Source organism: Paenibacillus sp. J22P15, assembly GCF_056269345.1.
Window position 1 is genome coordinate 288,358 of the sequence record NZ_JBWDNT010000003.1, and the last position, 57,671, is coordinate 346,028.

Below are 57,671 nucleotides of genomic sequence, written 5' to 3' on the forward strand. Positions count from 1 at the left end.
CTTCACCTATTTTAGCGCCTCTAGCAATGGAGGATGAAGGGTGGATAGCGGTAATAAATTTAAAATTGGGATTCATTTCAGTTATTTTAGCTGCTGCACAAGATCTAAGCCAATTGTCTCCGATAGCTACGATTCCACTGCTTACATATTCGCTGTTTGTCGCTAGCCAAGTTTCGTCGCCTAAGATCTTATAGCCATAAAAATCACTTCCCGCTGGCTTAAATCCATCCAATAATCCTACGATCGTAAAGAGCTTTGTTTTCTCAATTGTATCAATAACTGTTTTTGCATGGCCGCCTGCACCGTACACGATTATGTTTTGCATGTACCGATCCTCCTTAATTGCTGCTCCCTTTAATGAACAATTTCATTTTAACAGAATTCATTATGATTATCTGAATAATTGTGAAGATTCCAAAAGGCAATTGACAGATTTTGCAAATAATGATAATCTTCAGTTACGTTCTCTTTATAGAACAAAATATAAAATTTTCGTTCGTTATTTGTTAATAGTTATGAAGGAGAATTTCATGAATAGCAACGTCACTTTACATATGGATGAGATGTCAATTGAATTGCGTCTTCTGCTTGCTTTTCTTTCCACAGATCAAGTGGAAGAGTTTATTTTCAATAATCAAGAACTGCTGCAAGAGGTGGACTGGAACCGACTGAATGAATTGGCAAGACATCATAGAGTATACCATTGTCTCATTTATAAGTTACAAGCTCTTAAGCTGGAAAACTTCTTTGTAACGCAATTGTACCTTCGTGATAACTATTTAAATACGAAGCAAATGCTCGCGTTATGCGGTGAAATGGAGCAAATTATAAAAGTGTTTTCTGAACAAGGTGTTCGATCGTTAATTCTGCAGGATCCTAAAATAGGCACCAATGGATATGGGGATGCTTCAATTAGCAGCACCTTTGAATTGAAGCTTCTTCTTCCGCAAAGGGAGCTGGAACAGGCTGAGAAGCATCTTGAATCTCTCGGTTATATGAAGGATAACAGCATAGGAAGGACATTCAATGAAGCGATGTGGAAGCAGGCCAGCTCCACTTTACTGCATCCGAATAAGCGGATAAAGGTAGAGCTTTATTGGAAGTTAAAGCCTATTCAATTAAATGAAGCGAATTTCAATGAGCTATGGAGCAGGAAGAGGGAAAATACGCTGATCAGCCATCCAACCTACTATTTGGGTAGAGAAGATTTGTTTATGTTTCTCATCTCTTATGGAGCCCGTTATGGTTGGTCTAGGCTTCGTTGGTTACTGGACGTCAAAGAGCTTGTTAATCAAAAATTAGATTGGTCGAAGATCATTTATTTACTGAAGAAGCAACGCTTTACCCATATTGGAGGGCAAGCGATGCTCCTTGCAGCGCGCTTACTTTCGCTGCCGCTTCAAGAAGAAATGAAACCGCTGGTGACAAGCAGAAAAGCTTACTGGTTAGCGGAAGACGCTATGTTCTATATCTATCGATTAGTTGATTTAGAAGCCTCACCGATTTCGGAAGAAATATGTAAATATCACAAACGCTATTTATTCAGCTTGCTTACTTTACAGGAAAAAATGCTATTTATATATTACCGGCTGCTTATTCGTAATAGTAATTGACAGCAAGAAACAGAAATGGTATTCTAATTTTGTTCTCTATAAAGAACTTAGGTGGGTAAACAAATTGAATACTCATACAAATTCAAAGAAAAATCGGACAAAAAGTGGGGCAAAATAACTAGTCTCGATACATTTATAGTTCATTATAAAGAACGAAAATGGATGGCCTTCACTGGCTGCTACCAAACGGGAGGAACTAATGAGTGCCATCGCAGGAATATATCATCTGAATGAAGAGTCGGTGAATTTGGAGGACGGTAGTAATTTAATGGGGTGCTTACAGAAGTATCCTGCTGATGACATTCAGATCTGGCATCACGAACATCTCTTTCTCGGTTGTCATGCTCAGTGGATTACGCCCGAATCAGTTGGTGAACAGCTCCCCTATTACGATAGCAACAGACGATTGGCGATTACAGCCGATGCGATTATTGACAATCGGGATGAGTTATTTGAGAGGCTGCAGGTTCGACGTGACGAGCAAACAGGTATGCCTGACAGTCAATTAATATTGCTTGCGTACTGCAAGTGGGGCGAAGAAGCTCCGAAGTATTTGGTCGGAGATTTCACTTTTATGATCTGGGATGAGCGAAAACGTCAACTGTTTGGGGCGAGAGACTATTCAGGCAGCCGGACAATGTATTTCTACCGTAATAACCAACGTTTTGCATTTTGTACGACAATGCAGCCATTGTTTTCATTACCTTATATTGAGAAACAGCTTAATGAAGATTGGTTGGCTGAGTTTTTGGCGATACCTGGTATGCAGGAGGCGGTGAGTACTTTTTCATCAGTCTATAAAAACATCGAGCAATTACCTCCCTCCCATACTATTTCGGTTATTGGAGGAAGAGTAACCTTTACAAGGTACTGTACGCTCATTCCGGGGAATCAGTTGATTTTAAAGTCAAATGAAGAATATGAAGAAGCATTCCGTGACGTTTTTCAAAAAGCGGTCAGCGAACAGACCCGTACTCATCGCCTTGTGGGAGCTCGTCTGAGTGGGGGATTGGATTCTGGAGCTGTTGTCAGTTTTGCCGCTAAAGCATTACGCCAGGAGAATAAACGATTACATACATTCAGTTACGTTCCAGTCAATGATTTTGAAGATTGGACGCCGAAGAGTAGAATGGCTGACGAAAGACCATATATAAATTCAACGGTACAATACGTAGGGAATATAAGCGATCAATATTTAGATTTTAAAGAATATAACGCATATTCGGAATTAAACGATTGGCTTGAAACATTAGAAAAACCATACAAATTTTTTGAAAACTCCTTTTGGATTAAAGGGATTTATGAGGAAGCTAATAAAAATGATGTTGGCGTGTTATTAAATGGCGGGAGAGGGAATTATTCAATATCCTGGGGACCTGCTTTAGACTACTACGCTATTTTATTGAGAAAGCTCAGTTTAACTCGCTTTTATCATGAAATGCAATTATATAGTAAAAATAAAATGATAGGAAGAAAGAAATTCTTATCAGTTGTTGGAAAAAAAGCATTCCCGATTATTAAAAGATTTTTGCCGCCTGAGGAACAGTATCATTTTCCCATGTTGATTAATCCGGAACTTGCAAGAAGGACCGATGTCTATCATAAACTCAAAGAGCAAGGAATTAACGTATCGGGGGCTTATGAGCTAGATGTTTATGAATCGAGAAAAAAACATTTTGAGCAGTTCAATTCTTGGAATGTAACCGGAACAAGTAAAACAATGCATTCTTTACGGTATTCATTATGGGATCGTGATCCGACAAATGATATACGGGTAGTTAAATTTTGTTTGTCCGTACCGGAAGAACAATATGTTCAAAACGGCTTTGATCGATCCTTAATTCGGAGATCAACGGAAAACTTTCTGCCTGATAAAGTTAGGTTGAACATGCGGGTTCGAGGCATTCAAGGAGCTGACGGGGTTCATCGTATGAAAGGCTCATGGCATTTTTTTATCGACGAGATTCAGCAACTAATCGCAGACCCAGAGATAGCAGATATTATTAATTTAGATGTGGTTCAAGCTGCCATTTCGAGGTTTAGAAAAGGGCCTCGCACAGAATATGCTTATGATGCAGATTTTAAAGTTTTGATGCGAAGCTTAATCGTATACCGATTCATCAAAAAACATGCTTGAAGGGAGGTGATTGAATGCGCAAAGAATGGGGAAAACCGAAATTGGAAATTCTTGATATCAATATGACTATGGCGGGTCCAGGTATTAGGTATGCAGATATCGAAAACGATGATCCTGATGAGCACGAGGCAGACCACTATAGCTGATTGAACTAACTGCAAATGAAGTTTGTAGCGCTCTTATACAAGTGAAAAGTATAAGGGCGCTTTTCTAAAAATTTCTGAATTTTTTGGAGTGAAAACGATGTTAAAGACTTTAAATAAAAGTATTTATCGGGCTTTTGGATACAACATATTAAGTGATATTTCCCTTCCGGAGCTGCAGCATCCGACTAGTCTAACAGATCAGGCAAACGTTTTTATTGAAAGATCAGATTTAACCAAATTGTGGATCGAATCGGAATATCAACAGAACAAATTTATAGTCAAAGAAGATTATGTTATGTTTCAAGTTACCGAGACCGCTATTTTTTTAATTCAAGGCGGAAGACGGATAGTCGTTTCACCTATGGTAGGATCGGACGAAGATAAGATCCGACTTTATATTCTTGGAACATGCATGAGTATTCTACTCATGCAAAGAAATATTCTTCCGTTACATGGCAGCGCAGTTGCTATTGATGGTAGAGCTTATGCGTTTATTGGAGAGAAAGGCGCTGGAAAGTCAACACTCGCAACAGCATTCTTAAATAGTGGCTATCAGCTTCTTAGCGATGATGTAATTCCCGTATCTCTATCTAAGGTGCATACTCCTTATGTTATTCCTTCGTATCCACAGCAAAAGCTTTGGCTCGAAAGTTTAAATAGTTTTGGGATGGATATTGATCATTACCGCCCCTTATTTGAAAGAGAGACTAAATTTGCTGTACCCGTTGCATCTAAATTTTCCTCAATACCGTTACCGCTTGCAGGGGTATTTGAACTTACTAAGACCGAAGAGGGAATCATCCATATTAGTCACATTGAAAAGCTCGATCGTCTACATACCTTATATTCTCATACCTTTCGTCAGTTTTTGATTCCACGACTAGGACTTTCGCAATGGCATTTTAGTTACACTGCCCGTCTTGCCAGCCAGATTGAAATGTACCGTATAAACCGACCAAATGCTGGATTTACTGCTCACCAGCTAACTGACTTGATATTATCTACAATTAAAAAGGAGAAAAAAAATGATTAAAAACATGAGTATTTCATTGAACCATACTATCACACAAAGCAAGGGCAATATTGTAAGTGATATGGATGGAGAAAAAGTTTTAATGAGTATTAGTAATAGTAAATACTACAACTTAGGGGTAATAGGCGGGGAAATATGGGATAGAATTGCGATTCCAATCTCGTTAAACCAATTATTGATGAATTTAGTATCTGAATATGAAGTAGAACGATCCGATTGCGAGGAACAAGTTATGACATTTTTAGATCTTTTGTTAAAAGAAGAGTTAATTGAAATTCATACAGCCTAATATCTTTATACTTTATAAGTGGGGCATAAATATGGGTATTTTGAAAAAAGTGAAAACCTTTTGTTCGTTTGATACTAAAACAATGTTTATATTAGTAGAGGCATATCTTTATCTTGGATGGGCTCGTGTTCTTATTAATATACCTTTCTCCAGAGTGGTTCCTTCTTTGGGTGTGCATATGCAGGAAACATTAAATACTGAAATTTTGGCTAATAGAGTTGCCTTAAAAAATGTACGCCAAGCTATTCATATTATGAGCAATCATACATTATGGGACAGTAAATGTCTCGTAAAAGCAATTGCTGGGATGAAAATGCTTGAGAGGCGAAAAATCGAAAGCACTCTATATATGGGAACAGCTAAGGACGAATCTGGAAAGATGATTGCGCATGCTTGGTTACGCAGCGGCCCTTTCTATATAACAGGATCAGAAGGTATGGAGAAATTTACAGTTGTAGGGAAATTCGCGAAACATATAAGCGTAAAAGGTTGAAGGAGAACCCGATGGATAACCATAATAATGTTGATTTATCTGACTTTTCCAATGAATTAAAGTTGCTGCTTGCCGTCTTGAAGATCGAAGACGACGATGTGGAATTTAATTTAAATAAAGAAGACCTATTTTTGAGTATTGATTGGGAGCAATTTCTCCAGCTAGCAAGACATCATCGCGTATATCCATCCATTTACAAGAAGTTAAAAGGAACGGCTGAAAAATACTTCCCTGCGCATGTCATTCAAGCCTTAAATCAATTATACCAAATGAATACGTTTCAAATGCTTCACTTGAGTGGAGAAATGGATCGTTTTTGCACATTGTTCGCTGAGAATGGGATCCGAGCTCTTCACTTGAAAGGACCGGTGCTTGCATCAGAACTGTATGGGGATATTTCCCTCCGAACATCAAGCGATCTGGACATTCTAGTGCCAATCGACGATCTGGAGAAAGTAGATAAAATTCTTCTGAATTTCGGTTATGTAAAGGATGAGTATATTCAGTCCGTATTGGGTGATTGGAAATGGAGACATCATCATGTCACTTATTTTCATTATCAAAAAAAAATAAAGATGGAAATTCATTGGAAATTACATCCGGGACCAGTCAAAGAGCCTAGTTTTAATGAATTATGGGAACGAAAAAGAATAAGCTCTCTTACAAGCACACCCGCATTCTTCTTAGGGAGAGAGGATTTATTTTTATTTCTCATCTCTCATGGGGCACGACATGGTTGGTCGAGACTTCGTTGGTTAATGGATATTGGGCAAATGGTCAAGCAAAAAAATGATTGGGATGCTCTAATCTTGTTACTGCGTAAATACCAGTATCTTCATGTGGGTGGGCAAGCGCTGCTGTTGGCTTCACAGCTATTGAACATTCCTCTCAGCAAAGAGATGAAACCGATAATAGCAGCTAAACGATCTGAGCGCCTAGCGATGGATGCACTGTTTTATATAAAGCGAATGGTTAATCTTCATACGGATCCCCTTCCGGAAGAGGTAGCCAACTATCATAAACACCACTTATTTAGATTGATGTCTAATCAGCAAAAGTTCATTTTTGTTTTGAGTTTTCTTTATCCGTATCCTAAGGATGTTGAAACATTACCTTTACCTAAAAAGCTGCATTTTTTATATTTTCCGTTACGTCCATTTTTACTGGCATGGAGAAAAACGAGGAGACAGGTACCTTAGGAGGATCATATGAAATGGAATATCTTTTACCTTATTTAAAAAGACTTCATGCTTTTGCTGGTGGAATTTTATATGTAAATCTTCTGGGCATGGGAATCATCAGTTTTTTTGAAGGTATAGCTATTTTTCTACTAGTTCCCATGCTGAATATGACCGGAATGTTAGGAAGTACTATAGGAGCCTCCAGCGTGTCATGGATTAATAATTTCTTACCACGAATACCTACTGCGTGGGGAATTCCTTTTGTTCTGGGGATATTCATTATATTGGTCATCGGCCAAAGCCTTCTACAAAGAAAGCTAACCGTACAGAAAGTAAAGATCATTCAAGGGTTTATTAATCAATTGAGGATAGAGACTTATCGTGGTCTTTTACAATCCAATTGGGAGTTTTTTTTAAAGAAGAGAAGATCAGATTTGATAAATTTATTAACAGCAGAAATCGGACGTATTACAGGTGGACTCCACTTATTTCTTCAGTTTTCTACCTCGCTTATTTTTACCTTGATACAGATCGCTTTTGCATTTTGGATTTCGGCAAAAATGACCGCTTTTGTTTTATTATTCGGCATCGTGCTTGCTTTGTTTTCACGTAAGTTTATTAAGAAATCTAAAATGCTAGGAAACAAAACTTCAGAACTGTTAAAAAGCTATCTCGCGGGGATCACTGACCAGCTTAACGGGATTAAAGATATAAAGAGTAATACGTTGGAAGAATCACGTCTGTCATGGATCCGTTCCATAACTGGAAAAATGCAGGAGGAGACAATAGAGCATGTCGAATTAAAAACGACCTCGCAGCTTTTGTATAAGGTAGCTTCGAGCACATTAATTGTGTTATTCATTTTCTTTTCGTTCAAAATGTTTCAAACTGGACCGGAGCAATTCATATTAATTATTGTTATATTTTCTAGGTTATGGCCTAAAATTACGGGTATTCAGTCGAGTCTGGAACAATTAGCTTCGTCAATTCCTGCTTTCAAAGCCTTGTTTGAATTACAACAAGAATGCAAGGAAGCTAGGGAAATAAAGGGGAGACTGCAAGAGAATACAAAGGTAGAGCCTATTCGAATGGAACGAGGGCTTGAATGTCATAATGTCTATTTCCGTTATAATCGAGATAAGCAAACCTATGCTCTTCAAAATATTAATGTCCATATTCCTTCAAACCGTATGACTGCCGTTGTCGGTCGATCTGGTGCCGGGAAAAGTACCTTAATCGATATTTTAATGGGTCTGATGAAGCCGGAAAGTGGAGATGTATTAGTAGATGGAGTCCCCTTGACGGGCAACCTTATCCGCTCGTTACGGCAATCTATAAGCTACGTTCCACAGGATCCCTTTCTCTATAATGAAAGCATTAGAGAGAATCTGTTAATGACTGCACCAGATGCCGGAGATGAACAGATTTGGGAAGCGCTTCAGTTTGCTGCAGCTGATGACTTTGTAAGAGCACTTCCCCAGGGATTAGATACGATGATAGGTGATCGTGGTATCAGACTTTCTGGAGGAGAGCGCCAGCGGCTCGTCTTAACAAGAGCGATCTTGAGAAAACCGTCTATCCTTATCTTAGATGAAGCAACAAGCGCACTGGATACTGAGAATGAAGCGAAAATTCAACAAGCGCTTGAAAGAATTAGGGGTACTATGACAATTATCGTAATTGCCCATCGTTTATCAACCATTAAAAATGCAGACCAAGTGATTGTATTGGAACAGGGACAAATTATCCAAAATGGTGGATTCACAGAGCTCGCGGAAGAAAAGGGAAGCTTGTTTAGCGATTTATTGGAAAATCAAATTCCGAGTACAGTGATCGCTTAATGATGATGGTGGTGGATTGACATGTTCTTAATAAAGAACTATATTTAAGGTATAGAAAATTTTTTTGTTGTATTGTTCACTATAAAGAATGATATTGCGTTAATTTATTTCATGTAAGACGGAGGTTTTATGAAACGGATCTTGATCTCATCTTTTGATATGGAAGTTGGCGGAGTGGAAAGAAGCTTGATTAGTATGTTGGAACACTTCGACTACGACAATTTTCAAGTAGACCTCATGTTATACAGTCATACCGGTGATTTTATGCCGCTGCTTCCCACAGGACCCAGATTGTTAGCAGAGTCAGCAGATTATAAGACATTTCGACTTCCAATTGGGCAAACGTTCAAAAAAGGCAAGGTCGCGATAGGAATGGCAAGGCTGTTAGCAAAATACAAGTCAAGCTCTCATACCTCTTCTGAATCCGGCTATAAGCAAATGCAGCTCATGTGGAAGTACGCATTGCCTTTTTTGCCTAGCTTAAATGAAGAGTACGATTTGGCAATTAGTTATCTTTGGCCGCATTATTTTGTTGCTAGCAAAGTAAAAGCGAAGACGAAGATCGCATGGATTCACACTGATTTTTCGGTAGTTGAGACAGATGAAAAGCTGGATGTACAAATGTGGAATGAATTTAATCATATTCTAGCGGTTTCGGAAGAATGCAAGCATGCCTTTATTAAAAAATACCCGATTCTTGATCAGAAAGTTTCGGTGCTGGAGAATATTACTTCTCAGCAGTTTGTAAGAATGATGGCGGATGAGAAAATCGATAATCCAATGAGCTGTGATCATCGGTTTAAACTGATTTCGGTGGCAAGATTGTCCCATGCAAAAGGGATTGATAATGCAGTAAGAGCATTAAATCTGCTCAAAGCTAGAGGATTCAATAATATGGTTTGGTATGTCGTTGGTTACGGCGGTGATGAAATGATGATTAGAAATTTGATAAAGGAATTTAAGCTGGAAAATGACTTTATCTTATTAGGGAAACAAACGAATCCCTATCCATATGTGAAAGCAGCCGATCTCTACGTTCAACCTTCTCGTTATGAGGGTAAGGCTGTTACGGTAGTAGAAGCACAAATTCTTGCTAAACCAGTGATCATAACCAATTATCCAACCGCAAAAAGCCAGGTGAGTAATGGTATTGACGGTTATATTTCGGAGCTATCGGTGGAAGGAATAGCGGATGGAATACAAAAGGTTTATGAGGATCAAGCATTACGTAAAGCATTGTCTGAAAACTGCGCCAACAAGGATTATGAGAATGGAAACGAATTAGAAAAGCTTTATAAATTAATTAGTTAGGCGGATATGCGTATGCTCCCTAAAGTCAGTGTTGTCGTTCCTATCTATAAGGTTGAGAAGTATTTGAATCGATGTGTAGATAGTATTTTGAATCAGACCTACTCGAATATTGAAGTCATTTTGGTGAATGATGGGTCTCCTGATCAATGCGGGCAAATTGCCGATAGCTATGGCATATCTGATTACCGGGTTAAAGTGATCCATAAGGAAAATGGAGGATTATCTGACGCTAGAAATGTCGGCATGCAAGATGTGACTGGGGAATACACACTGTTTGTTGACAGCGATGATTGGCTCGATCGAAACATGATTAAAGAAATGGTGAATAAAAGCTTGGAGTATAAAGCGGAAATTGTTCAAGCAGCGTTCTATTACGCATATGATGACCATTTGCAATTGGATAATCGCTATCACTTGGAAGACGAAGACCCGATTGTCTTAAACAATAAGCTGCTCATGTCGGAGCTCGTTACGAATGAAAAGGTTAAAAATTTTGCTTGGGGTAAGCTTTATAAAACGAGTCTCATTAAAGATATTCCATTCAAAAAAGGTGTTCTGTTCGAGGATGTGTTCTGGGCTCATTTGGTTATGCATCACGTCAATATGTACGTCATCCTACATCAACCGTTGTATTATTACTTTCAACGCAGCGACAGTATCGTAGCTGTATACACCCCTAGAAATTTGGCCATCATTAGCGGACTGAAAGAAAGACACCGTTTTATCGAACAGTATTATAAAGATTTAACGAATGAATCGTATAAAAGCATCTTAAAAATGAGCCTCATCCATTATTCTATGCTATTAGCAAACAGCAGTAAGGATAGCGGCGGGGTATATCGGAGGGAAATCCGGTCATATATTAAGGAAAACCTCAATCAATTTAAGCATGCAGCCCGAGAGGATGAGCTATTAAAGAAGCAATTGTATTTTTTTTGTATACATCCCTATTTGAACATCACGTACTTGTTGGTGCGAAAGATATTAAGAAACCTGAGAATGCTGCCGCAGCCTAGTACATTAAAGCGAATAAATCTTTAGATGAATGAGGAGAAGACTGCATGTCTATTCAGTGGGGATGGCTTGAAAAATACTTATCATTACTCATCACACATCTATTTAATCTATTACCTATTAAAAATAATAAAATATTTTTGTTTAGTTATTATGGCAGTCAATATGGAGACAATCCAAAATATATTTCAGAGTATATCCTTGCACAGTTTCCTAAAGAGAAGTTTGATGTTGTATGGGCTTTCAATGATATAAAATCGAAACAGCATTTAAATGGCATCATAAAAACAAAGACGATGTCATTTAAGTATTTTTATCATTTATGCACCTCAAAAGTTATTATTACGAATTACAGAACGACGGAATTGTTTGTAAAGAGAAAAAATCAATACTACATCCAAACCTGGCATAGTTCGTTACGCCTCAAGCATATCGAGAAGGATGCAAAAGATCATTTGTCTGAACATTATGTACAAATGGCTCAAAAGGATTCTATAAAGTGTGACCTGTTATTATCTGGATGTAAATTAAGCACAGAAATATTCCAAAGATCTTTCTGGTATGAGGGTGAGATTTTCGAATGCGGAACTCCTAGAATTGATATGTTATTCCAAAATGCGTTAGATTTCAGATCGGATATTTTAAGTAAGCTGCAGATAGCGAATCATTGCAAAGTAATATTGTACGCTCCAACGTTTCGGAGAAATAATAATCTAGACGTCTATAATGTAGATTATGCCGACATACTGCAATCTCTAAATAATAAGTTTGGGGGAGAATGGGTATTTTTGGTTAGACTGCATCCCCACCTTTTATCTAAATCAAGAGAGCTGCCATTCAATGACCGAGTCATGAATGTTACTACATATGATGATATTCAAGAGTTACTGAGTATATCTGATGTACTCATTACGGATTATTCCTCCTTAATGTTTGATTACTCGTATACGAAACGCCCCTGTTTTCTTTATGTTCCAGACATCGAAGAGTACTCGCGAGATGAACGAAATTTATATTTCGATATAGCAGAGCTTCCTTTTATAAGTGCGATTAGTAATCATGATCTACAACAGAAAATCGAAAGCTTTAACGATGACGAATACGAAAGAAACTTAAATGAGTTCTTAAACCGTATTGGATCTTTTGAAAAAGGAAGTGCATGTGAAAGTCTTCTCAAGCGCATAGATAAGGTTTGTTTTCATAATAGAAGGAGGGTTATTGATGAGGCCGTTTAAAATCGGTTATACAACGGGCGTATTCGATTTATTCCATGTCGGTCATCTAAATATATTATTAAATGCGAAGGAACAGTGTGATTATTTGATTGTTGGCGTTAGTACGGATGAGCTCGTCACTCAATATAAAAATAAACGGCCGGTTATTCCGCAGAACGAAAGAATGGCAATCGTACAATCACTTAAATATGTAGATAAAGTGATTCCGCAGACAAACCGCGATAAGTTCTCAGCATGGGAACAATTAAGGTTTGATGTCATGTTCGTAGGGGACGATTGGAAAGGAAATTCTCTATTCTTAGAATTGGAGTATCAACTTAATCAAGTTGGCGTTGAGATTATATATTTTCCCTATACGGAAGGCGTATCTTCCACAGTGGTAAAGGAAAAAATTTCCTTAATAAGGACAAGATAAATCATGAAACCGAAAGTAAGTATTATTGTTCCAGTATATAACGTTGAATTGTACCTTGAGAAATGTATAGAAAGTATACTGGCACAAACATTAGATGAGTTTGAAGTTATATTAATTAACGACGGATCATCGGATAAAAGTGGACCTATTTGTGATTCATATGCAAAAAATGACAGCCGGATAACGGTTGTGCATAAGGAAAATGAAGGCGTTAGTATTGCGAGAAACGTAGGAATACAATTAGCACAAGGTGATTATATCGGATTTGTAGATAGTGATGATCGAATTGATAAGTTGATGTATCAAAATTTGCATGAGTTATGTCTAGAAACGAGCAGTGATATCGCAATATGTCAACTAGGCAGGGAAATTAATGGGAAATTAATTAACAGAGATTTGGAGCAGTACAGAGTTATAATGGGACATGAAGAATCGTTGAGGCAGCTTTTTAAGGGGATATTATATAGATTTTCCTTATGTAATAAGCTTTTTTATAGAAAGTGTTTCGAGAATGTTCGATTCCCCGAAGGACGAATACATGAGGATCTATCCACCACTTACAAGCTTTTTGCTAATTCACAGAAGAGTGTGTACACAAACTATATAGGCTATATCTATGTAAAGAGAGAAAATAGTATATTAACTAGCCAGTTTAACGAAAAACGGATGGATGCATTCATTGGTTGGAGTGAAATTTTATCGTTCATGAGTGCAAATTACGCACAACTATCAAGAGAATTTTTAGCTTGTTTTGTATTTGGCTGTGTAGATAATGTCCACTATATATTTAATCAGGTGGCGAGCAACGAAGATAGGAAAAGATACTTAAGAGGTATTCAACTTCTAGTCAGAGATTATTTCAAGGAAATTATAAAGAATGACAGCTTGTCATTCAAATACAAATATACCATTGTGCTTATGTGTATTAATATCCGCTTATTGCTGCTTAACAAAAAAAAGTTGAAAATAAGGAGGATAAATGAATCCAACACTAAGTATTGTTGTTCCAATATATAATGTCGAGCCTTATATAGAGAAATGTATTCTTTCAATATTAGCGCAAACCTTCTCAGATTTTGAACTCATACTTGTGGACGATGAATCCCCTGATCGCTGCGGAGAAATATGTGATGAATATTCACTGCGAGATCATCGAATCAAAGTGATCCATAAGAAATACGGCGGAGTATCTTCCTCAAGAAATGCGGGAATTAGGATGGCGCAAGGGGAGTATATAGCTTTCGTAGATAGTGATGATCATATTCACGAGAGAATGTATGAGGTCCTATATAACTGTGCGATAGCCCATTCATCAGATCTAGTCGTTTGTGATATTCAAAAGGTGAAGCTAGGTGAGCCGTTTCCTATTGAAACAATGGATTCTAGTCAACTGCCGCAGCACTTTACAAATGTAGAGGCGCTGCATCAATTGTTTTCTTTTTACGGAAATGATTCATTAGCACATCATGTCAAGTGGGAGGTCGTCTGGAACAAGCTATTTAAAAGAAAACTGTTCGATCAGCTAACCTTCATTGAAGGCAGAATATATGAAGATGTGTGTATAGCACACGAAATATTGTATAACAGTTCAAAGATAAGCTTTGTCCCACAAAAATTATATTATTACGTTCAAAGACCTAACAGCATTATTAACTCTCCCTATTCTATAAAAAGATTCGACCGTGTATACGCACTTCATCAACGATCAGAATTTCTCCGAAATATAAATCAGAATGAATTACATTATAAAGCGTTAATACGATTTATTGATGCTTTTTTTTGGAATTACACCAAGGCGGAGGAAGAGCTTATTCAAAAAGATGAAATAAAGAAGCTAAAAAAAATCTTTGATCATAAACTGCTTTATATATTGAAGAATCCTCTAATCGGATGGAAACAAAAAATATTTTATTTGTTGTTTTCGTTAAATCCGTATGTGTTTGTATCCTACAAAAGTATTCGAAAACCTTAATAATTGGGGAGATTTATAGCATGAAAAAGAACTTATTATTTGTGATAGAGTCACTCGATGTTGCAGGATCTGAGAAGAGCCTAGTCACATTGTTATCCTTGTTGGACTACTCTAAATACGCAGTGGATTTACTATTGTTCGGACATGGCGGAAAGCTTGAAGAGCTGGTTCCGAAAGAGGTGAACATCTTAAAACCACTGAGTTACACAAAATTTTCGAATTTAAGCATGAAAAAGGCAGTAGGTTATTCATTAAAAAATTTAGATTTCAAATGTCTTCATTCCAGGACTAAATACTCGATTAGCATACGATTAAAAAAATATAATCATCCGCAGACAGCTAGAATATTTTGGGAAAGTGTTTCTAGCGTCATTGAAAGAAACCCTAAAACCTATGATATTGCGATCAGCTATGCGCAAGGGGTTCCGACTTTTTATGTAGCTGAAAAGGTTGTTGCAAAAAATAAATTTGCATGGATCAATGCAAGCTATAGATTAGATGAAAAAGATAAGAAGTTCCAAAAGAAGTTCTATGATGTATATGATCGAGTAGTAGCCGTATCCGATTCAGCGAAAGAGGTTATCATCGAGACGTTTCCTCATCTCTCGGAGCAGGTTAGTGTTATTTACGATATTAATAATCCTGATTTTATTTCTAAAATGGCTGACGCTGGTGAAAGCTTTGATGATCAGTTTGATGGTGTCCGCATATTGACGATTGGAAGATTAAGTGAGCTAAAAGGATATGATATAGCAATAGCTGCATGCAAAAAACTGAAAGAAGCGGGTATTAAGTTTAAATGGTATGTACTAGGGAAAGGACCCTTAAAAGAAGAGATTGAAAAATCAATTAAAGAAAATGATTTGTGTAATCACTTTATTCTACTGGGCATTAAATTAAATCCATATCCATTTATAAAGGATTCTGATATCTATGTGCAAACATCAAGATTTGAAGGATTCGGACTTGCGATAGCAGAGGCACGAATGCTGAATATACCAGTCGTCACTACAAGATTCGATTCTGTATTTAATCAAATGGTAGATGGCAAAAACGGACTGGTTGTTGATATGAACGGAGATGCTGTGTGTGAAGGGATTTTACAGATAATAAATAATGAAGGATTAAGAAAAAAAATTATTAATTATTTACAAAATGAAAAAAAAGGAAATGTTGAGGAATTGGATAAATTTTACCAGCTGATCGGTTAATAGAAAGCGAGAAAAACAAATGAAAAAAATAAAGATTCTATTCATGGTCATTAATATGAATGTAGGCGGAACGGAAAAAGCTTTACTAAATATGATTTCGGCAATTCCAAAAGAGCAGTATGAAATAACGATATTAATGCTTGAGGAAAGCGGTGGTTTTCTAAACTATATCTCTAGTGATGTACGTATCGAATACTTAAAGGGATATATAGAAAACAAAAGTTTGCTGAATGATCCGCCACCATTATTAGCTATTGATTTTGTTAAGAAAGGAAAAATGATAAAAGCACTAAATATTCTTTCCATGCACATCATAGCAAAGATTACGGGTGATAGGATTGCGTTTTTAAAATATATTTCTAAAAAATGCACGATGATAAACGAGGAATACGATATAGCGGTGGCTTATGCAGGGCCTATGGAATTAATAAGTTATTATGTAGCGAACAATATTAATGCGAAGAAGAAAATTCAATGGATCCATTTTGATGTTTCAAAAATCGGGTTCAATAGCAGCTTTGCTTCAAAAATTTATAAAAAATTCGATAAAATTTTTGTTGTATCTGATGAGGGTAGGAGGAAATTAAATCAAAAATTGCCTGGATTCGAGGATCGGACTGAAAAGTTTTTAAATATATTAGCACCAGCATTGGTGACACAAATGGCGAACGAGGGAGTGGGGTTCGAGGACGAATTTGAAGGGATAAGAATTTTGACTGTCGGAAGGCTATGCGAAGAGAAGGGCCAGGATTTAACCATACAGGTGTTAGCGATGCTTAAAGAAGAAGGATATAAAGTGAAGTGGTATTGCATTGGAGATGGAGTAGCAAGATCCGAATATGAACAACAAATAAAGCACAATGGGCTTGAAAATGATTACATTCTCATGGGATCACATGTAAATCCTTACCCCTTTATGAAGCAGTGTGATATTTATGTTCAACCATCACGTCATGAAGGGTATTGTATAACACTTTCAGAAGCTAGATGTTTTAGCAATCCTATTATTAGTACTAACTTTACAGGAGCAAATGAACAGGTTTCTCATGGAGAAACGGGTTTGATCATAGATTTTGATATGCAACAAATGTATTGTGCAATCAAAGAAATACTAGATGATGAGAAGCTAAGGCGAAAATTAGGATCACGCTTTGAAAGGGATAAGGTTATAGATACGACAAGTGAAATATCTAAATTATTTAGGGTCATTTAGTTTATTCGATATATTCAACGATAGGTGGAATATTAATGAAGAAAATAAAATTATTATTCATGTTAAGCAGCATGAATATTGGCGGAGTTGAAAAATCGCTGATTTCTCTTCTTGCTAATATTCCGCGGCACAAATATGATGTAACAGTTCTTTTGTTAGAGAAAACAGGGGATTTTTTAGATTTCATTCCAGAATGGGTTAGAGTCGAGGAGACAACTTGGTTCAAAAGTATCAAGTCTATTATTATGGAGTCTCCGCAACATACGATAAAAAACTATATTCATAATAAGCAATATACAAAGATAGCAACATTTATCGGGGCTTATTTTATATCAAAATATTTTGATAATCGATTTACTTACTATAAACAAGTACTCAAAAATGTACCTCACAATATAAATACCTATGATATTGCCATATCCTATCAGGGCCCAACGGATACTATTGATTATTACATAGCAAATAAAGTAACAGCAACGAAGAAAATATCGTGGGTACACTTTGATGTCTCTAAGCACATGATGAACCAAAAGTTATATGAAAAGCTATACAGGAAGTTTGACAAGATTTTTGTTGTGTCTGAACAAGCAAAGAAAAATTTAACCGAAAAGATACCAGCTGTTGAGAATAAAACAGATGTTTTTTTGAATATCATATCTCCGAACGTAATAAATGAAATGTCCAAAGAAGCATTAGTTGTAGATGATAACTATAAAGGAATAATAATTGTAACCGTTGGCAGGCTTTCCTATGAGAAGGGTCAAGATATTGCGATCAGCGTTCTTTATAAACTACGCCAAGAAGGATATCAAGTAAGATGGTATTGCGTAGGTGAGGGGGACGCCAGGGAAGAATATGAAAGATTAATTCATCACTATAATTTAGAGAATGATTTTTTATTAATAGGATCTACACCTAATCCATATCCGTTTATAGCTTTCGCGGATATATATGCTCAAACGTCTAGGCATGAAGGATATTGTCTTACTTTAGCGGAGGCTAAATGTTTGAAAAAACCTATTGTTACAACAAATTTTATAGGGGCATATGAGCAGATTGAGCATGGTGATAACGGGCTTATTGTAGAAAATGAAGAAGAGTTATATGAAAAGATAAAGTATTTAATTGATAATCCTTTTGAGAGAAAACGTTTAGTTGATAACATATCAATGAAAAAAATAGAAATGACTGAGATTGAACAATTTAATTTGCTCTAATAAAAATTAAACGATTAAAAGAGGATGAACGATGAGAACTAAGCACTCTATCCATAATATTACGATTAACATCATCTCCCAAGTAGTTATTGTTTTACTTGGTTTTATATCTAGAAAAGTATTTTTAGATAGTCTTGGAGCATCCTATCTTGGAATCAATGGTTTATTAACTAATGTATTAGCGATGTTAGTGTTAGTTGAAAGTGGAATCGCGATAAGTATTGTTTACAATTTATATAAACCACTAGCCGAGGATAATAAAGAAAAAGTAACTGCATTAATTCAATTATATAAGAAAGCATATGGTATTTTGGCGATAATCACTTTGATTATCAGTATTTTTCTTTACCCTCTGTTAGGATACTTAATGAAAGATGGGGCAGCCATACCCCATATTGAAATTATCTATTCTATATTTGTACTGAAAAATATACTCTCATATTTAAATGCACATAAATGGTCACTTATTAATGCTGATCAAAGAGGCTATGTATTGGCAAAAGTTAATCTTGTTTTTCAAGCAACTACAATGATTACGAGAATAATCGTACTACTTATGACCGAAAATTATATACTCTACTTAACATTAGAGCTTGTATTATATTTATTTCAAAACATTGTAAATGGGCACATTGTCGATAGAAGATATCCATATATTAAAACAAAACAAAAACACAATTTAGATAAAGAAACAAAAAGTAACATTACTAAGAACGTTAAAGCTATGTTTTTTCATAATATAGGTGGTTTTTTAGTGTTCAGTACAGATAATATGTTAATATCTTCATTTATTGGCATTGCGACTGTAGGATTGTATTCAAACTATACAATGATCACGCAGCAATTAACTGCTTTGGTGAGTCCTGTTTTGGGTGGGATTGGAGCTAGCGTTGGTAATTTAATCGCTACAGAAAGTACTGATAAAACTTATTCTATTTTTAAAATATCGTTCTTAGTAAATTTTTGGATTTACTCACTTGGAGCTATTTTTTTGTATAACTTATTAGAGCCCTTTATTAATTGGTGGCTCGGTGATGGTTATTTATTAGACAAACTAACCTTTGTGTTCATACTACTGAATTTCTATTTATTCGGGATGCGAACAGCAATAGGAACATTTAAGAATAAAGCTGGATTATTCATACAAGATCAGTATGTACCTATAATCGAAGGTATAGTAAACTTGGGAGCATCTTTGATTTTATTAAAATATTTTGGGCTTGCAGGAATATTTATGGGTACGTTAATAAGCATGATAATAACTGTTTTTTGGACTCAACCGTACATTGTTTATAAACATGTTTTTAAACGTCCAGTGGGGGCTTACTTTAAGAGCTTTGGATATTATTTTGTAATAACAATAGTTACTTGCTTTATAACGACAAGTGTTTGTGATTATTTGGTACAAGGTGACTCGTTTATTTCGATGATTGCAAAAGGATTTTTATGTATATTAATTCCTAACTGTGTATATATATCGTTATTCTATAAAAATGAAGAGTTTAAATATCTGAGAAATGTACTAATAAATTTGCTGTTTGGTCTGAAAGTTAAAGTCTTTTCAATTAGTAAATAAAGGAGACTACGACACCTTTATAGGAACATATTTTAAACCTTACCATTCCGAATAATTTCAATCATCATTTCCGAATTAGGATAGTTCACTTCTTTATAAAGCTCAACAACACGTTCCACATCATAGGCAACTCGTTGCAAAGAGGTGCTTATATTTCCATTCTCAACTTCAACCACCCCATAAGATGCCATTGCGATCCCGTCAAAGGGCAGACCAACACTGCCTATATTCATGATTACTTTCCCATTGATGTACCGAATATATGGTTTGTGAATATGGGCGTAGACATATAGGTTTGCTTCAATTGCGTGCATTAGCACGGATTCTATTTGTTTATCCTCCGCGTTAGGAAGCACGATTTCGAATAAACTATCAGGTGTAGCGTGAAATCCATGAATGACAATATTTTTAATCTCACAACGCAAGTCGCTCGACAAGCTTTCCAAATAATCAAGATCAGATTGGTCTAACTTGGATACGGTCCAATCGCGCTCAGCATTCATTAATGCTAACGCTGCTTTGCGAACTTCCTCTTCACGAATCCCTCGTACTACCCATTCATCTGCGTTCCCCTTTATCACTTCTGTATTCAAAGCGCGAATTAAATCAAGTGATCTCTTTGGTTCTGGGCCGCGATAACAAAGATCCCCTAAAACATAAATTTTATCGATTCCTTTGTTATTGATGTCTTGGAGAACGGATTCAAGCGCAATAGCATTTCCATGAATGTCAGAAATAAATGCAATTTTCATATCGTCGTACCTCCTCATTGTATATTATTTTCACTATATCATGTTTCTAATGATAGACAAAATGGTCAATCAAATGTACGAAACTTTTGAAATAAAGTGGTTGTTAGGGTGCGTTCATACAGGCGTTCGATGAATAAAGGGAATAGGATGAATTAACATGAAAACAATATGAAAGGAGTGAAATCATTATGCTGTTTTATGCTTCTCAGATTGTTGATTATAAAGGTTCTTATGATGGATCGACAAATTACAAGAAAGGGAATGTGGTTGTAGATCAGCGTTCTTCGTATCTATGTATTCAAGACAATATTGGAATTCCGACAAGCAATTCGATGTATTGGGCTTATTTGTCTAGCGAAAGCGCTATTATAGATGATACAAGTCCATCGAGTTTAACATCTACCCTATCGGCAGCTGAAATTGTTAATCGGTTAGCTCAAAAGGCTAATACAACACATGCTCACACTATTGAGGATATCGACCAGTTGCAGCAGGCATTGGATAATAAAGCTTCAGTAGGTCATTCGCATTCAATGAGCAGTATCATCGATATTGATGTGACAACCGTTCCGCCTTTAAATAATAATGTACTGACATTCGAAAACGGCAAATGGGTGCCGAAAGCCTTCTCTCATGAAGGTGGAGCTATAACTGCAGAGGAGTGGGATTTAGACGGAGGTGAGAGAGTAGAACTAGTTGATGAAATAGCGCCTTTGGATGTATCAGGTGTAACTATCACCTATTTAGACAAAACTAGTCTGGTCTTGAATTGGACGGAGAGTACGTCGCCAGATACTAAGGATTATGCAATATACATCGGTAATTCCTTAGTGAATATAGTACTAGCTACCCCCTCGAAGCTATTACCTTTAACGTATCAAGTGGCAGGGTTAGTTCCGGCAACTAACTATACGATTACAATTAAGTCCAGAGATTACTCCAACAATGCATCCAATGGGGTAAGTATAACAGTTAGAACCTATGGAAATTATGCATTATCTATGAATGGCACAACGGATTATATTAAGCTGCCCAACCTTACCTTTAATACAATAGAGCTAACTTGTATTGCCAATCCGGGAGCTGCTGGTGTTTGGTATTACTATTTAGATGCTAGATCAGGAGTGTCTACTGCTTATTTCTCAATTAACGGAAATGGAAATGTACAGTATGGCCCAGTATGGTCAAAGATTCTAATTGATGGCGTAACTCCTATGGATATAAATGAAGCTAAAAATAAAAAAATGACGTTAACGTTAGGTCTGCTCTCCAGTGCTGCTGATGACATAAATATTTTTTCGGACTATCAGAACAAACCTGGAATGATTGGGAAAATTTATTCCATTAAAATACTCAATGGCGCTAATGTAATTGCTTATTATAATTTAACTGAACAATTTACAGGGACAGCGCTCATAGATACAAGTGGGAACGGAAAAACAGCGACACGAATTGGAGGCACTTGGGTCACGGGATGAGTTTGTTTGGAAAGGGGATAAGACGAGATGAAGGGTAAAATAAACAAGTTAAAAGGGTCAAATGGCGAGTATCTTTATCCGATGACGGTATCGGAAGCCGTTTATGTAGATCCAACGACCAGCTTGAGCGATAAACTTATGAATCTGGATAATATGCTTGGGAACGGTCTTGGTTCATATGTACTTGATCTTAGCAGATGGGGACTAAACAATACTGCTACGGATTACAATGATAAAAAAGTTGCCAAAGCAAACTCGATAGGCATTAATTCAGCCATTCAATGGGCTTCAGGGCAGGATTACTCAGAGATTATTTTTCCATCAGGTATTTATCTTGTAGATGAGTATACACCAATCATACCAGCTAGCTATATGACTTTTAATTTGGGCGGCTCAAAACTAAGGATAAGAAATAATGGCTACATGAAATATAAAATTATTGATATTAAGAACCAAGTCAATGTACGCATCACGAATGGCATCATCGAAGGTGATCGATACGATCATGACTTTTCCAGTGGCGGCACACATGAGGGATGCATGGGTATCAATATAGGTAGTAATGGTGTTGTTGAGAACTTAGGAAATCCTGAATCTATCATTTTGGATAATCTGGAAATATACAATTGTACAGGTGACTCCATAGGGCTAGGACTAGCTCCTAATTTTCAAAGTGGTTATAATATGAGACTGTGGGAACAAGGAAGCATCAATCTTACGAATGGTGCATTAATAACCGATCCAATGAAAATTAGAATTGTGAACAAAATCATGTTAAACAATGCAGACATGATCAAGTTTGGCTATTTCGCAATATGTGGAAACGGTTGGGGGGACTTCGGTAGTCAGATTAACACTACGGTATGTGACATCATTTTCTACAATAGTTCTGATGCTTTTATATCCTCGCTCAAAGCAACTAATTTTTTCGATGACATCTCTATCCCCGCCGGAGCCGCCTACGCAAAAATAGTGATATACCAAAGCAACATACCAGATACGGCAGTATCGGATAGTGTTGTTTTGAGTGTAGGAGTTCCGTTATATCCTAGAAATGTGTTTATAGAAAAATGTAATTTGCATCACGCAAGAAGATGTGGAATTAGCAGTGGCGGAAAGTATATTTATATAAGAAATAATAGGATACATGATATTTCAGGAGTTCCCCCACAGGCGGCAATCGATGTGGAAGATGGTTATGGAATGAATCAGTATTATTTCATTGAAGGAAATAACATTTATGATTGTAAGGTTGGGGTTAGTTTAGTAAGTACGCAGCATGTCGTTTTTTCTAATAATGTAATGGATAGACTTGGCCCAAGCCAGATTTGGAACGAATGCAGAAATGTTATTGTGGATGGAAACCATATGTCGCGCTCGGGATTTACTTTAGAAGGCGAAGTTATATTTACAAACAATGTGATATATCAATGCATTATATTATCTCAAAAAACAGCAGAATGTATTATTGGAAATAATTATTTCCATAATAGCTCTCTCAATTTAACAAAAGACCTGCCGCATAAAGTTTCAGTTATGAATTGTCATTTTTACCACGATAATGATTCCCCGCTAATAAGCAATCAACAACCAACAATCTTTTATGGAAAAGAACCACAAACGATTTCAAATTGTGTATTCGAAGGGAAAACTTCGGCATCAAACACATTTTCCGGTCAGAATGACGCATATGAATGGCAATTAATCAACAATACTTTTCTTAATACAAAAATGCTTACATTACCTGCAGGCAGCATCACCGGTTGCATATTTGATAACGCGATGACGCTTGGTCTGCTTAAAAATTCCGTGTATGATTTCGTGAATTGCCTATTTAAAAACTGGGACAGTAATGTGTTCTCCAACTCGGCAGATCATAGCATGGAGCTGCTCCGAATTAGAAATTGTAGATTTATAGGAGGCAACAAGTCTGCTATTTATTTTCGCAATATTCAAGGGAAATTGGAATTGCTGAGCAATATTTTTGAATATAAAAATGCAACCTCCATCTTCAATATCGTTGATTTCTTAACTAGTTCCTTTTCATGTAAGTATTTGATAGTAGACGGGAATGAGTTTATTTCGAATCAGCCTCTAACAGCAATTAATCTAAATAGACAAATCACTACAAATCAAATATTTTTTAGAAACAATATATTGGATACCGTAATACAGCCCATAACAAGTGATGTAGTGTACACTTCTAATAACTATATTAATAGCGTTATGGAACCCTATACGAATATTGTATCCTTGCCAAAAACGGGGAAATATCGTTTAGGTCATGTATTAAACAATGCTGCACCTGTTCCAGGAGGAAACGCGGGCTGGGTCTGTACGGTTGCCGGCTATGCCTGTGAGACGATTTGGATTTCAAAGATGTACTTTAATAAAGGTGATCGAATCGTTGTTAATTCACACGTTTATGAGGTTCTTTTTCCAGGAGTATCTGCAAGCAGCCAACCGACCTTTATAGGCACATCAGGTGAGATTGTTCTGGATCGTATTCGAGTTCCAAGAACGTGGACACCTAATACTTCCTATGCTGTGGATGATATTATAATCCCTGCTGCGATTGAGGGTATCTATTATAACTGTACAACGGCAGGGAAGTCCTCCAATGTAGAGCCTGCTTGGAATAAAAATATTGGACAAACAACAACAGATGGAACTGTAACTTGGACAACTAACCGATTGTTAACCTGGAAAGAAATAGGAATGCTGGCTGTATTTAAGCCGTATGGCCAAATCTCAAACTAACTCACAGAATGAATCCGCCGTGATTTTCGTATTTTTTAATTGGAAATTACAGGCGGATTTATTTTTAAATTGACATGTTCTTTATTAAGAACTAATATAAGGATATAGCGTAATGAAACGAGTGTAAGCCATGAAAATTATTAGATTCGTAATAGGGGTTATTAGGTGTGTAAGGAAAAATTTTTTTACTCAAAATGTTCGTTATAAAGAATATTAAATAGTAAAGGTGATCTAATTTGGTACATAGAGTATTGCATGTTGTAAGTGCTATGAACCGCGGTGGTGCAGAAACCCTGCTTATGAATGTCTACCGAAACATAGACCGAACAAAAATCCAGTTCGATTTTGTTTCGCATCGAATGGAAAAATGTGATTACGATGACGAAATTACTTCTCTAGGCGGTAGGATCTTTCGAATTCAAAGTCTGGGTCAATCAGGTCCATTGCCTTATATCAACGAGTTGAAAAAAATTATGACCCAAACAAACTATACTGCGGTTCATTCTCATACAGATTATCAAAGCGGCTTTGCTGCTTTGGCTGGGAAGATGAGCAGAATTTCAAAGCGAATTTGCCATTCTCACAGCAATAACTGGGGAAGAGAAAACAGTCTGAAGCATAGAATGACGCTTAAAGCGATGCGCACTCTAATTCATTATGCTGCTACTGATTATTGTGCTTGCAGTGTGGAAGCAGCTCGATTTCTTTTTGGCCCCTCAAAGGTGGATAACGGGAAAACCTCCGTGTTGAAAAATGGGATCGAAATAGATCGGTTCACTACTTTCGAGCCTGATTTGCAACGGACAATAAAAAGGGAACTAAACATACCGAATGAATCAAAAATGATCGGGCATGTGGGCACGTTCTCTCCTTCCAAAAACCATACGTTCCTTTTGAAAATTGTGAAGCAAATGACAGAGGATGGGACTGACGTAATTGCAGTGATGGTTGGAGATGGCTTGTTAAGAAGCAGCATTGAAGCCGAAGCCCGAGCATTGGGTATTTTTAATCGGATACGATTTTTAGGGGTGAGAGCGGATATCCCTAGACTCATGAAAGCCTTTGATGTGTTCGTTTTCCCATCTCTATTCGAGGGCTTTGGAATCGTCACCTTAGAAGCACAATGTTCTGGCACACCTTGTGTAGTTGCGGACAGTGTTCCTAAGTTAACGGATATGGGAGTAGATTTAATGAGCTTTCTCAGTCTGGATGAGAGTTTGGAAAGCTGGACTGATCAAATAAGCAAAGCTTTTTTGATGGAAAAACCCGATCAGAACCTCATAGCAAACAAAATAGGAAGTCGAGGATTCGATATTAGGGAAAACATTCACGATTGGCTTGATCTATACGGAGTCTCTTAATTTTTATCAATCATCTCTGGAGGGAAAAATGAATGGCCATACTTGTAACTGGCGGTGCCGGATATATCGGCAGCCACACCTGCGTGGAGCTGCTCAATTCAGGCTTTGAGATCATCGTGATCGATAATTATTCGAACAGCAAGCCAGAAGTAATAAATCGAATACAAGAAATTACAGGGAGATCTTTTACTTATTATAAAGCGGATTTGCTAGATCGGAACAGGCTAGAGATGGTTTTTTCCAACCATAAGATTGATGCAGTGATGCATTTCGCAGGACTCAAGTCGGTTGGCGAGTCTACGAGGATACCTCTGCATTACTATTTTAATAATATAAGCGGGACGTTTCTCCTTTGCCAAGTGATGGAGAAGTATGGGGTGCGAAACATGGTGTTCAGTTCTTCAGCAACTGTATATGGCATGTCGGACTTCGTTCCGATTCAAGAGCATTTTCCTCTGCAGGCTACGAACCCTTATGGACGCACTAAACTTATGATCGAAGAAATTTTGAGAGATATTTATGTGTCGGATGATCGTTGGAGTATTGCACTGCTGCGTTACTTTAATCCTGTTGGAGCTCATAAGAGCGGCCGGATTGGCGAGGATCCGAATGGGATACCGAACAATTTGATGCCATACATAACGCAGGTTGCGGTAGGCAAGTTGAAGAGGCTGAGCGTGTTCGGCAATGACTATGCAACGCAAGATGGTACCGGCGTGCGAGACTACATCCACGTCGTTGACTTGGCTTTGGGACATATAAGCGCTCTTGTAAACGTACTATCGAAATCGGGTGTAGAGGCATACAACCTTGGAACCGGGAAAGGCTGCAGCGTATTAGAGTTGGTTACTGCTTTTGAGCGAGCCTCAGGCATTGACATTCCCTACACGATCTCTGAACGAAGGGCTGGAGATGTAGGCGTCTGTTATGCGAATCCTAGTAAGGCAAAATCTGAACTTGGCTGGGCAGCAAGTAAAGGAATCGAAGAAATGTGTGAGGATGCTTGGCGCTGGCAGTCTTTTAATCCGAACGGTTATGAAATAGGAATTGAACGGTTGGCTGAAGCAAGCGAGAATCAGGCCGTATGACGGCGTTTGAGAATATATAAGGGGCAGGATTATTCATGAAACGATTGTTGGACTTTGGCGTTGCTGCAGTATTCTTGCTGCTAACCTCTCCAGTTATTCTGATTGTTGCTATTCTAATCCGCAGTAAACTGGGATCTCCCGTTTTTTTTAAACAACAGCGTCCGGGATTAAAAGGTAAACCTTTTTATGTTTACAAGTTTCGTACTATGACGGATGAACGAGACGAGAACGGAGAGTTGTTGCCCGATTATCTAAGGTTGACATCCTTCGGAGTTTTTCTGAGGAAGTACAGTCTGGATGAATTTTTGCAAATGGTCAATGTTCTGAAAGGCGAGCTTAGCTTAGTCGGTCCGAGGCCGCTGCTCATGGATTATTTGCCTTTATATTCCGAAGAACAAGCTAAACGGCATCAGGTGCGGCCTGGAATTACAGGCTGGGCGCAGATTAACGGAAGAAATGCTATTTCGTGGGAAGAGAAGTTTCGGCTGGATATCTGGTATGTTGAAAATTTCAGTTTTCTTCTAGATGTAAAAATACTGTTCATAACATTGTTTAAAGTGCTGAGGCCAGAGGGGATTCATCAGGAAAACCATGTAACTATGGAAAAATTTACAGGTTCATAGGTTGAAGAATAAGGGTCTGGCAATGTGTCACCATATTCATATAAACGAAAGGTTGTGAAAGACGGTCATGATTAAGAATAAACAAAAGATATACTTATCTCCTCCTCATATTAGCGGGAACGAATTGCTTTATATTAAAGAAGCGTTTGATTCCAATTGGATTGCTCCGCTTGGTCCGCATGTAGATGCATTTGAGAAAGAGCTAGCGGAGTATGTTGGTTCTAGTCATGCAGCCGCTGTCAGTTCCGGAACCTCTGCTATTCATTTGGCTTTGAACATATTAAATGTAAAAACGGGCGACTCTGTATTTTGTTCTAGCCTTACCTTTGTTGCGAGTGCAAATCCTATTTTGTATTTAGGGGCAGAACCGGTCTTCATCGATTCGGAGCCGGAAACATGGAACATGTCCCCGCAAGCTTTGGAAAAGGCTCTTCAAGATGCTGCATATGAACAACGTCTTCCTAAAGCGGTTATCGTCGTGAATCTATACGGTCAAAGCGCAAAAATGGATGAAATTGTTTCCCTATGTAATCACTACGAGGTACCTATCATCGAGGATGCGGCGGAATCACTTGGTTCTACCTATAAGGGAAGAGCAAGCGGCACATTCGGAACATTTGGTGTTTACTCTTTTAATGGGAATAAGATCATTACTACCTCAGGTGGCGGAATGCTGGTATCCAATGATGGGGAAGGGATTAAGCAGGCGCGCTTCTTGGCTACGCAATCTAGGGATCATGCGCCGCATTATCAGCACAGCCAGATTGGCTATAACTATCGAATGAGCAATGTGCTGGCTGGCGTCGGCAGAGCGCAATTGGAAACGTTGCCAGAGCGGATATTAGCAAGAAGAGCAATTTTTGAGCGGTACGTGAAGGCATTATCCCATTTCCCAGGTATCAGGTTTATGCCGGAATTAGAAAATAGTCACTCTAATCGTTGGCTTACGGTTCTAACGGTAGACGAACAGTTGGCTGGTATTTCTAGGGATGCATTTATTGAAGCGTTATCTGAAGAGAATATCGAGGCTAGGCCAGTTTGGAAGCCGCTTCATAGGCAGCCTTTGTTTGAAGGGGCACGGTTCTATTCACATCATGAAGAAGAAACAATTTCGGATCCGTTGTTTCGCAATGGAATCTGTCTTCCATCCGGTTCTAGCATGACCGAAGAAGAGCAGTCAAGGGTGATAGATTGTTTAACGAATGCATTCATAGCGTCGGTCCAAAGAGAGAAGCAAGGCGCATAGCCCTTGCTTTTTTCGTATAACTAGCGTATGCGTAGTTGAAATGGTGAAGCATTGGCTAGAATGGATAGTAAGGTGGAGAAAACGGATACTGCTGTGGAAGGAAATCGAACTTGAGGAGGAGTATCGCAATCGAGTAATATTCGTTATAATAGAGAGTATTCTACAACGGTGAAATAATGGAGGAGTTTGTTATGATTGGACAACGCATTCAGATGCTTCGCAAGAGAAAAGGTCTTTCACTGACTGAACTTTCCCAGAGGGCAGGCATTGCAAAATCTTATCTAAGCTCCATAGAACGAGGGCTCCAGCAAAATCCTTCGATTCAGTTTCTAGAAAAAGTAAGCGCAGTATTAAGCATTACAATAGAAGAGTTATTGAATAACGATGAGACGGACCAAAAGCCCGATCATCTTGACAATGAATGGGCTGATTTAGTAAGAGAGGCTATGAATTCTGGTGTAAGTAAGGATCAGTTCAAAGAATTTTTAGAATTCAACAAATGGAAAAGTAAGCAAAGCTAGAGAAATTATATTTATACAGCCGTTTCCTTGTTCTTATCTATATCGCTTTCCTTCAGAATAAGAAGAGCTTTACGTATGTCTTCTTTAGTAAGTCCTGATTTTCGAGCGTCCATAATTAATGTAACCCATTCCATATCCAAGTCATCTAATTCTTTTGACTCAATCAGTACCATTCCTCAAGTCCCCCATTCATATTGGGACGGTTGCACCACTGACTCCATGCGTTTAAGGTGCCCAGATACTAAACGCATTTCAACGTCTCCCGTGTACTTCTCGATTTCTTAATAAGATTATTATAGTTCAAGCCAATTGCATATATTGTCATTTCTCGTCTCTGGATAATAAAAATCTTTAACATATTTTGTCGAATCATTACAATTATTTACATTCGGATAGGAGGACAAATTTGGTTATTATACTAACAGTGGCAGTATCCATATTTTTCTTTTACCTGCTCTTTATCTTCCCAACTCAGTGGCTAAAAATCGAAAAGATAACCCACCCAATCGGCATTAACAAACGCATATTGCAAATTAGTGATTTGCACGTAGACAGGCTGCGCATTAGCGCGAAGCGAATTTCGCAAGAAATCGCGTCTGCGAAGCCTGACTACATTTTTCTTACTGGCGACTATACCTATAAAGAACACTATCTTCCGCGGGTAGGCTATTACTTAAAGGCTATTTCAGATAGCGGTATACCCGTATACGCGGTGCTTGGCAACCATGACTATGAGCTCCCTCGATTAAAGAAGCTGCTCGATCTGTTTCAATTGTATGGCATTAAAGTTCTTCGCAATGAAAATGTGCTGCTTGATGATTTTCAACTCATTGGAATTGATGATGCCAGCTCTCATCATAGCCGCATCAAGCCTTCTTTTAGAGGTATTGCAAGCAGTAAGCCGATTGTTATTATGACACATGATCCCAATGTGCTGCTTAAGATTGATCGTACCTATGATTATTTGATGGCCGGTCATCTGCATGGAAAGCAGCTGAACGTACCGTTCTTTTTTGCATTTAAGCCAAAGGGTCCGCTTTCCGTGAAAGGAATCTACAAAGGCCTTCATCACAACCAGAACGGCACATTCTACATCTCAAAAGGTATTGGTCAAGCCGGCGTTAACGCCCGGTTTATGGTTAGAAGTGAGATTACGATTCATGATCTATAAATATGAGGCTGTAGCTAGTCATGGATCGTATTTCTACGGCTTTCTTCTCGAAAGGCAGCAGGAGGAATACCCTTCGCTTCGGCAAAGGTTCGAGAGAAATAATGAACGGATGAGAAGCCGCAGCGCTCAGCGATTATTTTAATTGGCGTTGATGTTTGGACGAGTAATTTCTCCGCTACACGGACTCGTTCGTGTCTTACGAGAATGGAGAAGGATTCATGAACGCTCTGGGCGAACAGTCTGGAAAGATGGCGTTCGGATACGTTAATGTAACGTGCAACCTCGGAAAGACTCAAGCTAGCTCCTAAATTATCACGTATGTATAGCTTGGCTCGGTTGATAAGGATAGCGGCATTTGAAGCCGGTAAAATGATTTCTGTGTTACCATTCTTGCTGCCAACAATGGTTGGAAAGGTAAGGATTAAAGCATGTGCAAGCTGGTGAAGCAACGCGATTGGCACCGCAAATGTCTCGTCGCTTGGAATGAGTAAGGATCGCCAGATTTGTGCAGTCGGTGATTGCTGCTGGTTCTCCATCCATATGGATCCGCTATTCAAAGATTGATTATAGTACTCCAATTCATCCGGTTTAGAAAGCTTCTCATCCAATTCATAGGCCACATATAATAAATCCAAATGGTCTACATCTATAATTTGATGGCGTATATTAGGTCTTGAACAGAAAAGTACACCCTCATGCAATGGATATCTAACTCCTCCTTCTTCATAAATTCCCGTTCCGCCTGCTACATAACATACCTCGAAAAAAGAGTGCTTATGAACAGCGTTTGCGACTAATTTTTGCACCGCCCCCCAGTAATAAACGTGTATCGTTAAGCTCTCACCCTGAAGCAATCGTGCATATCTATTCAAGCGTTCCTCGCTTTTTGACCAAATGTACATTCGGAAGATCAGCTCCTGTGGCGTAATAGTGCAAAAAGATGTCTTTAGCAGGTAAATACGATATCACTATATATTATCTATAATGAAACCATATTCATACTAATTATATGATAAGGAGAATGAACATGATCGTCAACGAGGACGTGCAATTTTATAAAGAAAATGGTTACTTGTTAGTTAGAGGTGTGTTTAACAATGAAGAGGTGCTGGAAATGAGAGCATCGACTGAGCGGATCATTAAGCGGGCGGCGCAAGCTAAATCAGATCACAATCATGCGTGGCAAGGGGAGTACCTGCCGCCCGATGAGCTTAAGAAGCTTGTTCTAAAAGGTTTCCATGATGTGCATTATCATGATGCCGCTTTCACAAGAGCAGTGGTTCATCCTAATATGGTAGCTGTATTGAATGGTCTTATTGGTCCCAATGTGCAGCTCCATCACTCAAAAATGCTCGTGAAACCACCTGCTAACGGTGCAGCATTTCCGATGCATCAGGATTATCCTTATTTTCCGCATAAAGATCATTCCATGCTTGCAGCAAGCGTTCATCTGGACGATGCTGACGAAGAGAATGGCTGCTTAGCTGTTGTTCCAGGTTCGCATCTAGAAGGACCGTTGTCTCACGTAGGCAGGCATTATTTGAATCATAAGGAATATCCGATTTCATCTGGAACGCTTTGCAAAGCGAAGGCGGGAGATGTGCTGTTCTTCAATTACTTGACGATCCATGGCTCGGATGTTAATCGGAGTGATAGAACGCGAAGAAATGTTTTGTTTCAATATCGCGACGCAGCTGACAAACCTACTGTAAACACGCATTTCGATTGGGGAATGGGCTTGATGGTAAGCGGTGAGAATTTAGATTTCAATGACGTTAAACCAAACTTCCAAATTATTGAGTAAGCGATCAAACGAAAAATAGAGCAGAATAAGATGCACAACAACCGGATTTATCCGGGTTGTTGTGCATCTTTTTTTGAAGAAAAAGATATAACCGAATATTTCTCTGACTGATGTGGAAAAATCATATTGACATAAGATTGATAACGATGATATATTTGTTCCTGCAAGCAAAGCATAGTAATCTTATCGGGATTACATATTGATTCATTTCTACATGCAATTGTGCTATACATCATAGTAATAGACAGAAGGGGAGAGTGTTGGATTATGGAAAATAATTTAATAACAGCAATTGAGAACAACTGGATAAGTTTAGTCGTATCAGCAATAATTCTTGGCGGACTTTATTTTATGGCCAAAAAACGTGTAGGCTTTGGAACGAGGGTATTGGTGGCGCTGGGGCTTGGACTAGTCGCAGGTATTATCTTCAACAACTTTAAACTCGACACTGAAGGTGTAAGTACGATTGGGTCTATCTACATTAACTTAATTAAGATGATCGTAATTCCGCTCGTTTTTGTTCTTGTTATCAACAGTATCATTTCAATTACGAACCTTGAATACTTGCGTAAGCTTAGCGTTAAGACCATCGGTTGGTTTCTAGCAACGACAGGAGTAGCGGCGATTATCGGACTTCTGGTAGCATCGGCAATTAATCCTGGTGCAGGCTTCGAGATGAAAGCACCTGAGAACTTTGAAGCACGTGAGGTTCCAAGCTTTTTCAAAGTTATTTTGGATCAAGTACCTTCCAACCCCATTAACGATGCTGCAGAAGGAAAAGTAGTTCCAATTCTTATTTTCGGACTATTCATTGCGATTGCTATCGTTAAAGTAGGAGCGAAAAATCCGGATTCGGTTCAACCTTTCAAAGCATTTATACAGTCTGCAACCGTCATTATGCACCAAGTTGTAAAATTTGTACTACGCTTCACTCCATATGGTGTTTACGCCTTGATTGCAGTTATGGCTGCAAAATATGGATGGGAAACACTTGAACCGCTTGGTATGCTAATTATTGTAACTTATATCGCTCTACTGGTACATTTTGTATTCGTCTTTGGCGGTTTAGTAAGCTTCGTTGCGAAAGTTAATCCATTGAAATTTTTCCGCAAAGCTTATCCAACGGTAGCGGTAGCTTTTACAACACGCAGCAGTTTTGCAACACTTCCGGTCAATCTTGAAGTTATTACGAAGCGCCTTCGCATTTCACCGAAAATTGCAAGTTTCGTAGCACCGCTTGGTGCGACGATGAACTTTAACGGCTGCGGCGGCATTTGGCCGGCTGTAGTAGCAGTGTTCATCTCTCAAGTATATGGCGTAACACTTACTGCAACAGATTATGTTCTTATCGTACTCGTTAGCGTTATCTCATCAATCGGCGTTGCAGGTGTGCCTGGACCAGCATCGATTTCGACAACGGTTGTACTTACAGCTGTAGGTCTTCCGCTTGAAGGTATTGCACTTGTAGTTGCTGTTGAATCACTCATTGATATGGGTCGTACAGCTGTTAATGCTACTGGTACTACAGTTACTGCATTGCTCGTTGCGGATTCTGAAGGCGAATTCGATCGCGAAGCGTTTAACCGCGGCGATGAAGATGAGCTGGAACTTAATCCTGCATAAACAATAAATAAGTGAGTTTGCTTAGAAAAAAGCCCTTGGCTAAACACGCAATACTGCGTGATTAGCCAAGGGCTTTGCTTGTTTAAGGTTCATCGTGTACTTCAGGAAAAGCATGATCGTACTCGTCTTCACCGGGATAGTCACGAGGCAAACCTGTATGCAGCGCTCGATTCTCATAATCGAAGCGGTTCGATGACCGCTGATCGACACGCCAAGGCGTACTTTTCCCTAGAGATTTCAGCCGCAGGTCAGAGCCGTACGGACCATCCGCAAACTCCTCCGGAATTAGATCGTTTCGCTGCGATTCTACTGTCGATACATCTGTATAGGGCTGGCGATTTTCAGGAATAAAACGATCCATCATCAGTCTCCTCTGAAATGGTATTGAATTACCATTTCAGTGTGCCCTGATTAATCTGTAAAATGCACCGTTCCGACAACAAAATATAAGAATTGTACGAGTTCAGCAGCTTCTTCTTCCGTGAGCTTGAACGTATGCTCAAGATAGCCTTCCTCTTCGAGGTCGTCAGGACCGATAATCGCTGTTTTGCCAAACTGCAGGTCAGTAATTAGCTTCTTGCCGTAAAAACGGCTGGTAGACGTGATGGCAAGGTCAAAACGCTTCAAGCTGGGTCCGATAAAGGTGACATATCTTGTAGATGTTTGTTCCGTTGAATCGGACATAAAATCAAAATCAGGCAACAGCATAGGGTCTAGCCTCCACTTCATTTATACAATCATTATACAATAACAAAATGCTTGTAATAAAGAAATCATTATGATAGCATGAAGTCAATCGAATCATTTAACGTGAGGAAGCACCTCCTTTGCCACAGGCAGAGGAGGTGCTTTTTGTTGTTTTCCGACACTCTTTCCTGCTGTTCGGGCGCTTACCTTACCTTCATCCGATTCGTGACTACATCTATTTATTGGAGGATTGAGACAACATGCAAATCGTATTTTTGAACACATTCGAGAAGCTTGGTGAAGGGCAGCATATTGAGAGCGCACAGCTATCCATATGTGAGCGTCAAGGGATTTGGGCAATTATGTGGGTGGAGCTTAAAGAGGACAGCGGGGAGCCGCAAACCTGGTTTGAAGGTACGTCATGGGAGGAAATGATTATTACTTTTCGTCACGGGATTGCAAGAGTGATGGGCGAAGGATATGCGCCAATTATTGATGGCATGCTCGATGATCGCCGTACTTCAGCAGGTAGTTTCGTGACGATGTTGCAATGTTATGGTGAACTCCACGCCAATCAAGAGCTCTTCCAGCAGTTGCGTGAATGGCGTCGTGCCAAAGCCGTTGCGGAGAAGCGTTCAGCGTATCTAGTTGCTACAAATCGCATGTTGTGGATGATCAGTACTTTTGTACCGAAGACTGCGGAAGAATTGGTGCAGATCCCCGGCTGGGGCAGTGCGAAGCATGAATCCTTTGGATTAGAAGTGCTTGCGATAACGAGCGGGATTAACCGCGACACCGATTTCCCACTGCAATGGGTGTCTGATAAGCTGGATTCTGGAGCTTACACACAGTGGTTGTATAAACAAAAGGAAACGAAATATAAGTCGCTGCTAGATCGTCAACAAGCAAAAAAACATATTTTAACTGCGGTGCAGCAGGGGGGAACGCTTGATCAGCTCGGCACGGAACTAGAGCTGACAAGACGTGAACTGGTGGATAGAATAGAGCAATTGGAGCAAGAAGGTTACGACATGGAATCACTTATATCGAGGGAATTGGTTGAGATGCCTGAGGATGAGCAGCAGCTCGTCTGGGAAGCGCTCTCTCAGGTTGGTGATAAATATCTGAAGCCGGTATTGCAGCAGGTATATGGCTCTTCGGATGCTTCACAGCTGAGTAAGCCAGTTGATGTACTTTACGAGCGTCTGCGGCTAATAAGACTTCGTTATCGGAGAAGCCTAACGAGTAAGGCGGTATAGTTTAACATCGTAAAGCTGAAGGGAAGGATTGGAGAAGGCTCCAGCAAATCATTTAAGGAGCCTTCGTTATTCCAATCTGGTCAGCCCAAACCGTATCTGCATAGCAGATTGCTGTATCCAAGTCGCAATGAAGACCGGTTTCGTAGGAACGATTGTCAATTAAGGCTACGGCTTCATTACGCAGCTGGCGTACATGAAATCGCTCCTCCTTCGTAAATTGAGGGCCTTCATGCGCTCGTAACCATATGAGGATAGCGCTTACAACTTCAATAGCATCATCCAGCGCTCGTTGCCATAGCTGCCAGACGCTCTCAAAGTGATAGGTGCTGCCATCCACGGGGTCCAGCCAAGGCTGCTCAGCTTCGTTCAATACGTCAAAGGGCATAGCTCCTTTTTTATAGATAAAAGGCTCAATTTGACCGAATGTCAGTTTTTGACGAATGCCAGTCGGATCATGGAAAAGGCGCTGCGCAGACGTGAAATCACGGTTTGCTTGATCCCAATCTCTTCTATTAATGAGCGGAGCGAGCTCCTCATAATATACGTTAGCAATCGATTCGAATGCATCTACGATCGGCGGGGGGAAAACTCCCTTCGTATCAATATGTTTCCATACTGCGGTTTTCCACGTTTCGACACCCCAAAGCTCACGTGCAATCAACGTATCCATCATGATTTCAAACCGTTGGTGGTCCCATTTGCGAAAGCCTGATTTGCTGAATACATAAGGATGCAGATTCCGGTCTAGGATGTGATGCAGTACAAATCCGAGTGTATATATAATAGAAGAATCAGAACGTTGCGAGTTAGCCGGTCTGCCAACGACATTATCCAGCATTTCGACAAGCACGGGACCGCAATTGCGGTTATGCATTTCTGTACCTAAGCGATTCAAGGCGACGCTTCGCTGCCAAGGAAAAAAACGATGATAAAATAAAAAGTCAGGACCTTGGCACCCCATATTAAATATGTTTTTTTTCTCATCAAATTGAATAAGTGTGCTTTCTCCAAGCTTCTCCATAACAAGCTGTCCAAATATGAAATGAGCCCATACGTTAGGCATAGAAGAGAGACCTCCATTACTATCAATATTCTACATTTTTCGTGAAGGAAATTTAGTTCTTTGGATACATATCCTTTATTTATAGTATACTTGTCCTAGTGAATTAAGTATAATATAAATTAAATAAGACAAATCGCGAATTTTGTCGAAAAGGAGCGTATCTTCATTATGAAGGCAGAATACATTAACCCGTTTCTTGAATCTGCAAAAATCGTGATTGAGCAAGTCGTTCAAATACGTCCAGCGACTGGAGAACTAGGTCTCAAGGATATCAAGTTTGTCGAGAACTATATTTGGATTCAAATTGGGCTCAACGGGCAGATGAACGGTGATATTGTATTCGGGCTTAGTGAAGAGGTAGCTATGAAAATGGTTTCCGCGATGATGGGCGGATATGCTATTTCAGAAATCGATGAAATCGTGAAGAGCGCTATTTCTGAGCTTGGCAATATGATTAGCGGAAATGCCAGTACGATGCTGTATAATCAAGGGGTAAGAGTAGATATTACACCGCCGAAGGTTATCCAGTCTGCTCAAGCAGCAGGCTTTACTGCACAAAAGGCATTGACGATTCCACTTATTATGGAAGGCATCGGAGAGCTTGACATCCAAGTTTTAATCGCATCTTAGCACAGAAATGGCTCCTTAGGGAGCTTTTTTTGCGTCTGTAATACCAATCAAGTAAAATTATAAATGGGTGATGATGGATGTTAAGAGGAAAAGTGATTTTCATCTCTGGAGCATCAAGTGGAATCGGAGCGTTAATGGCCGTAAAGCTGGCTGAGCGTGGTGCGATCCCGGTGCTGACTGGACGAAACATCTCGAAGTTGAAAGAGATTTCTGCTGCTATCAAGGGGAAAAGCTCATTTTATCAGATGGACGTGACCGATAATGAACAGGTGAAACGTACAGTGGAAGCTGTCATCGCGGAATATGGAAAAATAGATGTACTGCTGAACAATGCGGGCTATGGTAAATTTGAGAATTTTATGAGCATGAATGTGGAAAGCTTTGAACAAATGATGGACACTAATTATATGGGAATTGTACGCTGCTCGAAAGCTGTTATTCCTCATATGGTGAAGCAGGGGAACGGACATATCGTAAATATTGCTTCTTTGGCAGGCAAAATAGGCACTGCGAAATCAACGAGCTACACAGCTACGAAACATGCAGTACTTGGTTTTACCAATGCGCTTCGAATGGAGCTTCGCGAACAAGGCATTCAAGTATCTGCAGTTAATCCAGGTCCAATCGATACGCCATTTTTTACGCTGGCTGATCCTTCCGGCTCTTACGTGAAAAATGTTAATTGGTTTATGATGAAACCAGAATATGTTGTCAACAAAATCATTCGTTTAATCGAGCGGAGAAAAGCCGAGCTTGACCTTCCGAAAACAGCGGCTGCGGGTATAAAGCTGTACCAATTGCTGCCGCGAACAATCGACCGTCTATTCGGTGGGATGTTAAATCGAAAATAAAGGTTTAAATGAGAGAGGATTAAAGATGAGTAAGCACACATGGAATGAGATAGGTATTAATGAATTGCTGGCGGATAAGCTTGCGGCAAATGGAATTATTGAACCAACGGATGTACAGGCAGGAACGATACCGGTTCTGCTTGGCGGCAGCGATGTATCCGCACGTTCACAGACGGGCACCGGCAAAACACTCGCTTATTTGCTGCCGATGCTTCAGAAGCTGAATTCGTATTCAAATGCGATCCAAGGGGTAATTTTGGCTCCAACGCAGGAGCTGGCTATGCAAATTGTACGGGTAGCGGAAGTGTACGCTGAGCCGCTTAACATACGCGTACAGCAACTAATCGGCGGTGCGGCGCTAAAGCGTCAGGTAGAGAAGCTGAAGCTGCGCCCGCAGCTGGTTATCGGAACACCGGGACGTATGCATGAACTGCTTAAGCTGCGCAAGCTCAAGCTGAATGATGTCAAAAATGTTGTCGTTGATGAAGCAGATCAGGTATTTCAGCTTGGCTCGACGAAAGAGGTCGAGATCATTTTGCACAGCGTGGGTAAAGAACGCCAAATCGCATTTTTCTCCGCGACGTATCCTGATCAAATGGCTCGTTTTGAAGGACGCTGGATGAAAAACCCGGACCGGATTCAAGTTACGCCTGAGCATACCGTATCACAAACGATCGATAATTATTTTATCGTTAGCGACAAACGGGATAAAACGGATACGGCGAGAAGGCTCGTTCGCCTGCTCAACCCAACTTCGGCGCTGCTTTTTCTAAATGATACCGACAACATCTCGAACTGGGAATCGAAGCTTAGTTATGAAGGATTCACTGTTGAAGCATTGTATGGTGATGCGGATAAACAGCGCCGCGCAGCAACGTTAACACGTTTTCGCGAGGGGCGCTGTCAGCTGCTTCTAGCGACGGATGTTGCAGCTAGAGGGCTCGATATCGAGGGACTGCCGCTCGTTATTCAGCTTGATCCAGCATCTGACGCGGATCACTATGTGCACCGTGCAGGTCGCACGGGTCGTATGGGACGTGCCGGTACGGTTGTATCGATTGTGACGCCGCAAGAGCTGTTTATTATGGAGAAATTCCGTAAGCAGCTAGGTATTGATTTGACAGAGCGGACGATGTTTAGAGGCAAGTTGCTTAGCGCGGAAGAGCTGAGAGAAGCAACAAAACCGTTTGCAGCTCGTCATGAAGCGAAGCTAGCGGAGCGTTCAGAAGTATCACAAGCAAAGCGATTAGTTGAGACAAAAGGACTTCCAGTAGCAGCAAAACCTGCTAAGCTTGAAGAAGCCAAACCAAGCAATCATGCGCCAAAACCAAAGCCAGCGGTAAAGCCAGCTCCTAAGAAAGTGGAGCGCAAGCGTGAAGGCAAGAACAAAGGTGCTCCTAAGTGGCTGAAAGCAAAACGTGAGGCCGAGAAGGAACAACAATAAAAAATTAATTTGATAGCCACCCTCTTAAATCGAACTGCCTCTCCCGAAACGTATGGGCGAAGGTAAAAAATGCGGCAAAACCCGCAATCGAAAAAGGAGTGTGGCTTTCTTGATGAAACAAGGAATGTGGAAAAAGACAGCAATTTCTTCGCTTGCGCTGCTAATGCTTGCAGGCGGTGCAACGTCAGCTTTTGCAGATAGCGGCAAAGGTAAAGGGCATGGAGGCGACCGTGATGATGATAAAGGTCGTCATGAGGACAAGAATGACAAGAACGATAAAGACGATGATAAGTATAAAGTAAACTGGAAATTCGAAGATGAAGATGAACTGAAATGGGCAATGGAATACATAATGCGCCTAGCGTCGAAGGGTGTATTTACGGGTTATCAGGATGGTACATTTAAGCCTAATCAGAAAATTAATCGTATTGAAACGTTGACTGCTGCAGTCAGATTGATGGGCCTTCGCGAACAAGCTGAATCTGCAGAGGAAATGAACACGGATCTGCAATTTAAAGACGGGGACAAAATAGAAAAAAAATATCCATGGGCAGTAGGTTATGTTGCGGTTGCACTTGAGAATGATCTATTCTCCGAGACGGAAATGGAAGTGAAGCCGGAAGCACATGCAACTAGACTATGGTCTACTATTCTTCTTGTAAAAGCGCTTAAACTGGAAGATGAGGCTAAGGCGCTTAATAATACGAAGCTTGACTTCAAGGATGCAAAAGAGATCCCTGCTGGTTCTGTCGGCTATGTTGCTCTTGCCCTTCAAAAAGGTATTATTACCGGTTATGAGGACAAGCATGGCAAGACGTTCCGTCCGAACCAGCCTGTTACGCGTGCTGAGTTAGCTGCCCTTCTAGATCGTACGGATTCGGAGATGCCTGATCATGATGCGAGAGCAATTACTGGCAAGCTGAAAGCAGCGCCTGCAGATGGGAAGTTAACGGTAGTTAAAGCAGATAACACAGAGGTTTCCTTAGCAATAGACGCGAATGTATTCATTTTCCGCGATGATAAGAAATCACCTGTAAGTGCTCTTCGCGCAGGCGACGAGGTGCTCGTTCGAACGTATCAGAATCGCATAGTCTTTATCGAGGTTACGAAGTCTGCTCCTATTAGCAATACTTTCTCGGAGATTGGTATTATTGATAAACTAACTTTCAACAATCAAGCTAAGCTAACACAAATTTCAATTATTACTCGTTATGAAAATTCACAACCAGTCGTCTCTACATTCAACATTGATCCGAATGTAGCCATTACGGGTGATACTTCGCTGCTGAAGGTTGGTCAGCTTGTACAGGTCAAAGGTGACAATGGAACGGCGAAATCAATTGAAGTGAAATAAGGTTTGACTATAAAGGCATCATCCATTGTGATGATGTCTTTTTTCTATGTTGGGGTAGTTGTAAGCGCACATATGCTCTAACAGCACCAAAGTAACCCAAGTTTGTAGCCAGTAAGCACATATAGGTGCTTATTAGGGGGAATTGGCTGGTGAGCCAGCTCAGGAATATGCTATAAGCGCACATATGCTCTTACAGCACAAAGTAACCTGAGTTTGTGGGCTTTAAGCACATATAGGTGCTTATTAGGGTGCGTTGGCTGGTGAGTCAGCTCAGGAATATGCTGTAAGCGCACATATGCTCTTACAGCCCCAAAGTAACCCGAGTTTGTGGCCAGTAAGCACATATAGGTGCTTATTAGGGGGAATTGGCTGGTGAGTCAGCTCAGGAATATGCTGTAAGCGCACATATGCCGCACATATGCTCTTACAGCCCCAAAGTAACCCGAGTTTGTGGCCAGTAAGCACATATAGGTGCTTAATAGGGGGTAATTGGCTGGTGAGCCAGCTCGAAATAATGCTGTAAGCGCACATATGCTCTAACAGCGCCAAAGTAACCTGAGTTTGTGGGCTGTAAGCACATATAGGTGCTTATTAGGGTGCGTTGGCTGGTGAGTCAGCTCAGGAATATGCTGTAAACGCACATATGCTCTTACAACACCAAAGTAACCTGAGTTTGTATCCTGTAAGCACATATAGGTGCTTATTAGGGGGTAATTGGCTGGTGAGTCAGCTCAGGAATATGCTGTAAACGCACATATGCTCTTATAGCCCCAAAGTAACCGAGTTTGCTGCCTGTAAGCACATATAGGTGCTTATTAGGGGGAATTGGCTGGTGAGCCAGCTCGAAATAATGCTGTAAGCGCACATATGCTCTTACAGCCCCAAAGTAACCTGAGTTTGTGGGCTGTAAGCACATATAGGTGCTTATTAGGGGGTAATTGGCTGGTGAGTCAGCTCAGGAATATGCTGTAAGCGCACATATGCTCTTACAGCCCCAAAGTAACCCGAGTTTGTAGCCTATAAGCACATATAAGTGCTTATTAGGGGTAATTGGCTGGTGAGCCAGCTTAGGAATATGCTGTAAACGCACATATGCTCCGGTCAATGACAATAAATCCGACAAAAGCGATGGGAAAAATTAAAATAATCATTGACAGGGGGATCCTTGAGGAATAATATAGGAATATATTCAAAGTGAGTTGAGGAAACCATTTTGTAGGATGACAAAAGAAGATTAATCTACTGGACCACCAGAGATTCGATAGGAGCGCATTCATGCGCCTTGTTGAGTCTCCTTTTTTTTATCCAAAAAAGAAAAAAACAAGCTCAATGAGCGAAACGAAAGGGATGTTTCTAATCATGAAAAAACTAACAATTACTTTACTTTCTGCGACGGTAGCCTTCTCCGCCTTAACCTATGTGGCGGTATCTGCAAAGCAGGCGCAAGGTGCACCAATCGTGAAGAACAGTCCAGCCATTACTACTGCAGCAACTGAAGAAAACCAGCCCAAAAACATAACAATCGCTGAACCGGATGAAAAAAAATCGCCTGTAACAACAGTGGTTGAAAAACAACTTGAAACAAATTCTGCGGAAACGATAGAAGTCACTCAACCACAAGTCGAAAATGCTGTAACGAATGAAGAGAAGCCGAAAGTTAGTCTTGCAGCAAATAAAAAGCAGGTTGATGCGGAAGTGAAAACTGCTTCAGTAAAAGAGGAGGAGCAGCCGAAGGCAAGCACGACTACTCCGAAAGAAGCTGTGCAGCCGAAAGCGGCAGCGCCAGTAAAAGAAGAGAGCCCGCGGAAAGCAGTTGCATCAGTAAAAGAAGAAAGCCAGCCTAAAGCAGCAGTTGTTGTCAAAGAAGAGCCGAAAGCAGCACCTGTAGTCAAAGAAGAAAAACAATCGGAACCAGCACAGACAACACCAAAGGAAGAGAAAAAATCGATCTCGTTTGTGAAGAAAGATGCGGTGCAGCCGAAAGCACCAACTTCATCGACTGAAGCTCCGGCCTCTTCCTCCTCCTCCTCATCGTCATCATCAGAAGGTCAGCAGCCTGCCTCTTCTTCATCGGATGAAGAGGATTGCTAATAATGGAGTCACTCGCTAATCTATGTTCAAAATAAATTTTGACCGTAAAGGGGCATGCAAGGCCAAATCAGCCTAGCATGTCCAGCATTTCAAATGAAATGTTTATGTCACCAGTGCAGAATTCATGTTTCACACTACGATGAATGACAAAATTAAATGAAAACGAGGAATGAATATGAAACTACAATTTAATACTTCAAAAAGGTTATTGGCTTTTTTGTTGGCAGCTTTATTAATTTTGCCAGTAGTCAATGTCGTTCACGCCACTCCTGCAGCGGAAGCTCTAGTAAATAGCGGCGCCAGCCATTATAACTATTTCAATAATGTATACGATCATTTAGATGATGAGAATCATATTTTGCAAACCGCAACCTATGAAGATATTATTAATCTTTTTGATAGCGAAGGCACTTATGTCGTCCTCTTCGGTGGAGCTTGGAGCGATAAAACACAAGCTAATATTGGTTTTATCAACCAGGTAGCGAAGCAATACGGTGTAAAAACGATTTATAACTTTGATACAAGATTAGATGGAGAGTCTTTTGAAATTGCTGAAACGCAGACGAGCGAAATTAAAGTCGGCAGCAATACATTCGATTTTGGCGAAGCGTACGTCGAGCTGATCAACACATATTTAACGAACCTTAATGAGGTTCTTCCTGCGGCAGATCATGTGAGCTATACAAAAAAAGATAATAAGGGCACAGTTATTTCACAGGGCTCTGCCAAAAAAATTGAAGCTCCATTCCTATTCGTTTATAACAATAAGAAAATTGTTTCCCATTTGGAATCAACGAACCTTTGGAACGACTATTTAACAAATGGTGATTTGGACGCGAGCAAAGTAGATGCTTATAAGGCACAAGTTAGCGATGTGTTTAAAAATATTGCTTCATTCGATACGATTGACAGCTCCGAGTCTATTAAAGTGGCATTCAATAAAAATGGATCCATTACGAATAAAAAAGATACGGTCATCTTAGATGAATCGGATGGAAAGCTCGTTTTTGAGCGTGTAACGTATCATCAACTGACGAAGATTTTGGAGAGTGAAGGCAACTATACTATTTTGTTCGGTGGATCATGGTGCCCGAATACGCAAGCTGCAATTAAATTTATAAACGAATATGCGAAAAAAAATAATATCGATAAGATTTATTTTTGGGACACCAAGTTGGATGCTGGAATATCTGTCGCGGATCGGAGTAAAGACCCGCATAATGGTACGTTTCTTCAAGTGAGAGACACCAATCATCCTTATGCCAATTTATATGTAGATTTGGTTAATAAGTACTTGCCAGAAATCAAAACGCAGTATGAAAAAGCCAAAAACAATGTGAAATATGTTAATGAAGAAGGCGTAGAAGTTATCGCAAGCAAAGCACAGGTTCCTTATTTCTTTCAATACAATAAAGACAATAAGGATACAGACGGCAATCGGTCTCCAATTCTTGGACATATTGAGTTGATGTATTCGTGGACAAATATTCAACCTGATTACACAAGCAACGGACTTACTGGTGTGAACTACAAAAATTATACTAATGCTTTGGACAGCATTTTCTCAAGAGTTGAGGCAAAACCAACCGGATTATCCGGAGTGAAACCAAGCTCGTCAGCAGAAATTGATGGACAAATTATCGGTACGAAGGGCAAAGCGTTAGAATATAAGCGGGAAAATGAAACCGAGTATACATCCGTATCCGGTGAAGCAATAACTAACTTAGTCCCAGGTACTTATAATGTGAGATATGCATCTAAACTAGGATACAATGGTCCTCATACTGGTGGACTTCCGGCAGCTATTTCTTATAAAGCGGGCGAATCTGTCGTTGTAGTCGTTCCATCGTACATTCAAGAGCAGGCAGCACCAACGGGTCTAGCTGGCGTAGCGCCAACTACAGCTGCTAACAACGACGGACAGATCACAGGAACAACGACAGCGCTAGAATACAAATTATCCGATACAACAGTGGGTTATATAGCCGCAACTGAACCTACTGTAACAAACCTTGTATACGGAACTTATTATGTTCGTTATGCAGCCAAAGAGGGCTATCATCCAAGTCCTAAAGTAGAAGTCGTTATTCCAGCTTACGGAGAGCAAGCACAAGAAGCTCCGACAGGGCTGACAGGCGTTACTCCAACGACATCAGCAAACAATGATGGTCAAATTACAGGGACCACTACAGCACTTGAATACAGATTAGCTGGAACTGATGCTTATCAAACGGCAACAGAGCCATCCATTACAGGTTTAGCAGCGGGCATATACAATGTCAGATATGCAGCTAAACCAGGATTCAGCGCAAGTCCAGCCATTGACGTAACGATCAAAGCCTATGTCAATCAAGAGCAAGCTGCGCCGACAGGGCTACAAGGTGTAGCACCAACATCAACAGCTAATAACGACGGACAAATTACAGGTACGACTACAGCTTTGGAATATAAATTGGCAGGAACGGAGTCCTATCAGGCGGCAACAGCTCCTTCTATTACCGGCTTGGCAGCAGGAACTTACCATATTAGATTTGCTGCAAAAGAGGGATACAAGGCAGGCACTCCATTAGCTGTAGTTGTTCCAGATTATGTACCCGTTTCAAGCGGTAACGGAAATGGAAACGGAAATGGCAATGGCAATGGCAACCCAACGCCTCCAGTTGGTGGCGACAATGACGGTACCGCTCCATCAGCAACGGTAACAGCAACAACCGATGCGACTGGCGCAACAGTAGCGAAAGCGACTGCAGCTGCCGTTACAAGCCTTGTTGAGCTTGCTAAGAAGGCTGAAGCAGCAGGCAAAACATCTGTAGTAGAGTTTAAGGTTGAAGCAACGGATAAAACCAAATCGGTCGAGCTAAGCATTCCGAGAAAGTCGTTTAATGAGGTGGCATCAAGCACACAGGCTGGAGTAAAGGTCAATCTTGGAGTTGGGACGGTTCTCTTTGATGCTAAAGCGATTGACAGCATCAGTGCAGCAGCTGAAACTGGTGACATCAGTATTATTATTACAAAGGTAGAGCTGACGGAGGAAGGCAAGGTAGCACTAGGAGATAGACCGGTTTATGATTTCTCCGTGTTTGCTGGAGCCAGTGAGCTTTCAACCTTTGGCGGCAGCAATGTGCAAGTTAGTGTACCTTATACGTTGCTTGCAGGTGAAGATCCTAATGCAGTTGTAGTGTACTATGTGACGGATTCCGGCAGTTTGGAAACCATTCGAGGTCATTACAACGCTGGAACGAAGACAGTTAGCTTTGTGACAACACACTTCTCACAGTACATTGTTGGATACAATAAAGTGACGTTTACGGATGTGGCAGACGCAGCTTGGTACAAGAACGCTGTTAGCTTCCTAGCAGCAAGAAGCATTACAACTGGGACAGATGAGGATCATTACAGTCCGAATGCGACAGTAACTAGAGGACAATTCATCGTCTTGTTATTGAAAGCATACGGCATCGTACCTAATGAAACAGAGACTGGTAATTTTGCTGATGCAGGCAACACCTACTATACGAATTATTTGGGGGCAGCGAAGCGCCTTGGAATAACGAAAGGTGTAGAGGACAATAAGTTTGAGCCAGGCAGTAAGATTACGCGTCAGGAATTATTCACACTTCTATATCGTGCGCTTGAAGTTCTAGGAGAACTCCCTAAAGCACAAACGAATGCTGCTGCTGTATCGAGCTTCAGTGATGCAGGACAAATCGCGAGCTATGCTAGCGATGCATTCAAGACATTACTAGAAGGCGGAATTATTTCTGGAAACAATTCGAAGCTGAGCCCTCAAGATGTGTCTACGAGAGCTCAAGTTGCACAAGTTCTTTATAACTTACTTTCAAAATAAAAATAACTAAATAAATGAGTTTTTCGAAAGGAATGGGCAGCTGTTGGCTGCTCATTTTTTTTCGTGTTGGAAGTCTATTGCATTGCTTTTTTTGATATTAGGCGAATAATTCGTTATGCTGTTTACTAGCTAGAACTAAACTGCATGGTTGAAGGTGATAGGATGGAATCAATTTTACAGGTAAATGGTTTAATCGGCGGTTATAGCCCAAAAAGACCCGTGCTGCATGATATTTCCTTTGAGGTGAAAGCCGGCGAGATGGTAGGTTTGATCGGTCTAAATGGAGCGGGAAAGAGCACGACAATCAAGCATATACTGGGCTTGATGAAGCCGCAGGCAGGGGAAGTAAAGGTTGATGGCGTCACGCTAGAGGAAGAAACGGAGCGATACAGGAGCGCATTTGCTTATGTGCCAGAGACGCCGGTACTATTCGATGAGTTAACGGTTGAGGAGCATCTTCGTTTAACAGGAATGGCTTACAGTGTAAAGGACAACCACTACGAGGAACGGGAAAATGAACTGCTGAATCAGTTCCAGATGGTACCGAAGCGCAAAGCCTTTGCGGCTCATTTATCCAAAGGCATGAAGCAAAAGGTCATGATTATGAATGCACTGCTTGCGGAGCCGCCGCTGTACATTATCGATGAGCCGTTTCTTGGGCTCGACCCGCTTGGTATTCGCTCTTTGCTCGAGCGGCTGGTTGAAGTGAAGCAGAAGGGTGCGGCCATTCTCATGAGCTCACATATTTTGTCTACTGTTGAAGCATATTGTGATCGGTTTATTGTAATGCATCACGGTAGAGTAGTCGCTATAGGCACGCTTGAGGACATCAGACAAGCAGCAGGCATGGAGATGCGCAGCGGTTCTCTGGAGGACGCCTTCTATAAGCTAGTTACTGGGGGCAACGTCTAATGAGCCAAATTAGCAAACTGGAGATGATATGGCAGCAAAGAGCGAAAGCATTTCGCAGTGAAACCATGCCTTATTTTCGATACATGGGGCAAAGCGGGTTTCCAGCCTTTATGTCCTTGATCCTCATCTCTTCCACAATTGGCTACATAAACTTGATTCGTCATATGCCAGCTAACTTTCCCTTTGCGACCATCGGTGTTATAGCACTAACGCTGGTATTGTGCTGGAGCCCGCTGCGAACGTGGCTTGCCGCAGGAGATGTAGTGTTTATGATGCCGCGTGAAGCGGATATGGCCGGCTATTTACGTCTCTCATTTCGTCATACCACGATTGCATGTTCGTTTCTTGCAGCCATAGTATTTCTTCTTTATTTACCGATCTATAATCAAGGGCCAGCTATTAACGGCGGATGGGTTGTTGCGGTCGTCGCTGCCGCTCTGAAGGCTGGTAATGTATGGGGTGCATGGAAAGAACGTCAGATGACTTGGCCCTCCATAAGACGTCTCATGCGACTGCTGCGCTGGACTATGACTGGACTCGCACTTGCGGCTTGGCTTACATTGCCGGCTTGGCAAGCAGCAGCCTTAACTTTACTCATAGGTTTACTGTACGGTTTGCTGTATCGCCTGCCAAGAAAACACGGTTTTCCTTGGGAGAGGTTAATAGAAGAGGAAGCTAGGACGCGCAAGCGATATTATGTTTTTTTTGGATTATTTATAGATGTGCCCACGCTGCCATCTAGCATAGCAAGAAGGTCTTATTTCACATGGGTGCTTCGTACGATAAACTATTCGAATCGCAATACATTCGTTTATCTCTACACAGCATCCATGTTAAGAACGGAAATGGGCGGGATTATTTTACGACTGCTCGTTCTCGGCTGTCTCATCATCTATTGGTTTGCTGATGCAGTATCGCTATCTGGATATGGAAGTGTTCTCGTATTTTTCGTTTTTATGGGACTGATCGCTGTTCAATTAGGCGGTTTGCGTCATATCCACCGTTATTCGGTCTGGAAGCATGTATACCCCTTGCCGGATAAGCAGCGAATCGAGCAATATCTAAAGGTTGATCGTTTAGCGATGCTTGTTTCTACATTGCTGTTATGGCTATTTGCTGCTTTACCGTTAGCGTTATCTGGTGTATATCTCCCTTCGTTAGTAGCTGGCTTCCTTGCAGTCGTCTACATTATTATCCGGCCAGCACGTCTGCACAAGAAGTTTGCTAAGGATGAGGACGAAGATTGAGGTTAGAAGTGATCTGAGCTCGCTAGCTTATTAAACAACAACAAACCCCTGAGAGCTGCATTTGTCTTAAAGACATGCTTCCCTTAGGGGTTTATTTGTAAGTTTGTTTAGTTAACCGATTAGACTGCTGCTATTGTTATACCGTTTGAGCAATCATTTCGTTAACTGCTTTGAAGATGGTATCGAACAGCTCTTCAAGATTTTCTTCCTCAATGCAGGAGAAAGCAACGCGGAGGTCGGTTTCGCCTAGAGCAATTGTTCCGATGCCGTATTGGTTCAGCAAGTGTACGCGCACTGACTCCGCTGACACACCGCTAAGCGTTAGACACATGAAGTAACCGGAGTTGAACGGGTAATAGCCCCAAACATCGCCATAACGTCCGCTGTCAAGCAAGGATTTCACGCGATTGGCACGGCCCTTCATGATTTCGTATTTCTCTGCTTTTTGAGCTTCAAATTCAGGTGAAGTCAAAGCACGCAATACGAATGTTTGTGAAGGATGCGGCCCGCTGGAAATGGTAGCGCGAATAATACCGACCGTTTTTTGCTCCAGTGCGCTTAGTGTAGGCGCGGAGTTTGAACCATAAGTAATGAAGCCTACGCGGAAGCCCCAAACGTATTCTTCCTTCGTTGCGCCATCAACTTTAACCGCTAATACGCGCGGATGCAGATCGGAAAGTTTGGCGAATAGTGACTCCTGCAAGGAATCTTCGAAAAACAAACCGAAATAAGCGTCGTCTGTTACGACTACAACATTGATCCCTGCTTCCGCAGCATCGCGGATTGCAGCAATGATTTCTTCGCCTTCTTGTGGTCCCGGCGTATAGCCTGTTGGATTGTTCGGGAAGTTTAGAACAACGATCGCTTTCCCTTTATCCTTCTGAGCAAACAATGCTTCGCGCAAGCCTGCGCTGTTGAAGCGTGTTTGATCATTATATAGCGGATATTCTACAATTTCGGCACCGCGACGGATGCCGAAAGTCAGCTCATAGTTTTCCCAGTTTTTATTAGGAATAATAACGGCATCCCCGGCATTAGCAAATAGATCAGCTACGATGCTCAGACCGTGTGTCAATGCATTCGTAACGACTGGTGTGCCAAAACCCTTTGATTCAAGGGAAGGGTTGTCTTTGATCATCTTATTGCGCCAAGCAGCACGAAGCTCCGGCTTGCCGCCAGGTGGCGCATATTCATATATGTCTTTCGGATTGTACGCAGAGAGCGTATCTTGGATGATTTTAAGATGCATCGGCTGTCCGCCTTCAGTTGCAATTCCGATAGTAGCGTTAAATTTGGTTGCTTTCGTTTTCGCTTCGGCGGACTGACTGAGAATGCCCTCCTTCGGGAAATAAATCGCTTTGCCTAAGTCTGACAACATCGCATAGACGTTCGGGCTTTCTGCTTGTAACGTCTCGTTTAATTGCTGAGCAAGTGGGTTCATGGACTTTATTCCATCCTTCCGAAATCATTCATTTGAATTTTGTATAATTAGGCGTTAGCCGTTTACCCTTATCGGGTGCTATTATAACATTTTTTTTGAGATGCAAACCATGTACAAAGCAAATTTTTTCGTAACTTCGTGTGGCTTGCGCAAAAGTTTCTCGCTGTTGTATGATGACGGCATAGATTTGTACAGGAGGTTGCCTTATGCTGCACATTTCGCCTAATTCGTTCATCCTGTTACCTGCGTTTGCCAAAATCGTATGCGAGCCAGGTTGGAGATGGGCGAGACGCGAGAAGCCAATGGCCAATTTTGATTTATTTTATGTGTGGAGCGGAGAAGGGGAAGTCGAAGTTAACGGTACACATTATGAGGTTGGGCCTGGAAGCTGTTTCTTGTTCCGTCCTGGCGATTACACGAGCGCCACTCATCACCCACAGCGGCCGTTAGTCCTTTCGTATATCCATTTCGCAATCAACGAAAAGTTGGATGCTGTACCAAATCGGTATCGGCAATTGAATGACACGGTTGACTTTGAATATATGCTTTCTCGTTATGTTCGGCTGTTTCTAGTGAAAACCTATGCAGCGGAAGAAGAGGCGCAGCTCGTTCTTAAGCAGTTGATGATTCATTTGCTTAGAGAGGACAAGCAGCTGCCCGTGGAGAAGAAGGCTAGCAATCAACTGACGGAAGCAATTCATGAAGTTGCTAACTTTGTTAGACAAAACCCAAGTATTGCGCATCGAGTAGAGGATCTTGCTATGCGTGCGCAGCTGTCTCCCCGTTATTTTTCGATGAAATTTAAAGAATTGATTGGGATGTCCGTGCAAACGTATATGATTCGAACGAGAATCGAACGTGCACAACACTTGCTCATGCATGCTGGCATGAACGTGACTGAGGTAGCGGATGCGCTCGGTTATCGGGATATCTTCTTTTTCAGTCGGCAATTTAAGCAGTATACGGGTCGCAGCCCTTCGGAAATTAGATAGGTCAATAAACCAAACAACCCGAATCAACTCTTGCTGAGTGATTCGGGTTGTTTGGTTTTAATCAGGTTGACCCTGAAGTTTAACTGTCGTGAAGTGCTCCGAGTCGTTCACCCACACGTACTTTAGCGCCGAGCAAGCTGTTGTCGCGCGGTGTAAAGCTGCCATCCTCGAGCAGCAGTACAACGGTAGATCCAAACTCAAAGTATGCTAACTCTTCACCCTTTGACATTTCTTCCTTGAGCGGCTGTACATATTGAATGCTGCTCACATTCATTGCTCCGACCTTGATTACCGCTGCTTCACCTGCATGATGCTTCATATAGGTAATGAGCCGCTCGTTTCGACTTAGTACTCTGCGCATATGGCGGAGGCCAAAATCATTAACAGGATATACTTTACCTTCAATATGCTCGCGCTCAACAATTCGCCCAGTGACTGGCGTATGTATGCGATGATAGTCGGTCGGGCTCAAATAGAGAACGATATAATAGCCATTCATATAATTTGCTGTCCGTGGAGAACGGTTGAGAAGCTCATCAATCGTATAGTCCTGACCTTTTACATTGACAATCGTACCGCTCGTTATCACACCGGCGCCGGTGATAAGGGCATCAACGGGGCTGACAAGAGAGTCTTCGCCTGTGTGTATATCTCGAAGTCCAGGTTTCAATCGCCGAGTAAAAAACTCGTTCAACGATTTATATTGAGACAGAGGTTTCTCTGCTTCATCAATATTAATGCCGTATGTCGCGGCGAACCGAGAAATAAATCGACGACTGGCGGCCGATTGTGCGAATCTTCCGGTTATGCGGGATATCCATTTGCGTGAGCTTAATTCTGTCATGGAACGAAGCAGCCATCTTATCATACGTGAACAGTCACGTCCTTTCTTGCTAGGGCAATTCGTCCTCACACCCACCACACAGTGTGACATATCCGGTTCTATTTTTCAATATGCAACTGGCAAGAAGCAGGATGAGGTGTTTAAGAGCGCAGTAAATTACCGATCCTGTCACATGAGGTGAAGGAATATGATGATTATAATTGGCGCTACTTTAGCAGTTGGAACGGTACTAGTCTTCTGGATTAGCAAAATGAGCGGTATGGTCAGCCGTATTTTGGACGGCATTGCGCTCATCGCAGCTTTCTTATTTTTTGTAACCGCAGCGGATGCCATTGCACAAACGCTCGTTCATGACACGGTGTTTATGACAGAGGTGCATCGTGTGCTCCAAAATACTGTTTTTCTGATAAGCGGCGCGTACCTTGGACCCTATACGCTGGCTACAATTCTGAATTTCCAGTATGATAAGAGCAGACTTTGAAGGAGGATATAACGATGAACAAACAGAGGTTACAAAAGCCTGAGGCTGTTATATTTGATATGGATGGAACGTTATTTGAAACGGATACGCTGCTAGTGGCTGTTCATCACCGCGTGTTCGAAACTCTTCGGGAGGAAGGGCTCTACGAGCATGAAACGCCGCCAGTTGAGCGATTGCTGAGCTGCTTAGGCATGCTGCTGGAGGATATTTGGCGTAAAGTCATGCCTGACAGTACAGAAGCAGCAAGAAAACGCGCGGATGACTTGCTGCTCCAATATGAGAGTGAGGGTTTGGCAAAAGGCGAAGGAAGGCTGTATCCTTACGTTGAGGAAACGCTGCGCGAGCTGAAATCACTTGGAATCAAGCTATTTGTAGCAAGCAATGGCCTTGAGCAGTATGTAAAGGAAGTCGCTGAGTACAAAGGCATTGCTCCTTTGTTTGACGGCTTGTACAGTGCGGGAGAATATGCGACTGCAAGCAAGGTAGATCTCGTGGCACGTCTGCTTAAAGATCACAATATTAAGTGTGCTTGGATGGTAGGTGACCGTTCATCAGATGTGGAAGCGGGAAAAGGAAACGGTCTCCAAACGATCGGCTGCGCCTATGCGACGTATGGACGTGCTTCCGAGATTGAGGGTGCAGATGTGCTTATAAACGATTTCCGGCAGCTAATTCCTTTATTGGAAAAATAAATATCAAGCTTTACATAGGCATTATAATGGCTAATGATAAGTGAGATAAAAAAACACCTGTTAGGAAGCTTCGCACGCTTGTGCAGCCCCTGACAGGTGTTTAATTTTTAATTATGCATTTTTTTATTAATTGTCATAGCCCTCATTCGCACGGGTATCCGCTACGGAAGCTTGCTTTTCTTTGCCTTTTTTTCGCTTATTCTGGTTATGGAGCCAGAGTGCATACTCCAAAGGTCTTATGATTGCTTTACGATAAACCTCTTTCTCTCCCGCTTGAGCAAACACTTCTCTCGCAGGTTTCGGATTGACCTCCAACAGCCAAATGCCGCCTTTTCGATCGATAGCCAAATCGAGAGCGAGCTCGCAAAGTCTTCCATAATTCAGCTCTAAGTAAGCGGCAATGCCGACTCCAAGCATCTCGGCTTCCTCTTTGACCTGAGCGGCTTTACTCTCATCCCGAAGCCATTCCTTCAGCAAGGCGTTCATCGTTGCCGCATGACCGCCTCCGTGTAAATTGGATGTGATACTGCCCGCTGCTCCGATTCTACCCGCACATCCGGTTACTTCCCACAAGCCTTCTTTGTTTTTTTGGACGAGCATTCGATAATCGTGCACACGTCCGCTACCAAGCTTTATTTGAATGCCCTGCTGTGCGATGTAGCGGTTTCCTTTCAGATTCCAAGGCGCCAAATAGCTGTTTAGTGCTGCAGGTGAAATGTTTTGCGGCTGTATAATGTTTCTAGATTTGTCACGACCCTGTATATAAAGCTGTCCGTCCTTCCGCCGCTCGATTCGCATAATACCTCGGCCGCCGGTTCCATTGATAGGCTTGAGATATACGAGCGGGTATTTCCGGATCATGTCGGTAATTTCTTGAGTGTCTGTCACATACTTTGTAGCCGGAAGATAGCTCTTGTAACGAGAATCTTTTGACAGGACCCGGTGGATGGTCCATTTGTTTCGAAGCGGGCGATTAAGGAAGGTGAGATGGCCGTATTGTTCGCGAAATTTTCTAAGCTGCTCAAAGCGGTAGGTGCGTTGAATACGGCACCGATCATAAATCATATTTGGAAACGAGGTCCACTTTCGTGACCATGTTTTAGTGTCAGGATTATAAAACTGGGCGTGAATTTTGTTCTGATTGTAATCGACGTCCTTTGGCGTAAACACGTAGACACTTAGTCCTAGCTTTCGTCCAGCGGAAGTCATTTTTTGATAGATGGATCGCTCCTCCAGCATGCCAGCTTCATTGAGATATAAAGTCAGGATGCCTAGGACGGGCTGTTTCATTCGTGATTCCCCTTTCAAAACGAAGCGTCGGTTTTCCTGTTGGACCTCTATGCATGGAAACGGCAGTCATGCCTAACCGAAAACATAAGGCCATGCTTGCCGGATTGTCCGTTGCCACATTGCAGGTGAGCTTGCCTAAACGCTGAATCATAGCTTGAACGAGTGAGCTGCCGATACCGAGGCTCCTTGCTTCAGGATGAACAACGACCATGCAAGCAGCTTCTCCTCCGCCCTCAGCAAACCCGAAGCCGACGAGGCGGCTTCCTTGCTTGGCGATAACAGCGACCGCGCCGCATGGACGATTCACTCCTTCTTGAAGTAATGAGGCGTCTAGCTTACGAAGCGCATGAATGGTCGAAACTGCAAGCCGCTTATCTCCGAAGCGAATGGCAAAGCCGATGAGTCTTTTTTGTTCTGCTAACCATAGTTCAGGTGTAAGCAGCTCTAGCTCCACATTACGCGCCTCCTGCTTTTTCCAATTTAGTTCTAGCTAAATAAGCTCCATAATGAAAAACTCGCTCTAATGATTTTTGACGAATATGAGGTTCGTCGAATTTCATAGGCTTTGAATTCGCCTCGAAAAACCACATGTTCCCAGTGCTGTCAACGCCAATATCCATCGACATTTCACCAAGCAACTGACCGGAGGCGCGTTCAATCTGCTTTGCAATTAGAACAGCTGTATTTTTTGCTTTTATAAGCAGTTTACGCGCCTGCTCCTCATTAAATGAATTAATGAGCAGCTTCTCAGGGTCTTCGATCATCCCCCCGCGCGGAACATGTGTCGTAATGCTTGAAACCCCGGCTATTCTGGCACCTATTCCGGTAACATCCCATTGACCTCGTTGATTCTTCTGGACAAGTGCACGTAGGTCAAATCGTCGCTCGTTAAAGGAAGCGAGCTTGATGCCTTGTTGTGCAATATAGGCTTCGTTGCCGCTTTGCTTCTGAATACGGCTCCATAGCTTATTGAGGGTAGAGCAGTTGTAAGTCATGCTTTTTTTGTTTTCTTGTATTTTCAGCCGGTAGGGGAGATGTTTATCCGCGTGTACCTTTATCGTCATTATGCCTTTTCCTGCTTTGCCGCTCTCTGGTTTTAAATAGAGATAGGAATGCTTTCGCATCATGCGTTCAAGTCCCGTCACCGTTACGAGCTTGCTTGTTGTTGGAATATAGGGTTTAGTCGATTTCGATAAACGAAGCCATTCAAATAAATCCCACTTGTTGAAGAAGGCTGGATTAAATAACGTCACACGCGGGTGCTTACGGCAGGCATTGATCTTTTGCCTGACGGCAGGCTGGATCTCGTCCTCGCGAAGCGGGATTCGGTTGTAGATAACGTCAGGAAACGGAAGCAATCGCTGCTGCCAGCTGTCTTTAGTTTCATTGAAGACGAATCCTTTTAAGCTGTTTCTGGTAAGCAGCAGGTTTTTGACGGTAAGGACGTAGACGATAAAACCCATGGATTGACCCGTTCTGATCAAATCGACGAAGTTGCTTCGATTGCCGCGGAAGAGTTGAATATCATCATCAATTGTCAAAATGGCCATTACGGTTCTACCGGAACGTGTCTCTCTGTAGTCAGTATCATCGGAAAGTAAGCTGTCCATCAGCTATTCCCTCCCTGATCTTGGAAGCGGCTGAGGTACATGCAATGCTCCAAAATGTAAGATAGCGAAGCTCTCCCTTCAGAACGAAGCGCCGGATGCTTGAAGATGGATCGGCCAGGCTTTGCATTCGCTTCGAACATCCACACTTCTCCATCCTTATCGATACCGAGATCAAGTCCCAGTTCTCCAAGTCTGTGAGGGTAGTTGCGTTCAATGGCTTCCGACAGTTTTATCGCTGCCAGCTTCGCTTTCTCGAGAACAGCGTCCGCTTGCGTTCCGAAAGTTTTGCCAAGTGCTTGCTCCGGCGTCATGAGCGACCCGCCGTTTTTCACATGAGTCGTTACACTTCCTCGGCCTGCTTTTTTGGCTCCAATTCCAGCTGGAACCCATTCGTTATTTCCGTTCTTATGCATGTGGAAGCGGAAATCGAGCGGACAGCTGTCGATTTCAACTAAGCGAATGCCCTGCTGAACGACATAGTGATTCAAGCTGCTGCCATGCTTTGCCTGAAGCATCCGCATCAAACTGCTGAATTGAGTGAATCGCAGCAGTACATTTTGGCTGCCTCTGCGATAACGTGCGAAATAACCGCGTTTCGGGTGATAAGTTAGT

53 protein-coding genes and 1 riboswitch (2 of these 54 only partly in view) are annotated in these 57,671 nt (G+C 41.0%); of the genes, 40 read left to right on the forward strand and 13 right to left on the reverse strand.

The window, feature by feature from the left end; all coding sequences use genetic code 11:
• Window positions 1-325, reverse strand: the start of a protein-coding gene (locus AC0YN6_RS09685; RefSeq protein WP_475746570.1) for an acetyltransferase. The gene continues 332 nt to the left of window position 1, outside the view; only the first 325 of its 657 coding nucleotides appear in the window; it begins with the start codon at window positions 323-325; its stop codon lies beyond the left edge, outside the window.
• Window positions 326-530: 205 nt separating this feature from the next.
• Between AC0YN6_RS09685 and AC0YN6_RS09690 the strand changes: the two genes are divergently transcribed.
• The 18 genes from AC0YN6_RS09690 (at window position 531) to AC0YN6_RS09775 (ending at window position 19,897) form a co-directional block, all read left to right on the forward strand.
• Entirely contained in the window at window positions 531-1,613 is a 1,083-nt protein-coding gene (locus AC0YN6_RS09690; protein WP_475746571.1) for a nucleotidyltransferase family protein, read from the forward strand.
• 199 nt (window positions 1,614-1,812) lie between these two features.
• Window positions 1,813-3,750 carry a lasso peptide isopeptide bond-forming cyclase gene (locus AC0YN6_RS09695; RefSeq protein ID WP_475746573.1) on the forward strand — a complete coding sequence of 646 codons (1,938 nt, stop codon included), beginning with the start codon at window positions 1,813-1,815 and terminating at the stop codon, window positions 3,748-3,750.
• Between the two features lie 14 nt (window positions 3,751-3,764).
• Complete coding sequence (locus AC0YN6_RS09700; protein WP_475746574.1) at window positions 3,765-3,896, forward strand: paeninodin family lasso peptide; 132 nt, start codon at window positions 3,765-3,767, stop codon at window positions 3,894-3,896.
• A 97-nt stretch (window positions 3,897-3,993) separates the two neighbouring features.
• Window positions 3,994-4,929, forward strand: a complete 936-nt coding sequence (locus AC0YN6_RS09705) for an aldolase (RefSeq protein WP_475746576.1) — start codon at window positions 3,994-3,996, stop codon at window positions 4,927-4,929.
• Window positions 4,922-5,218: a lasso peptide biosynthesis PqqD family chaperone gene (locus tag AC0YN6_RS09710; RefSeq protein ID WP_475746577.1), complete on the forward strand. Its 297-nt coding sequence runs from the start codon at window positions 4,922-4,924 to the stop codon at window positions 5,216-5,218. Before AC0YN6_RS09705 ends, AC0YN6_RS09710 begins: the two co-directional genes overlap by 8 nt.
• A gap of 31 nt (window positions 5,219-5,249) precedes the next feature.
• Window positions 5,250-5,711 carry a lasso peptide biosynthesis B2 protein gene (locus AC0YN6_RS09715; RefSeq protein WP_475746578.1) on the forward strand — a complete coding sequence of 154 codons (462 nt, stop codon included), beginning with the start codon at window positions 5,250-5,252 and terminating at the stop codon, window positions 5,709-5,711.
• Between the two features lie 11 nt (window positions 5,712-5,722).
• The gene (locus AC0YN6_RS09720; protein ID WP_475746579.1) at window positions 5,723-6,910 is read left to right on the forward strand and encodes a nucleotidyltransferase domain-containing protein; all 1,188 of its coding nucleotides are present in this window, start codon (window positions 5,723-5,725) and stop codon (window positions 6,908-6,910) included.
• A 14-nt stretch (window positions 6,911-6,924) separates the two neighbouring features.
• Window positions 6,925-8,733: an ABC transporter ATP-binding protein gene (locus AC0YN6_RS09725; protein WP_475746580.1), complete on the forward strand. Its 1,809-nt coding sequence runs from the start codon at window positions 6,925-6,927 to the stop codon at window positions 8,731-8,733.
• A 129-nt stretch (window positions 8,734-8,862) separates the two neighbouring features.
• Complete coding sequence (locus tag AC0YN6_RS09730; protein WP_475746581.1) at window positions 8,863-10,044, forward strand: glycosyltransferase; 1,182 nt, start codon at window positions 8,863-8,865, stop codon at window positions 10,042-10,044.
• 12 nt (window positions 10,045-10,056) lie between these two features.
• Window positions 10,057-11,085 (forward strand): glycosyltransferase family 2 protein, encoded by a 1,029-nt coding sequence (locus AC0YN6_RS09735; RefSeq protein WP_475746582.1) that lies wholly within the window; start codon window positions 10,057-10,059, stop codon window positions 11,083-11,085.
• A 20-nt stretch (window positions 11,086-11,105) separates the two neighbouring features.
• Window positions 11,106-12,293 carry a CDP-glycerol glycerophosphotransferase family protein gene (locus AC0YN6_RS09740; RefSeq protein ID WP_475746583.1) on the forward strand — a complete coding sequence of 396 codons (1,188 nt, stop codon included), beginning with the start codon at window positions 11,106-11,108 and terminating at the stop codon, window positions 12,291-12,293.
• Window positions 12,280-12,708 (forward strand): FAD synthase family protein, encoded by a 429-nt coding sequence (locus AC0YN6_RS09745; RefSeq protein ID WP_475746584.1) that lies wholly within the window; start codon window positions 12,280-12,282, stop codon window positions 12,706-12,708. Before AC0YN6_RS09740 ends, AC0YN6_RS09745 begins: the two co-directional genes overlap by 14 nt.
• A gap of 3 nt (window positions 12,709-12,711) precedes the next feature.
• Entirely contained in the window at window positions 12,712-13,725 is a 1,014-nt protein-coding gene (locus AC0YN6_RS09750) for a glycosyltransferase (RefSeq protein ID WP_475746585.1), read from the forward strand.
• Window positions 13,688-14,680, forward strand: coding sequence for a glycosyltransferase (locus tag AC0YN6_RS09755; RefSeq protein WP_475746586.1), 993 nt, complete (start codon window positions 13,688-13,690; stop codon window positions 14,678-14,680). The genes AC0YN6_RS09750 and AC0YN6_RS09755 overlap by 38 nt, the downstream gene beginning before the upstream one ends.
• Window positions 14,681-14,700: 20 nt before the next feature.
• Window positions 14,701-15,891: a glycosyltransferase gene (locus AC0YN6_RS09760; RefSeq protein WP_475746587.1), complete on the forward strand. Its 1,191-nt coding sequence runs from the start codon at window positions 14,701-14,703 to the stop codon at window positions 15,889-15,891.
• A 19-nt stretch (window positions 15,892-15,910) separates the two neighbouring features.
• Entirely contained in the window at window positions 15,911-17,104 is a 1,194-nt protein-coding gene (locus AC0YN6_RS09765) for a glycosyltransferase (RefSeq protein WP_475746588.1), read from the forward strand.
• Window positions 17,105-17,139: 35 nt separating this feature from the next.
• Entirely contained in the window at window positions 17,140-18,321 is a 1,182-nt protein-coding gene (locus AC0YN6_RS09770; RefSeq protein ID WP_475746589.1) for a glycosyltransferase, read from the forward strand.
• 31 nt (window positions 18,322-18,352) lie between these two features.
• On the forward strand, window positions 18,353-19,897 hold the full coding sequence (locus AC0YN6_RS09775; protein ID WP_475746590.1) for a lipopolysaccharide biosynthesis protein: 1,545 nt from the start codon (window positions 18,353-18,355) through the stop codon (window positions 19,895-19,897).
• 32 nt (window positions 19,898-19,929) lie between these two features.
• On the opposite strand, the gene AC0YN6_RS09780 is transcribed toward AC0YN6_RS09775, so the two are convergent.
• Window positions 19,930-20,649, reverse strand: coding sequence for a metallophosphoesterase family protein (locus tag AC0YN6_RS09780; protein WP_475746591.1), 720 nt, complete (start codon window positions 20,647-20,649; stop codon window positions 19,930-19,932).
• Between the two features lie 188 nt (window positions 20,650-20,837).
• Here AC0YN6_RS09780 and AC0YN6_RS09785 point away from each other — a divergent pair, with 188 nt between their 5' ends.
• The 7 genes from AC0YN6_RS09785 (at window position 20,838) to AC0YN6_RS09815 (ending at window position 29,726) form a co-directional block, all read left to right on the forward strand.
• Window positions 20,838-22,127, forward strand: a complete 1,290-nt coding sequence (locus tag AC0YN6_RS09785; protein ID WP_475746592.1) for a hypothetical protein — start codon at window positions 20,838-20,840, stop codon at window positions 22,125-22,127.
• A gap of 27 nt (window positions 22,128-22,154) precedes the next feature.
• Window positions 22,155-24,887, forward strand: coding sequence for a right-handed parallel beta-helix repeat-containing protein (locus AC0YN6_RS09790; RefSeq protein ID WP_475746593.1), 2,733 nt, complete (start codon window positions 22,155-22,157; stop codon window positions 24,885-24,887).
• 269 nt (window positions 24,888-25,156) lie between these two features.
• Window positions 25,157-26,248: a glycosyltransferase family 1 protein gene (locus tag AC0YN6_RS09795; RefSeq protein ID WP_475746855.1), complete on the forward strand. Its 1,092-nt coding sequence runs from the start codon at window positions 25,157-25,159 to the stop codon at window positions 26,246-26,248.
• A gap of 32 nt (window positions 26,249-26,280) precedes the next feature.
• Window positions 26,281-27,336, forward strand: a complete 1,056-nt coding sequence (galE, locus tag AC0YN6_RS09800) for a UDP-glucose 4-epimerase GalE (protein WP_475746594.1) — start codon at window positions 26,281-26,283, stop codon at window positions 27,334-27,336.
• Window positions 27,337-27,371: 35 nt separating this feature from the next.
• Complete coding sequence (locus AC0YN6_RS09805; protein WP_475746595.1) at window positions 27,372-27,959, forward strand: sugar transferase; 588 nt, start codon at window positions 27,372-27,374, stop codon at window positions 27,957-27,959.
• 67 nt (window positions 27,960-28,026) lie between these two features.
• A complete protein-coding gene (locus AC0YN6_RS09810) occupies window positions 28,027-29,205 on the forward strand; it encodes a DegT/DnrJ/EryC1/StrS family aminotransferase (RefSeq protein ID WP_475746596.1) in 1,179 nt (392 codons plus the stop codon).
• A gap of 191 nt (window positions 29,206-29,396) precedes the next feature.
• A complete protein-coding gene (locus AC0YN6_RS09815; protein ID WP_475746597.1) occupies window positions 29,397-29,726 on the forward strand; it encodes a helix-turn-helix domain-containing protein in 330 nt (109 codons plus the stop codon).
• A gap of 11 nt (window positions 29,727-29,737) precedes the next feature.
• On the opposite strand, the gene AC0YN6_RS09820 is transcribed toward AC0YN6_RS09815, so the two are convergent.
• Entirely contained in the window at window positions 29,738-29,899 is a 162-nt protein-coding gene (locus tag AC0YN6_RS09820) for an anti-repressor SinI family protein (RefSeq protein ID WP_475746598.1), read from the reverse strand.
• A 15-nt stretch (window positions 29,900-29,914) separates the two neighbouring features.
• Window positions 29,915-29,997: riboswitch (cyclic di-GMP riboswitch) on the reverse strand.
• A gap of 135 nt (window positions 29,998-30,132) precedes the next feature.
• Between AC0YN6_RS09820 and AC0YN6_RS09825 the strand changes: the two genes are divergently transcribed.
• Window positions 30,133-30,897 carry a metallophosphoesterase gene (locus tag AC0YN6_RS09825; protein ID WP_475746599.1) on the forward strand — a complete coding sequence of 255 codons (765 nt, stop codon included), beginning with the start codon at window positions 30,133-30,135 and terminating at the stop codon, window positions 30,895-30,897.
• A 14-nt stretch (window positions 30,898-30,911) separates the two neighbouring features.
• Here AC0YN6_RS09825 and AC0YN6_RS09830 read toward each other — a convergent pair whose 3' ends face one another.
• On the reverse strand, window positions 30,912-31,799 hold the full coding sequence (locus AC0YN6_RS09830) for an AraC family transcriptional regulator (RefSeq protein ID WP_475746600.1): 888 nt from the start codon (window positions 31,797-31,799) through the stop codon (window positions 30,912-30,914).
• 125 nt (window positions 31,800-31,924) lie between these two features.
• On the opposite strand from AC0YN6_RS09830, the gene AC0YN6_RS09835 reads away from it, so the two are divergent.
• Window positions 31,925-32,701 carry a phytanoyl-CoA dioxygenase family protein gene (locus AC0YN6_RS09835; protein WP_475746601.1) on the forward strand — a complete coding sequence of 259 codons (777 nt, stop codon included), beginning with the start codon at window positions 31,925-31,927 and terminating at the stop codon, window positions 32,699-32,701.
• A gap of 267 nt (window positions 32,702-32,968) precedes the next feature.
• Window positions 32,969-34,324: a dicarboxylate/amino acid:cation symporter gene (locus AC0YN6_RS09840; protein ID WP_475746602.1), complete on the forward strand. Its 1,356-nt coding sequence runs from the start codon at window positions 32,969-32,971 to the stop codon at window positions 34,322-34,324.
• Between the two features lie 82 nt (window positions 34,325-34,406).
• Here the strand turns inward: AC0YN6_RS09840 and AC0YN6_RS09845 are convergent, their stop codons facing one another.
• A complete protein-coding gene (locus AC0YN6_RS09845; protein WP_475746856.1) occupies window positions 34,407-34,685 on the reverse strand; it encodes a hypothetical protein in 279 nt (92 codons plus the stop codon).
• A 50-nt stretch (window positions 34,686-34,735) separates the two neighbouring features.
• Window positions 34,736-35,032, reverse strand: coding sequence for a DUF3055 domain-containing protein (locus tag AC0YN6_RS09850; protein ID WP_475746603.1), 297 nt, complete (start codon window positions 35,030-35,032; stop codon window positions 34,736-34,738).
• Between the two features lie 239 nt (window positions 35,033-35,271).
• Between AC0YN6_RS09850 and AC0YN6_RS09855 the strand changes: the two genes are divergently transcribed.
• On the forward strand, window positions 35,272-36,270 hold the full coding sequence (locus AC0YN6_RS09855) for an HRDC domain-containing protein (RefSeq protein WP_475746604.1): 999 nt from the start codon (window positions 35,272-35,274) through the stop codon (window positions 36,268-36,270).
• Between the two features lie 52 nt (window positions 36,271-36,322).
• Here the strand turns inward: AC0YN6_RS09855 and AC0YN6_RS09860 are convergent, their stop codons facing one another.
• Window positions 36,323-37,333, reverse strand: a complete 1,011-nt coding sequence (locus AC0YN6_RS09860; RefSeq protein ID WP_475746605.1) for a zinc dependent phospholipase C family protein — start codon at window positions 37,331-37,333, stop codon at window positions 36,323-36,325.
• A gap of 168 nt (window positions 37,334-37,501) precedes the next feature.
• On the opposite strand from AC0YN6_RS09860, the gene AC0YN6_RS09865 reads away from it, so the two are divergent.
• From AC0YN6_RS09865 to AC0YN6_RS09900, 8 genes are all read left to right on the forward strand, one after another.
• On the forward strand, window positions 37,502-37,963 hold the full coding sequence (locus AC0YN6_RS09865) for a chemotaxis protein CheX (protein WP_475746606.1): 462 nt from the start codon (window positions 37,502-37,504) through the stop codon (window positions 37,961-37,963).
• A gap of 77 nt (window positions 37,964-38,040) precedes the next feature.
• Window positions 38,041-38,814, forward strand: a complete 774-nt coding sequence (locus tag AC0YN6_RS09870; RefSeq protein WP_475746607.1) for an SDR family NAD(P)-dependent oxidoreductase — start codon at window positions 38,041-38,043, stop codon at window positions 38,812-38,814.
• 25 nt (window positions 38,815-38,839) lie between these two features.
• A complete protein-coding gene (locus AC0YN6_RS09875; protein ID WP_475746609.1) occupies window positions 38,840-40,258 on the forward strand; it encodes a DEAD/DEAH box helicase in 1,419 nt (472 codons plus the stop codon).
• A 112-nt stretch (window positions 40,259-40,370) separates the two neighbouring features.
• Entirely contained in the window at window positions 40,371-41,612 is a 1,242-nt protein-coding gene (locus AC0YN6_RS09880; protein WP_475746857.1) for an S-layer homology domain-containing protein, read from the forward strand.
• 1,359 nt (window positions 41,613-42,971) lie between these two features.
• Window positions 42,972-43,703 (forward strand): hypothetical protein, encoded by a 732-nt coding sequence (locus AC0YN6_RS09885; RefSeq protein ID WP_475746610.1) that lies wholly within the window; start codon window positions 42,972-42,974, stop codon window positions 43,701-43,703.
• 175 nt (window positions 43,704-43,878) lie between these two features.
• The gene (locus AC0YN6_RS09890) at window positions 43,879-47,550 is read left to right on the forward strand and encodes an S-layer homology domain-containing protein (protein ID WP_475746611.1); all 3,672 of its coding nucleotides are present in this window, start codon (window positions 43,879-43,881) and stop codon (window positions 47,548-47,550) included.
• A 162-nt stretch (window positions 47,551-47,712) separates the two neighbouring features.
• Window positions 47,713-48,462: an ABC transporter ATP-binding protein gene (locus AC0YN6_RS09895; RefSeq protein WP_475746612.1), complete on the forward strand. Its 750-nt coding sequence runs from the start codon at window positions 47,713-47,715 to the stop codon at window positions 48,460-48,462.
• On the forward strand, window positions 48,462-49,709 hold the full coding sequence (locus tag AC0YN6_RS09900) for an ABC transporter permease (protein ID WP_475746613.1): 1,248 nt from the start codon (window positions 48,462-48,464) through the stop codon (window positions 49,707-49,709). The genes AC0YN6_RS09895 and AC0YN6_RS09900 overlap by 1 nt, the downstream gene beginning before the upstream one ends.
• A 136-nt stretch (window positions 49,710-49,845) precedes the next feature.
• On the opposite strand, the gene AC0YN6_RS09905 is transcribed toward AC0YN6_RS09900, so the two are convergent.
• Window positions 49,846-51,150: an aminotransferase class I/II-fold pyridoxal phosphate-dependent enzyme gene (locus tag AC0YN6_RS09905; RefSeq protein ID WP_475746614.1), complete on the reverse strand. Its 1,305-nt coding sequence runs from the start codon at window positions 51,148-51,150 to the stop codon at window positions 49,846-49,848.
• Window positions 51,151-51,356: 206 nt separating this feature from the next.
• On the opposite strand from AC0YN6_RS09905, the gene AC0YN6_RS09910 reads away from it, so the two are divergent.
• Window positions 51,357-52,142 (forward strand): helix-turn-helix domain-containing protein, encoded by a 786-nt coding sequence (locus tag AC0YN6_RS09910; RefSeq protein WP_475746615.1) that lies wholly within the window; start codon window positions 51,357-51,359, stop codon window positions 52,140-52,142.
• Window positions 52,143-52,221: 79 nt separating this feature from the next.
• Here the strand turns inward: AC0YN6_RS09910 and asd are convergent, their stop codons facing one another.
• Window positions 52,222-53,010, reverse strand: a complete 789-nt coding sequence (asd, locus tag AC0YN6_RS09915; RefSeq protein WP_475746616.1) for an archaetidylserine decarboxylase — start codon at window positions 53,008-53,010, stop codon at window positions 52,222-52,224.
• Window positions 53,011-53,173: 163 nt separating this feature from the next.
• Here asd and AC0YN6_RS09920 point away from each other — a divergent pair, with 163 nt between their 5' ends.
• A complete protein-coding gene (locus AC0YN6_RS09920; RefSeq protein WP_475746617.1) occupies window positions 53,174-53,467 on the forward strand; it encodes a hypothetical protein in 294 nt (97 codons plus the stop codon).
• A gap of 14 nt (window positions 53,468-53,481) precedes the next feature.
• The gene (locus tag AC0YN6_RS09925; protein WP_475746619.1) at window positions 53,482-54,159 is read left to right on the forward strand and encodes an HAD family hydrolase; all 678 of its coding nucleotides are present in this window, start codon (window positions 53,482-53,484) and stop codon (window positions 54,157-54,159) included.
• Between the two features lie 126 nt (window positions 54,160-54,285).
• On the opposite strand, the gene AC0YN6_RS09930 is transcribed toward AC0YN6_RS09925, so the two are convergent.
• The 4 genes in view from AC0YN6_RS09930 to AC0YN6_RS09945 are tightly spaced (at most 1 nt apart) and all read right to left on the reverse strand, a layout consistent with a single transcriptional unit that may run on beyond the window.
• Window positions 54,286-55,449: a YheC/YheD family endospore coat-associated protein gene (locus AC0YN6_RS09930; protein WP_475746620.1), complete on the reverse strand. Its 1,164-nt coding sequence runs from the start codon at window positions 55,447-55,449 to the stop codon at window positions 54,286-54,288.
• The gene (locus tag AC0YN6_RS09935) at window positions 55,406-55,903 is read right to left on the reverse strand and encodes a GNAT family N-acetyltransferase (RefSeq protein WP_475746621.1); all 498 of its coding nucleotides are present in this window, start codon (window positions 55,901-55,903) and stop codon (window positions 55,406-55,408) included. The genes AC0YN6_RS09930 and AC0YN6_RS09935 overlap by 44 nt, the downstream gene beginning before the upstream one ends.
• 1 nt (window position 55,904) lies before the next feature.
• A complete protein-coding gene (locus tag AC0YN6_RS09940; RefSeq protein ID WP_475746622.1) occupies window positions 55,905-57,059 on the reverse strand; it encodes a YheC/YheD family endospore coat-associated protein in 1,155 nt (384 codons plus the stop codon).
• Window positions 57,059-57,671 carry the 3' end of a YheC/YheD family endospore coat-associated protein gene (locus AC0YN6_RS09945; protein ID WP_475746623.1) on the reverse strand. Its footprint extends 767 nt past the window's final position, so the window shows 613 of its 1,380 coding nt (coding positions 768-1,380); its start codon lies off the right edge, out of view; it ends in the stop codon at window positions 57,059-57,061. The genes AC0YN6_RS09940 and AC0YN6_RS09945 overlap by 1 nt, the downstream gene beginning before the upstream one ends.

Bases quoted from the DNA above. Each gene is read 5' to 3' on its own strand.
- AC0YN6_RS09690 (WP_475746571.1), top strand. From the start codon at position 531: ATGAATAGCAACGTCACTTTACATATGGATGAGATGTCAATTGAATTG.
- AC0YN6_RS09695 (WP_475746573.1), top strand. From the start codon at position 1,813: ATGAGTGCCATCGCAGGAATATATCATCTGAATGAAGAGTCGGTGAAT.
- AC0YN6_RS09700 (WP_475746574.1), top strand. From the start codon at position 3,765: ATGCGCAAAGAATGGGGAAAACCGAAATTGGAAATTCTTGATATCAAT.
- AC0YN6_RS09705 (WP_475746576.1), top strand. From the start codon at position 3,994: ATGTTAAAGACTTTAAATAAAAGTATTTATCGGGCTTTTGGATACAAC.
- AC0YN6_RS09710 (WP_475746577.1), top strand. From the start codon at position 4,922: ATGATTAAAAACATGAGTATTTCATTGAACCATACTATCACACAAAGC.
- AC0YN6_RS09715 (WP_475746578.1), top strand. From the start codon at position 5,250: ATGGGTATTTTGAAAAAAGTGAAAACCTTTTGTTCGTTTGATACTAAA.
- AC0YN6_RS09720 (WP_475746579.1), top strand. From the start codon at position 5,723: ATGGATAACCATAATAATGTTGATTTATCTGACTTTTCCAATGAATTA.
- AC0YN6_RS09725 (WP_475746580.1), top strand. From the start codon at position 6,925: ATGGAATATCTTTTACCTTATTTAAAAAGACTTCATGCTTTTGCTGGT.
- AC0YN6_RS09730 (WP_475746581.1), top strand. From the start codon at position 8,863: ATGAAACGGATCTTGATCTCATCTTTTGATATGGAAGTTGGCGGAGTG.
- AC0YN6_RS09735 (WP_475746582.1), top strand. From the start codon at position 10,057: ATGCTCCCTAAAGTCAGTGTTGTCGTTCCTATCTATAAGGTTGAGAAG.
- AC0YN6_RS09740 (WP_475746583.1), top strand. From the start codon at position 11,106: ATGTCTATTCAGTGGGGATGGCTTGAAAAATACTTATCATTACTCATC.
- AC0YN6_RS09745 (WP_475746584.1), top strand. From the start codon at position 12,280: ATGAGGCCGTTTAAAATCGGTTATACAACGGGCGTATTCGATTTATTC.
- AC0YN6_RS09750 (WP_475746585.1), top strand. From the start codon at position 12,712: ATGAAACCGAAAGTAAGTATTATTGTTCCAGTATATAACGTTGAATTG.
- AC0YN6_RS09755 (WP_475746586.1), top strand. From the start codon at position 13,688: ATGAATCCAACACTAAGTATTGTTGTTCCAATATATAATGTCGAGCCT.
- AC0YN6_RS09760 (WP_475746587.1), top strand. From the start codon at position 14,701: ATGAAAAAGAACTTATTATTTGTGATAGAGTCACTCGATGTTGCAGGA.
- AC0YN6_RS09765 (WP_475746588.1), top strand. From the start codon at position 15,911: ATGAAAAAAATAAAGATTCTATTCATGGTCATTAATATGAATGTAGGC.
- AC0YN6_RS09770 (WP_475746589.1), top strand. From the start codon at position 17,140: ATGAAGAAAATAAAATTATTATTCATGTTAAGCAGCATGAATATTGGC.
- AC0YN6_RS09775 (WP_475746590.1), top strand. From the start codon at position 18,353: ATGAGAACTAAGCACTCTATCCATAATATTACGATTAACATCATCTCC.
- AC0YN6_RS09780 (WP_475746591.1), bottom strand. From the start codon at position 20,649: ATGAAAATTGCATTTATTTCTGACATTCATGGAAATGCTATTGCGCTT.
- AC0YN6_RS09785 (WP_475746592.1), top strand. From the start codon at position 20,838: ATGCTGTTTTATGCTTCTCAGATTGTTGATTATAAAGGTTCTTATGAT.
- AC0YN6_RS09790 (WP_475746593.1), top strand. From the start codon at position 22,155: ATGAAGGGTAAAATAAACAAGTTAAAAGGGTCAAATGGCGAGTATCTT.
- AC0YN6_RS09795 (WP_475746855.1), top strand. From the start codon at position 25,157: ATGAACCGCGGTGGTGCAGAAACCCTGCTTATGAATGTCTACCGAAAC.
- galE (WP_475746594.1), top strand. From the start codon at position 26,281: ATGGCCATACTTGTAACTGGCGGTGCCGGATATATCGGCAGCCACACC.
- AC0YN6_RS09805 (WP_475746595.1), top strand. From the start codon at position 27,372: ATGAAACGATTGTTGGACTTTGGCGTTGCTGCAGTATTCTTGCTGCTA.
- AC0YN6_RS09810 (WP_475746596.1), top strand. From the start codon at position 28,027: ATGATTAAGAATAAACAAAAGATATACTTATCTCCTCCTCATATTAGC.
- AC0YN6_RS09815 (WP_475746597.1), top strand. From the start codon at position 29,397: ATGATTGGACAACGCATTCAGATGCTTCGCAAGAGAAAAGGTCTTTCA.
- AC0YN6_RS09820 (WP_475746598.1), bottom strand. From the start codon at position 29,899: ATGGTACTGATTGAGTCAAAAGAATTAGATGACTTGGATATGGAATGG.
- AC0YN6_RS09830 (WP_475746600.1), bottom strand. From the start codon at position 31,799: ATGTACATTTGGTCAAAAAGCGAGGAACGCTTGAATAGATATGCACGA.
- AC0YN6_RS09835 (WP_475746601.1), top strand. From the start codon at position 31,925: ATGATCGTCAACGAGGACGTGCAATTTTATAAAGAAAATGGTTACTTG.
- AC0YN6_RS09840 (WP_475746602.1), top strand. From the start codon at position 32,969: ATGGAAAATAATTTAATAACAGCAATTGAGAACAACTGGATAAGTTTA.
- AC0YN6_RS09845 (WP_475746856.1), bottom strand. From the start codon at position 34,685: ATGGATCGTTTTATTCCTGAAAATCGCCAGCCCTATACAGATGTATCG.
- AC0YN6_RS09850 (WP_475746603.1), bottom strand. From the start codon at position 35,032: ATGCTGTTGCCTGATTTTGATTTTATGTCCGATTCAACGGAACAAACA.
- AC0YN6_RS09855 (WP_475746604.1), top strand. From the start codon at position 35,272: ATGCAAATCGTATTTTTGAACACATTCGAGAAGCTTGGTGAAGGGCAG.
- AC0YN6_RS09860 (WP_475746605.1), bottom strand. From the start codon at position 37,333: ATGCCTAACGTATGGGCTCATTTCATATTTGGACAGCTTGTTATGGAG.
- AC0YN6_RS09865 (WP_475746606.1), top strand. From the start codon at position 37,502: ATGAAGGCAGAATACATTAACCCGTTTCTTGAATCTGCAAAAATCGTG.
- AC0YN6_RS09870 (WP_475746607.1), top strand. From the start codon at position 38,041: ATGTTAAGAGGAAAAGTGATTTTCATCTCTGGAGCATCAAGTGGAATC.
- AC0YN6_RS09875 (WP_475746609.1), top strand. From the start codon at position 38,840: ATGAGTAAGCACACATGGAATGAGATAGGTATTAATGAATTGCTGGCG.
- AC0YN6_RS09880 (WP_475746857.1), top strand. From the start codon at position 40,371: ATGAAACAAGGAATGTGGAAAAAGACAGCAATTTCTTCGCTTGCGCTG.
- AC0YN6_RS09885 (WP_475746610.1), top strand. From the start codon at position 42,972: ATGAAAAAACTAACAATTACTTTACTTTCTGCGACGGTAGCCTTCTCC.
- AC0YN6_RS09890 (WP_475746611.1), top strand. From the start codon at position 43,879: ATGAAACTACAATTTAATACTTCAAAAAGGTTATTGGCTTTTTTGTTG.
- AC0YN6_RS09895 (WP_475746612.1), top strand. From the start codon at position 47,713: ATGGAATCAATTTTACAGGTAAATGGTTTAATCGGCGGTTATAGCCCA.
- AC0YN6_RS09900 (WP_475746613.1), top strand. From the start codon at position 48,462: ATGAGCCAAATTAGCAAACTGGAGATGATATGGCAGCAAAGAGCGAAA.
- AC0YN6_RS09905 (WP_475746614.1), bottom strand. From the start codon at position 51,150: ATGAACCCACTTGCTCAGCAATTAAACGAGACGTTACAAGCAGAAAGC.
- AC0YN6_RS09910 (WP_475746615.1), top strand. From the start codon at position 51,357: ATGCTGCACATTTCGCCTAATTCGTTCATCCTGTTACCTGCGTTTGCC.
- asd (WP_475746616.1), bottom strand. From the start codon at position 53,010: ATGATAAGATGGCTGCTTCGTTCCATGACAGAATTAAGCTCACGCAAA.
- AC0YN6_RS09920 (WP_475746617.1), top strand. From the start codon at position 53,174: ATGATGATTATAATTGGCGCTACTTTAGCAGTTGGAACGGTACTAGTC.
- AC0YN6_RS09925 (WP_475746619.1), top strand. From the start codon at position 53,482: ATGAACAAACAGAGGTTACAAAAGCCTGAGGCTGTTATATTTGATATG.
- AC0YN6_RS09930 (WP_475746620.1), bottom strand. From the start codon at position 55,449: ATGAAACAGCCCGTCCTAGGCATCCTGACTTTATATCTCAATGAAGCT.
- AC0YN6_RS09940 (WP_475746622.1), bottom strand. From the start codon at position 57,059: ATGGACAGCTTACTTTCCGATGATACTGACTACAGAGAGACACGTTCC.